Annotated in this window: 55 protein-coding genes (2 of these 55 only partly in view); 31 read left to right on the forward strand and 24 right to left on the reverse strand. The window is 42.6% G+C overall.

Features of this window, described 5'->3' with window-relative positions; genetic code table 11:
• Positions 1-992, reverse strand: partial view of a TolC family protein gene (locus ABIB39_RS13725; protein WP_354430729.1) — the 5' portion only. It extends 388 nt beyond the left edge of the window; 992 of the gene's 1,380 nt are visible here — the first part of the coding sequence; its start codon is at positions 990-992; the stop codon falls past the left edge of the window.
• Positions 993-1,334: 342 nt separating this feature from the next.
• Between ABIB39_RS13725 and spt the strand changes: the two genes are divergently transcribed.
• The 13 genes from spt (at position 1,335) to ABIB39_RS13790 (ending at position 16,074) form a co-directional block, all read left to right on the forward strand.
• Positions 1,335-2,546 (forward strand): serine palmitoyltransferase, encoded by a 1,212-nt coding sequence (gene spt, locus ABIB39_RS13730; protein WP_354430730.1) that lies wholly within the window; start codon positions 1,335-1,337, stop codon positions 2,544-2,546.
• A 65-nt stretch (positions 2,547-2,611) separates the two neighbouring features.
• Positions 2,612-3,730: a GNAT family N-acetyltransferase gene (locus ABIB39_RS13735; RefSeq protein ID WP_354430731.1), complete on the forward strand. Its 1,119-nt coding sequence runs from the start codon at positions 2,612-2,614 to the stop codon at positions 3,728-3,730.
• A gap of 232 nt (positions 3,731-3,962) precedes the next feature.
• On the forward strand, positions 3,963-5,285 hold the full coding sequence (locus ABIB39_RS13740; RefSeq protein ID WP_354430732.1) for an inositol-3-phosphate synthase: 1,323 nt from the start codon (positions 3,963-3,965) through the stop codon (positions 5,283-5,285).
• A gap of 147 nt (positions 5,286-5,432) precedes the next feature.
• Positions 5,433-7,556 (forward strand): hypothetical protein, encoded by a 2,124-nt coding sequence (locus tag ABIB39_RS13745; protein WP_354430733.1) that lies wholly within the window; start codon positions 5,433-5,435, stop codon positions 7,554-7,556.
• Between the two features lie 4 nt (positions 7,557-7,560).
• Positions 7,561-8,298: an Imm49 family immunity protein gene (locus ABIB39_RS13750; RefSeq protein WP_354430734.1), complete on the forward strand. Its 738-nt coding sequence runs from the start codon at positions 7,561-7,563 to the stop codon at positions 8,296-8,298.
• A 270-nt stretch (positions 8,299-8,568) separates the two neighbouring features.
• Positions 8,569-8,946, forward strand: coding sequence for a GtrA family protein (locus ABIB39_RS13755; protein WP_354430735.1), 378 nt, complete (start codon positions 8,569-8,571; stop codon positions 8,944-8,946).
• A 14-nt stretch (positions 8,947-8,960) separates the two neighbouring features.
• On the forward strand, positions 8,961-11,510 hold the full coding sequence (locus ABIB39_RS13760) for a DUF5686 and carboxypeptidase-like regulatory domain-containing protein (protein WP_354430736.1): 2,550 nt from the start codon (positions 8,961-8,963) through the stop codon (positions 11,508-11,510).
• A 42-nt stretch (positions 11,511-11,552) separates the two neighbouring features.
• A complete protein-coding gene (locus ABIB39_RS13765; RefSeq protein ID WP_354430738.1) occupies positions 11,553-12,269 on the forward strand; it encodes a CDP-alcohol phosphatidyltransferase family protein in 717 nt (238 codons plus the stop codon).
• Positions 12,262-12,864, forward strand: a complete 603-nt coding sequence (locus ABIB39_RS13770) for a DUF4833 domain-containing protein (protein WP_354430739.1) — start codon at positions 12,262-12,264, stop codon at positions 12,862-12,864. Before ABIB39_RS13765 ends, ABIB39_RS13770 begins: the two co-directional genes overlap by 8 nt.
• Before the next feature lie 5 nt (positions 12,865-12,869).
• A complete protein-coding gene (locus ABIB39_RS13775; protein ID WP_354430740.1) occupies positions 12,870-13,496 on the forward strand; it encodes a sterol desaturase family protein in 627 nt (208 codons plus the stop codon).
• Complete coding sequence (locus tag ABIB39_RS13780; RefSeq protein WP_354430741.1) at positions 13,489-14,427, forward strand: phosphatase PAP2 family protein; 939 nt, start codon at positions 13,489-13,491, stop codon at positions 14,425-14,427. The genes ABIB39_RS13775 and ABIB39_RS13780 overlap by 8 nt, the downstream gene beginning before the upstream one ends.
• Before the next feature lie 227 nt (positions 14,428-14,654).
• Positions 14,655-15,422: a hypothetical protein gene (locus ABIB39_RS13785; RefSeq protein ID WP_354430742.1), complete on the forward strand. Its 768-nt coding sequence runs from the start codon at positions 14,655-14,657 to the stop codon at positions 15,420-15,422.
• Positions 15,423-15,501: 79 nt separating this feature from the next.
• Complete coding sequence (locus tag ABIB39_RS13790; RefSeq protein WP_354430743.1) at positions 15,502-16,074, forward strand: CAP domain-containing protein; 573 nt, start codon at positions 15,502-15,504, stop codon at positions 16,072-16,074.
• On the opposite strand, the gene ABIB39_RS13795 is transcribed toward ABIB39_RS13790, so the two are convergent.
• From ABIB39_RS13795 to ABIB39_RS13805, 3 genes are all read right to left on the reverse strand, one after another.
• Positions 16,075-16,317: a DUF1456 family protein gene (locus ABIB39_RS13795; RefSeq protein WP_354430744.1), complete on the reverse strand. Its 243-nt coding sequence runs from the start codon at positions 16,315-16,317 to the stop codon at positions 16,075-16,077.
• Between the two features lie 20 nt (positions 16,318-16,337).
• A complete protein-coding gene (locus tag ABIB39_RS13800; RefSeq protein WP_354430745.1) occupies positions 16,338-17,024 on the reverse strand; it encodes a pseudouridine synthase in 687 nt (228 codons plus the stop codon).
• A gap of 223 nt (positions 17,025-17,247) precedes the next feature.
• Positions 17,248-18,099, reverse strand: coding sequence for an MBL fold metallo-hydrolase (locus ABIB39_RS13805; RefSeq protein WP_354430746.1), 852 nt, complete (start codon positions 18,097-18,099; stop codon positions 17,248-17,250).
• 137 nt (positions 18,100-18,236) lie between these two features.
• Here ABIB39_RS13805 and ABIB39_RS13810 point away from each other — a divergent pair, with 137 nt between their 5' ends.
• On the forward strand, positions 18,237-19,379 hold the full coding sequence (locus tag ABIB39_RS13810) for a putative sensor domain DACNV-containing protein (protein ID WP_354430747.1): 1,143 nt from the start codon (positions 18,237-18,239) through the stop codon (positions 19,377-19,379).
• Here ABIB39_RS13810 and ABIB39_RS13815 read toward each other — a convergent pair.
• The 7 genes from ABIB39_RS13815 to fabF form a co-directional block, all read right to left on the reverse strand.
• Positions 19,376-19,729: a cupin domain-containing protein gene (locus ABIB39_RS13815; RefSeq protein ID WP_354430748.1), complete on the reverse strand. Its 354-nt coding sequence runs from the start codon at positions 19,727-19,729 to the stop codon at positions 19,376-19,378. The genes ABIB39_RS13810 and ABIB39_RS13815 overlap by 4 nt on opposite strands.
• Positions 19,716-20,015 (reverse strand): GNAT family N-acetyltransferase, encoded by a 300-nt coding sequence (locus tag ABIB39_RS13820; protein ID WP_354430749.1) that lies wholly within the window; start codon positions 20,013-20,015, stop codon positions 19,716-19,718. Before ABIB39_RS13820 ends, ABIB39_RS13815 begins: the two co-directional genes overlap by 14 nt.
• Before the next feature lie 61 nt (positions 20,016-20,076).
• Positions 20,077-20,700: an alpha/beta hydrolase gene (locus ABIB39_RS13825; protein ID WP_354430750.1), complete on the reverse strand. Its 624-nt coding sequence runs from the start codon at positions 20,698-20,700 to the stop codon at positions 20,077-20,079.
• Between the two features lie 3 nt (positions 20,701-20,703).
• Positions 20,704-21,639: a ring-cleaving dioxygenase gene (locus ABIB39_RS13830; protein ID WP_354430751.1), complete on the reverse strand. Its 936-nt coding sequence runs from the start codon at positions 21,637-21,639 to the stop codon at positions 20,704-20,706.
• Positions 21,640-21,676: 37 nt separating this feature from the next.
• On the reverse strand, positions 21,677-22,531 hold the full coding sequence (locus ABIB39_RS13835; RefSeq protein WP_354430752.1) for a pirin family protein: 855 nt from the start codon (positions 22,529-22,531) through the stop codon (positions 21,677-21,679).
• Between the two features lie 220 nt (positions 22,532-22,751).
• Positions 22,752-23,333, reverse strand: a complete 582-nt coding sequence (locus ABIB39_RS13840; protein WP_354430753.1) for a Crp/Fnr family transcriptional regulator — start codon at positions 23,331-23,333, stop codon at positions 22,752-22,754.
• A 24-nt stretch (positions 23,334-23,357) separates the two neighbouring features.
• Positions 23,358-24,596, reverse strand: coding sequence for a beta-ketoacyl-ACP synthase II (gene fabF, locus ABIB39_RS13845; protein WP_354430754.1), 1,239 nt, complete (start codon positions 24,594-24,596; stop codon positions 23,358-23,360).
• A 171-nt stretch (positions 24,597-24,767) separates the two neighbouring features.
• On the opposite strand from fabF, the gene ABIB39_RS13850 reads away from it, so the two are divergent.
• Together ABIB39_RS13850 and ABIB39_RS13855 are read left to right on the forward strand one after the other, a co-directional pair.
• Positions 24,768-25,034, forward strand: coding sequence for a hypothetical protein (locus ABIB39_RS13850; RefSeq protein ID WP_354430755.1), 267 nt, complete (start codon positions 24,768-24,770; stop codon positions 25,032-25,034).
• Between the two features lie 36 nt (positions 25,035-25,070).
• Positions 25,071-25,874 (forward strand): NIPSNAP family protein, encoded by an 804-nt coding sequence (locus ABIB39_RS13855; protein ID WP_354430756.1) that lies wholly within the window; start codon positions 25,071-25,073, stop codon positions 25,872-25,874.
• Here ABIB39_RS13855 and ABIB39_RS13860 read toward each other — a convergent pair whose 3' ends face one another.
• Positions 25,875-26,549 (reverse strand): GNAT family N-acetyltransferase, encoded by a 675-nt coding sequence (locus tag ABIB39_RS13860; RefSeq protein WP_354430757.1) that lies wholly within the window; start codon positions 26,547-26,549, stop codon positions 25,875-25,877.
• A 216-nt stretch (positions 26,550-26,765) separates the two neighbouring features.
• On the opposite strand from ABIB39_RS13860, the gene ABIB39_RS13865 reads away from it, so the two are divergent.
• Complete coding sequence (locus ABIB39_RS13865) at positions 26,766-28,904, forward strand: ATP-binding protein (RefSeq protein WP_354430758.1); 2,139 nt, start codon at positions 26,766-26,768, stop codon at positions 28,902-28,904.
• A 60-nt stretch (positions 28,905-28,964) separates the two neighbouring features.
• On the opposite strand, the gene ABIB39_RS13870 is transcribed toward ABIB39_RS13865, so the two are convergent.
• The 6 genes from ABIB39_RS13870 to efp all read right to left on the reverse strand — a co-directional run bounded on the left by ABIB39_RS13870 (position 28,965) and on the right by efp (position 38,642).
• Positions 28,965-30,347, reverse strand: a complete 1,383-nt coding sequence (locus ABIB39_RS13870; protein WP_354430759.1) for an alpha-amylase family glycosyl hydrolase — start codon at positions 30,345-30,347, stop codon at positions 28,965-28,967.
• 43 nt (positions 30,348-30,390) lie between these two features.
• Positions 30,391-31,464: a SusE domain-containing protein gene (locus tag ABIB39_RS13875; protein WP_354430760.1), complete on the reverse strand. Its 1,074-nt coding sequence runs from the start codon at positions 31,462-31,464 to the stop codon at positions 30,391-30,393.
• Positions 31,465-31,477: 13 nt separating this feature from the next.
• Positions 31,478-32,959 carry a RagB/SusD family nutrient uptake outer membrane protein gene (locus ABIB39_RS13880; protein ID WP_354430761.1) on the reverse strand — a complete coding sequence of 494 codons (1,482 nt, stop codon included), beginning with the start codon at positions 32,957-32,959 and terminating at the stop codon, positions 31,478-31,480.
• A gap of 6 nt (positions 32,960-32,965) precedes the next feature.
• Positions 32,966-35,917, reverse strand: a complete 2,952-nt coding sequence (locus ABIB39_RS13885; RefSeq protein WP_354430762.1) for a SusC/RagA family TonB-linked outer membrane protein — start codon at positions 35,915-35,917, stop codon at positions 32,966-32,968.
• 305 nt (positions 35,918-36,222) lie between these two features.
• Positions 36,223-37,872 (reverse strand): SusR family glycan utilization regulator, encoded by a 1,650-nt coding sequence (gene susR, locus ABIB39_RS13890; RefSeq protein WP_354430763.1) that lies wholly within the window; start codon positions 37,870-37,872, stop codon positions 36,223-36,225.
• Positions 37,873-38,081: 209 nt separating this feature from the next.
• Positions 38,082-38,642: an elongation factor P gene (gene efp / locus ABIB39_RS13895; RefSeq protein WP_354430764.1), complete on the reverse strand. Its 561-nt coding sequence runs from the start codon at positions 38,640-38,642 to the stop codon at positions 38,082-38,084.
• 234 nt (positions 38,643-38,876) lie between these two features.
• On the opposite strand from efp, the gene ABIB39_RS13900 reads away from it, so the two are divergent.
• Positions 38,877-39,197, forward strand: coding sequence for a hypothetical protein (locus ABIB39_RS13900; RefSeq protein ID WP_354430765.1), 321 nt, complete (start codon positions 38,877-38,879; stop codon positions 39,195-39,197).
• Positions 39,198-39,209: 12 nt separating this feature from the next.
• Here ABIB39_RS13900 and ABIB39_RS13905 read toward each other — a convergent pair whose 3' ends face one another.
• The gene (locus tag ABIB39_RS13905) at positions 39,210-39,560 is read right to left on the reverse strand and encodes a winged helix-turn-helix transcriptional regulator (protein WP_354430766.1); all 351 of its coding nucleotides are present in this window, start codon (positions 39,558-39,560) and stop codon (positions 39,210-39,212) included.
• 103 nt (positions 39,561-39,663) lie between these two features.
• Here ABIB39_RS13905 and ABIB39_RS13910 point away from each other — a divergent pair, with 103 nt between their 5' ends.
• Positions 39,664-40,407, forward strand: coding sequence for an SDR family oxidoreductase (locus ABIB39_RS13910; protein ID WP_354430767.1), 744 nt, complete (start codon positions 39,664-39,666; stop codon positions 40,405-40,407).
• 140 nt (positions 40,408-40,547) lie between these two features.
• Here the strand turns inward: ABIB39_RS13910 and ABIB39_RS13915 are convergent, their stop codons facing one another.
• Positions 40,548-42,329 (reverse strand): hypothetical protein, encoded by a 1,782-nt coding sequence (locus ABIB39_RS13915; RefSeq protein WP_354430768.1) that lies wholly within the window; start codon positions 42,327-42,329, stop codon positions 40,548-40,550.
• A gap of 160 nt (positions 42,330-42,489) precedes the next feature.
• Here ABIB39_RS13915 and ABIB39_RS13920 point away from each other — a divergent pair, with 160 nt between their 5' ends.
• From ABIB39_RS13920 to ABIB39_RS13970, 11 genes are all read left to right on the forward strand, one after another.
• Positions 42,490-44,880: a heavy metal translocating P-type ATPase gene (locus ABIB39_RS13920; RefSeq protein ID WP_354430769.1), complete on the forward strand. Its 2,391-nt coding sequence runs from the start codon at positions 42,490-42,492 to the stop codon at positions 44,878-44,880.
• A gap of 41 nt (positions 44,881-44,921) precedes the next feature.
• A complete protein-coding gene (gene ccoS, locus ABIB39_RS13925; protein ID WP_354430808.1) occupies positions 44,922-45,038 on the forward strand; it encodes a cbb3-type cytochrome oxidase assembly protein CcoS in 117 nt (38 codons plus the stop codon).
• An 80-nt stretch (positions 45,039-45,118) separates the two neighbouring features.
• Entirely contained in the window at positions 45,119-47,248 is a 2,130-nt protein-coding gene (gene ccoN / locus ABIB39_RS13930; RefSeq protein WP_354430770.1) for a cytochrome-c oxidase, cbb3-type subunit I, read from the forward strand.
• Between the two features lie 4 nt (positions 47,249-47,252).
• Positions 47,253-47,444 carry a hypothetical protein gene (locus tag ABIB39_RS13935; RefSeq protein WP_354430771.1) on the forward strand — a complete coding sequence of 64 codons (192 nt, stop codon included), beginning with the start codon at positions 47,253-47,255 and terminating at the stop codon, positions 47,442-47,444.
• Entirely contained in the window at positions 47,441-48,337 is an 897-nt protein-coding gene (locus tag ABIB39_RS13940; RefSeq protein ID WP_354430772.1) for a cbb3-type cytochrome c oxidase N-terminal domain-containing protein, read from the forward strand. The genes ABIB39_RS13935 and ABIB39_RS13940 overlap by 4 nt, the downstream gene beginning before the upstream one ends.
• A 1-nt stretch (position 48,338) precedes the next feature.
• A complete protein-coding gene (gene ccoG, locus ABIB39_RS13945) occupies positions 48,339-49,712 on the forward strand; it encodes a cytochrome c oxidase accessory protein CcoG (RefSeq protein ID WP_354430773.1) in 1,374 nt (457 codons plus the stop codon).
• Between the two features lie 4 nt (positions 49,713-49,716).
• A complete protein-coding gene (locus ABIB39_RS13950) occupies positions 49,717-50,139 on the forward strand; it encodes a FixH family protein (protein WP_354430774.1) in 423 nt (140 codons plus the stop codon).
• Positions 50,136-50,825, forward strand: a complete 690-nt coding sequence (locus tag ABIB39_RS13955; RefSeq protein WP_354430775.1) for a sulfite exporter TauE/SafE family protein — start codon at positions 50,136-50,138, stop codon at positions 50,823-50,825. Before ABIB39_RS13950 ends, ABIB39_RS13955 begins: the two co-directional genes overlap by 4 nt.
• Positions 50,826-50,834: 9 nt before the next feature.
• Positions 50,835-51,572: a YoaK family protein gene (locus tag ABIB39_RS13960; RefSeq protein ID WP_354430776.1), complete on the forward strand. Its 738-nt coding sequence runs from the start codon at positions 50,835-50,837 to the stop codon at positions 51,570-51,572.
• Between the two features lie 85 nt (positions 51,573-51,657).
• Positions 51,658-52,005, forward strand: coding sequence for a hypothetical protein (locus ABIB39_RS13965; protein WP_354430777.1), 348 nt, complete (start codon positions 51,658-51,660; stop codon positions 52,003-52,005).
• Positions 52,006-52,022: 17 nt separating this feature from the next.
• Positions 52,023-52,298, forward strand: coding sequence for an alcohol dehydrogenase catalytic domain-containing protein (locus ABIB39_RS13970; protein WP_502916203.1), 276 nt, complete (start codon positions 52,023-52,025; stop codon positions 52,296-52,298).
• Here the strand turns inward: ABIB39_RS13970 and ABIB39_RS23300 are convergent, their stop codons facing one another.
• Positions 52,299-52,436, reverse strand: a complete 138-nt coding sequence (locus tag ABIB39_RS23300) for a hypothetical protein (RefSeq protein WP_502916202.1) — start codon at positions 52,434-52,436, stop codon at positions 52,299-52,301.
• A gap of 27 nt (positions 52,437-52,463) precedes the next feature.
• Between ABIB39_RS23300 and ABIB39_RS13975 the strand changes: the two genes are divergently transcribed.
• On the forward strand, positions 52,464-53,060 hold the full coding sequence (locus ABIB39_RS13975) for a zinc-binding dehydrogenase (protein ID WP_354430809.1): 597 nt from the start codon (positions 52,464-52,466) through the stop codon (positions 53,058-53,060).
• Positions 53,061-53,115: 55 nt separating this feature from the next.
• Here the strand turns inward: ABIB39_RS13975 and hemN are convergent, their stop codons facing one another.
• From hemN to ABIB39_RS13990, 3 genes are all read right to left on the reverse strand, one after another.
• Positions 53,116-54,489: an oxygen-independent coproporphyrinogen III oxidase gene (gene hemN / locus ABIB39_RS13980; protein WP_354430778.1), complete on the reverse strand. Its 1,374-nt coding sequence runs from the start codon at positions 54,487-54,489 to the stop codon at positions 53,116-53,118.
• A 10-nt stretch (positions 54,490-54,499) separates the two neighbouring features.
• Complete coding sequence (locus tag ABIB39_RS13985) at positions 54,500-54,862, reverse strand: Rossmann-fold NAD(P)-binding domain-containing protein (RefSeq protein WP_354430779.1); 363 nt, start codon at positions 54,860-54,862, stop codon at positions 54,500-54,502.
• Between the two features lie 174 nt (positions 54,863-55,036).
• Positions 55,037-57,671, reverse strand: partial view of a chemotaxis protein CheB gene (locus tag ABIB39_RS13990; protein WP_354430780.1) — the 3' portion only. Its footprint extends 554 nt past the window's final position; the window shows 2,635 of its 3,189 coding nt (coding positions 555-3,189); its start codon lies off the right edge, out of view; the stop codon is at positions 55,037-55,039.

The raw sequence follows: 57,671 nt of genomic DNA on the forward strand, positions 1-57,671 counted from the left end.
CCCGCAAATGATGTTGGGTACCCGTTGTTATACAGTTTAGAAAAACTATCGTTAAAATAAGCCAGGCTGTAACCGCCAGTTGCGGACAACGATGGTAAGAAACCCCATTTGTAATAAGATATATTTAAGCTTAACAAGTTCTTTTGGGTTTGCAATAGGCGGTATTCTACACGGTTGGTGTAATTTAACATTTGGTTCGTATCAATAACCGCCTCCGATGTTAAATGTGCCGAATCGTAAGTAAGCGCTAATCCTTTTTCAGGGTTGAAACCCATTATTTGTTTAAGCAAGGCGGTTTTACTTTTAATAGCCTCCTGTGTTTGTTTTTGCGATGCAAGCGAATTGTTTAATGCGATCGTAGCTTGCTTGTAATCTGTTTTATCAACCACACCCGCCTGGTAGCGCGCGTAAGCATCCTTTAAACTACGGCGCAGCCTTACAATATCTTCCTTTATAATATCCAGCTGGCGCTGTGATAATAACACGTCGTAAAACGCTTTGCTCACGTCAGACACTACATCTATTTTACTGCTCTCGGTATTTTGTTTATAATACTGCCTGGAGTATTTGGATGCACGAGATGCCTGCAACACATCATTATTATAGATAGTTTGGCTGGCATTAACCCCTATTGTAGATACATTGTGTGCTATGGCTAAGTTCTGTTGGCTTGTACCGGTCCCGGTACCTGTCCCCGTGCCGCCTGTAGATGTACCTGCTGCAATTTGAGTCGGCCTTTGAAAATAATGCTGGTACTGGTTGCTGCTGTTTATTTGCGGTAACCATGCCGATAATGCTATTTTTATATCACGTTCGTTAATTTGTTCATCGATATTAGCCTGCTTTAATTGTGGCTGGTTGCGCAGGGCAAATTCAATACTTTGTTTTAAGTTTACTACAGCTGTAGTGGTATCGGCCGGGGCCTGGGCAAATAACACTACCGGCGAAAAAAGTAGTATATTGTAAATGAATAGGTATCGTAGCTTTTTCATAAATGAGTAGATGCAACAAAAACGAAAATAAAAGAGAAAGGTTTCTCGTTATTTTCTGTGTAACTAATAGGAATGCCGAATATCTTATTTATCTAACCTAAATAAAAATCGACAACAGGATTATTACGTAATTAGGATATTTGAATGATAATTGATGCTATTTTCAATAAATTTCAAACAATTACAAAATAATGATAGCAATTAAATAAAAATTTTAATTAATTTGCCTGTTGGAAGTATATTAACATACTATTAAGGTAGTGTGTAAAAAATTTACATTCTCCATGCAAGTTGTAAGCTTATTCATGGTATTTTTACGAAAAATTTAAGAAGCGTTTATAAATGGTTAAAAAGTTACACGAGAAAATTGCCCAGTTCCAAGATGCAAATTTGATCAGGGCACAGGGACTGTATCCTTTTTTCAGGCCTATAGAGTCTGCCCAGGATACTGAAGTAATTATCGATAATAAAAGAGTCTTAATGTTTGGCTCTAATTCTTATTTGGGGCTAACTAACCATCCCCTTATAAAAGAAGCTTCAAAACAGGCTATTGACAAATACGGAACAGGCTGCGCAGGTTCCCGGTTTTTAAATGGCACACTGGATATTCACATTGAGTTAGAGAAAAGGCTTGCCCAGTATGTTGGGAAAGAGGCTACCGTATTATTTAGTACAGGTTACCAGGTAAACCTTGGCGTACTGTCATGCATCACCGGCCGTAACGATTATTTGATATTAGACGAATATGACCATGCCTGCATCATAGATGGCAGCCGTTTGTCTTTTTCTAAAGTTATTAAATATGCCCATAATGATATGGATGACCTGGCCCGCAAGCTGAGTATCCTGCCCGAAGAAGCTGTGAAGGTGATTGCGGTAGATGGTATATTTAGCATGGAGGGTGATATTGTTAAATTACCACAGATAGTTAAGCTTTCCGAAAAATTTGGTGCTAACATTATGGTAGATGACGCCCATAGCCTGGGTGTAATTGGCCATAATGGTGCCGGTACAGCATCTCACTTTAACGTTACCGATGATGTGGACCTTATTATGGGCACATTCAGCAAGTCTTTAGCATCGTTAGGTGGTTTTATTGCTGCCGATGCCGACACTATCGATTACATTAAACATCGTGCACGTTCTTTAATGTTTAGCGCAAGTATGCCTCCGGGCTCTGTAGCGAGTGTTATTGCTGCTTTAAATATCATTGAATCTGAACCTGAAAGGATGCAGAAACTTTGGGATAATACAAATTATGCCATGAAGCTTTTACTGGACGAAGGTTTTGACCTTGGCCCTACCGAAAGCCCGATATTACCTATCTACGTACGTGATAACTTTAAAACTTTCGCGGTTACCAAGCACTTGCAAAATGCAGGCGTATTTGTAAACCCTGTGGTATCGCCGGCTGTACCGTCAGACTCATCTTTATTGAGGTTCTCATTAATGGCAACCCACACGTTTGAGCAAATTGACGAAGCTGTTGAAAAACTGGTGCAAGCATTTAAGGTTGTAGGCGTAAACAACGATGCTGTTAAAGAAAATATATAACTCTTTAAAATATATGTAACTGCACCGTGCATGCACGGTGCAGTTATTAATCCCAACCATCATAAATGAAAAGAATTGTACCGGTGCAGTCAAAAAAAGACCTCGCTTCTTTTATTGATTTCCCGCATGACCTGTATAAGAACGACCCGCTTTACGTACCGGAACTGTTTATTGCCCAAAAGGACCTGTTAACCACACACCCGTTTCACAAGCACTCGTCATTACAAACCTTTTTGGCTTACGATGGCGATAAAATAGTAGGCCGCATAGCAGCCATATATAATACAAACCATAATAGCTTTAACAAAGTGAACGATGGTTTTTTTGGTTTTTTTGATTGTGTAAACGACCAGGAAACCGCTAACCTTCTGTTTGATACCGCTACTAAATGGGTTAAAGAAAAAGGCGCTCAAAATATCATTGGGCCGGTTAATCCGTCTACCAACGAAACATGCGGTTTATTGGTAAAAGGGTTTGATAAATCGCCGGTGGTGATGATGACCTACAATCCGGAATATTATATAACCCTGTTAGAAACTGCCGGTTTTAAAAAACAAACGGACCTGCTGGCCTGGTACTGGGATGGCGAGAACTACAATGATAAATCTTTAAAAATGCTGGATATGCTGCAGGAGCGTTTAAAACGCAACAGCAATGTGGCTATCCGCAAAATAAACCTTAAAAACTTTAAGCAAGAGGCCGATGCCCTGCGCGATGTGTATAATAAGGCCTGGGATAAAAACCTTGGCTTTTTCCCGATGACCAACGAGGAATTTGATTATACCGCTAAAGACCTTAAAATGATACTTGACCCCGATTTTGCCTTCGTGGCAGAGCAGGATGGTAAAATTGTAGGTTTTGGTGTAGCCATACCGGATATTAACCAGATCCTGAAAACGATTAAAAAAGGCCGCTTGCTGCCTACAGGTATCTTCAAATTATTATTAAATAAAAAGAAGGTAACCGGAATCCGTATCATGCTTTTAGGCGTAATTGATGGGTACCGTAAACTGGGCATCGAGGCATCGTTATACGGCAGCATTATTAAAGAATACAGGCGCAAAGGCTTAAAATATGCCGAAGCATCTTGGACGCTTGAAAACAATGACATGGTAAACCGTGCCATTGAAGCCATTGGCGGCGAGCAGTACAAAACGTACAGGATATACGAAAAGGCGATATAGTTGGCCAATCTTCATTTGCCTGTAATCTTTATACATTTATAAATTTTCAACCAAAAATTTATATTCTTTTGCCACACAATTACGGCTCCCCTATTGGCTTTAATTGTAATACTACGATAGTAACCGTGAGCGATCACTACTATAAAAAGCAACAATAAACTAAATAACCTATCACAAGTCTTATAAACTGCTTGTGACGGGTGGCATTATCCTTTAAAAACAACAGTAAGTAATGAAAATTAACATTAAACCTGCAGAAGGTAAATTAGGTATTTTAATACCCGGTTTAGGCGCAGTAGCTACTACACTAATTGCCGGTGTTGAAGCTGTAAAAAAAGGCATTTCACAGCCTATAGGCTCATTAACCCAAATGGGTAGCATCCGCTTAGGCAAACGTACCGAAGAACGCCATCCAAAAATTAAAGATTTTGTACCATTGGCTAACCTGAACGATATCGTTTTTGGTGGCTGGGATGTGTACGAAGATAACGTTTACCAAGCAGCTGTAAACGCTAAAGTACTTGAGCGCGACCTGTTAGATTCTGTTAGAGAAGGTTTAGAATCAATTGTGCCTATGAAGGCGGCTTTTGATAAAAACTACGCTAAAAACCTTGATGGTACACACGTTAAAACAGGTACCCGTCACGAACTTGCACAACAAGTTATGGAAGACATCAAAAACTTCCAGAAAGACAACGGTTTAGACCGCGTTGTATTGGTTTGGTGTGGTTCTACCGAGGTTTACTTCGAAGGTTCTGAGATCCACCAAACACTTGCCGCATTTGAGCAGGCTTTGTTAGACGATGACAAACGTATCGCGCCAAGCATGATATACGCTTACGCGGCATTAAAACTTGGTGTACCATTTGCTAACGGTGCCCCTAACCTAACGGTTGATATCCCTGCCATGATAGAACTGGCTAAGATCACCAAAACACCAATTGCAGGTAAAGATTTTAAAACCGGCCAAACTTTAATGAAAACTGTATTGGCACCAGGCCTTGCAGCACGGTCGTTAGGTGTACACGGTTGGTTCTCTACCAACATTTTGGGTAACCGCGATGGTTTGGTATTAGATGACCCGGATAACTTTAAAACTAAGGAAGTATCTAAATTAGGTGTGTTAGAAGATATTCTTCGCCCCGAGGATAACCCGGAACTTTATGGCGAGATCTTCCACAAGATCCGTATCAACTACTACCCGCCTCATGGCGATAACAAAGAGAGCTGGGATAACATCGACATTTTTGGCTGGTTAGGCTACAAAATGCAGATCAAGATCAACTTCCTTTGCCGCGACTCTATCTTGGCGGCACCTATCGCTTTAGATTTAGCTTTATTTTGCGATATGGCTAAACGTGCTAACATGAGCGGCATCCAGGAGTGGTTATCATTCTACCTTAAATCGCCGCAAACCGCGCCGGGTTTACATGCCGAGAATGACATCTTCAAACAATTGATCAAACTGGAAAATACGTTACGTTACTTAATGGGCGAAGACCTGATCACGCATCTGGGCCTTGACTATTATGACGATATGTTCGCCGGTCAGTAATTTTATAACAAAACACATTAAAACTGGTTACTGCCTTTACGGGCGGTAATCAGTTTTTTTATTTTACAGGTTTTAGGTTTAATTTAACCTATACGCATTAATCAACAATATTTTCCTATTATTGCTTCAAACCTAAACTAAGCAATAATGAAAAACCCACCTGCCTATAACGGCAAAGCTATAGCATACTTGGTGCTCTTGTGCCTATTTATGCTACAAGGCTGTAAAAAAGACCTGCTACAACCCCATTCGGCAGTTATTAAAAATAATTTTTCAATAGATGAAGCCCGAAAGTATTTCGATAAAAATCTAAAACGCTCTGATAAGTTAACAAAGACATCGTCAGTTTCCGCACACGAATTTTCGCCTGAAGAAATGATAAAAGATAAGCAGCCACTTTGGGACTACGCTTATAGTCAACTTCTTTCAAATGGCGAGGCTGTAAAAATCCCAATTGATTTTGGCGACGTTTACGTTGAAGTCACCAATACTACTAAGGCTTTCCTTCCTTTGGCAAGCCTTAATTATTTGTTCATGTATAAAGACAGTCTGCAAAATATTCATGCCGAATGGGTTATGCTCAAACCAGATTCATCCTGGCTTTTTGGCAATCGGGACACTTATTCGGGTGGGATATCTATACGGGATTGGGATGGAAAAAGCTTGAGATATTATAGCTACGCTAACGGGCAGGTTGTTGCTAATACTAATCCCATTGAAAAACAGCGGACAAATAGCTCAGGCGAAATTCAAAACATTGAAAACAATGGGGATATTATTCCAACTCAGCCCTACTGCCTTCTTATAGCCAATGGTGAATGTCCTAAGCAGGCACCTTGTTCAGCAACATCCTGCGATATGTGCTTTAAATATTGTGCTAAAGCATGGTGTTCATGGATTCCGCCTGACTGTACAAATTGTGATCCGCCGACCCCACCAACAGGAGGAAGCAGCGGCTCGGGAGGAACCGGCGGAGGAGGTGCCGGTATCCCCGGTAGCTCCAGCCCTAACCCCGCTGTTTATCCACCAAATTACAACCCCGATCCAAACTATGTAGTCCCAAATTATCCGGCTCCCCTGGGTTATTCATGGGTACTACCTTGCGGGCCAGTGCCGGTACCAAGTGTTCCGCCATTGACCGGCTCTGTATTGCCAATTCCTCCCGGCATCGACGGAGCGAGTATTTATACCGATCCGCAAACAGGTGCAACATTTACTTATGCTAATGTACTATCCGAGTTCATAAACTCCCCGGAAATTATAGATCAAATAGAAAGTGGTGACCCAATAGCGGGAGGACCCATCATCATGTCAAGAGTCGGGTTGTTGATATCTGTTAATTGTATAAGGGAAGCAGAAGTTTTAAAATACCAGCATCCTGATTGGACGAAAGTACAAATTTATACCACCGCATTTTGGAATGTTTTAGGAGGGAAAATACATTTTATACTGGACGTTGCCGGGTTTGTACCTGTTATAGGTGATGCAGCTGATTTAATAAATGGCGGGATCTATTTTATTGAAGGCGATAAAATTAATTGTGCTTTAAGTGTAGCTGCTGCTATACCCGTTGTCGGCTGGGTATCTACAGCTGGCAAATGGGTTAAGGTGTCTGTACAGGCAGTGCCATTGGTAAATGCCGCCGGTAAAGTTGCTTATAAAGCGATCAAAGTTGGCAAAGAGCTTCGCCTGGTTAAAATGGCGGTTAGTGTATTTGACCACGCCGCTTTAATAACTTTAAAAACCATAAAGCCAGCTGATAAAACCCTGTCGAATATAAGTAGTTACTTAGTTAATAAGTTTGGGTTACGCATAGTTCCTACAGAAAGCACTTTGAAAAATCTGGTTGATGATATCGTACAATTTGGAGATGCCACAGGCACCAAAACAGAGCAACTGGCAGATGCTTTATTACAACGTAACGGGTTTGTAAAATACGAATCAAAAATTGCAAGCAACAATGGCTTTGACGGTGTGTATATTAAAGGCGGTTTAACAAACCCAACAGAAATTGTTATTAACGAGGCAAAGCAGATAGGAAGTATGGGAAACATTAAATTAAATCCCGGCAACATAAGCACCGGCCTATCATCCCAAATGAGTGATGCTTGGATAAATAAAACTGTTGATTTTATGATTGCCAGTAGCAGTTTATCAGTTCAAGGAGTTGGAAAGACTTTATTTAACAACAAAAATCTAATCAAAAAAACAGTAACTGCTGTTGATAAGAGCAACCATGAAATTGTTATTTTAAAATTAGAAAGCTATTAACAACATGAATAAAAACCTTCAACACTTATTGCAAGTATATGAATTCAGGAAAGATGACGAGAAGTTAGTTTTTGAAAAAATAAAAGACCAAGCTAACAGGTACTACTTTATACCATCTCTGGAAGGAACAAATCAAATTAATGCTCTTTATCATATATATATCGAGCAGGATTATAACAAAGCCAAGTCATCATTTTACAAAGCGGCTTGTATTGCAGAATATATGAGTACTACCTATGATTGGCGAGTGATGGACAACGGCATGTTTCAGATATGTTATGCAATGTTTTCAGATAATAAAACTTTGATAGATCGATATAGTAAATTAAAAAATAAAATCAATAATGATACGACTATGCCATATCAATATTCTAATTGCATACAAAATATATTAGCAGAAGATTGGGACAAGTTGGACTGGAATATACATTGTATGAACCGCTTCGTGAAGATGAAAAAGTTTGAATTATATGCCGGCATTATTGATATATTAAATGGCTTTAAGCAAAAAAATGAAGCGTTGATAAGAAAAGGACTTGAAGATTTTACTGCAACAGCTAAGAAGAGAAACAAAGACGATATCATAAGCAAATTCTTCTCTATAGATACCGCAGGATTTTGCAAACTGGCTTGGATAAAAGGACACGAAATTGATTTAAAAAGCCCTTTGGTACCACAAGAATTAATGCCAATTAATCCATTAGAGCATTACCCCGAATATGATTTTTTGAAAGAGGAATAGATATTTATAACAAATTGCATTAAAACTGGTTACTGCCTTTACGGGCGGTAATCAGTTTTTTTATTTTACAGGTTTTAGGTTTAATTTAACGATATTCGCAACAAACACAAACCTCCCCCCGAGGGTATTTTTGTTTAGTTAAACTAATTATAGTATTTTTTACGTAGATAGTAACAAAGTGATAACAACACCGTCTACTACGTTGAATTAGGTTAACTAATAACCTTACGGCAAGGTTAAAACGTATTAGCCGGATTATTTAAAACATGAATGGCAACATTTGTTAAGGCGCAAGCCTCTTCCTTTATAGCATCATTAATTGACTTTCTGACTACGATAGTATGTAAGGAGGTTTTTTTGATTTGGTATGTTACGGCCAGCTTTATAGGAACAATAGCCGGCGGCGTTGCCAATTTTGGATTAGGCCGTAGCTGGGTTTTCAAGAAAAAAAAGAAAGAAAAAGCCATACCGCTGCAGGCGTTTAAGTACCTGTTGGTTTGGTGTGGTAATTTAGCATTAAATACATTGGGCGTATTTTTAGTTACGCACTATATAAAATTAGATTATAAGATCTCAAAGATCGTTGTATCATTTACAGTAGGGATAACATACAATTATTTCCTGCAAAAGAAGTTTGTATTTGCATAATATAATACCGTTTAATGAATTTTAAATACCCCTTTAAATACACATTTCTTGTATTTTTTTTATTGGTAGGTTTCACGGCGACAGCCCAAACTACTATTGTGACCGGTAAAGTTACCGATGGCGGCAACCGCGATGGCCTCCCATTTGTATCTGTAGGTTTTGTTGGCAGTAATATTGGTACCGTTACCGATAATACAGGCCATTACAGGCTGCGGGCAACAGGCACTTATAATCGCATTAAGGTAAGCTACATTGGCTTTAAAGATGCTACCTACAACGTTGCCCCGGGTATAGAGCAGGTGGTAAATATCCGGATGATACCTACCTCGACCTCGCTTAACGAGGTTAACATCCAATCGAAAAAGAAACCCAAATACGATAACGTAAACCCTGCAGTAGCGCTGATACGTAAGGTTATTGAAAACAAAGAAAAGAATCGGCCTGAGGCCTATAATTACGTAGAGTACAAAGAGTACGACAAGATGCTTTTCTCGCTCAGTAACTTATCTGATAAGGTTAAAGAGAAAAGGCTTTTCCGCAAGTACAAGTTCGTGTTCGAAAATAAGGATAGCACAAGTTACCCGGGTAAAACCATATTGCCTATTTATCTGAAAGAGCGTTTATCGCAGGTATATTACCGTAAAGCACCCGAGGCTACCCGTAACGTGATACTGGGCGAAAAATCAGTTGATTTTGGGCCGGGATTTGATACCGAAGGTATAGGCCAATACTTTAAACACCTTTACGAAAAGGTAGACATTTACGATAACAGCACCTTACTTTTAGGCCGCGAGTTTTTAAGCCCGATAGCCAACACCGCGCCTAACTTTTACAAGTACTTTATTACCGATACAATAACACTGGAAAGTGGTAAAAAGCTAGTGCAGTTAAGCTTTACCCCGCGCAACACCAACGATATTTTATTTGAAGGCGAGATCTATATCACCCTTGATGGTAATTACGCCGTACAAAGGGCCGGCTTAACCATCAACAAAAACATCAACGTAAACTTTGTGCGCACCATGCACGTTGACCAGGATTTTGAGTTGAGCGCAGATGGCCGTTACCACTTAAGCAAAAGCAACACCTTTGCCGATTTTGGTATTACAGCCAAGCGCAAGAGTGGGTTATTTGGTACGCGAACGCTCACTATCAAAAATTTCGAGATCAATAAATCGCACCAGGACACTTTGTACAAAGCAAGGGCTGAACTGGAGGACGAAGACCTACGCAACCGCCCCGAAAGTTTCTGGTCGGAGAACCGCCTGGATACCCTTACCACTGCCGAATCTAAAGTTTACAAGAACATCGACAGCCTGGTGCATATGCCATCGTTCAGGCGTACGGCAGATATTGTTAATTTACTGTTTGCAGGCTTTAAAAACTTTGGCAAGTTTGAAATTGGCCCTGCAAGTACCTTCTATAGCTTTAACCCGGTAGAGGGTTTCAGGCTGCGCGTTGGTGGCCGTACAACTGCCGATTTTAGCAAACGCGTATTTTTTGAAAGTTACGGCGCCTACGGTTTTAAGGATAAGAAATGGAAGTACTTATTTGCCGGTGCCTACTCGTTAAACGGAAAAAGCATTTACAGGTTCCCGCAGCATTATATCCGCGGTAGTTTTCAGCGCGATACAAAGATACCGGGCCAGGAGCTTCAATTTATACAGGAAGATAACTTCCTGCTCTCCTTTAAGCGTGGCCGAAACGATAAATACTACTACAACGACATTTACAAAATTGATTATCAAAGTGAGTACGAAAATCACTTCTCGTACCACGTCGGCTTAAAAAAACTGATGGAAACCCCGGCGGGCAGCTTATACCCGTTCATTAATACACAAGGCACAAATACCTTTAACACCTTAACCACATCAGAGGTTACCATTGGGGTACGGTACGCGCCGCACGAGCAGTTTTACCAGGGTAAATTATTCCGCGCGCCAATCATCAACCAATACCCAAAGCTATCGCTTGATTACACCAAGGGCTTAAAGAACGTGCTTGGTGGCGAGTATGGCTACGATAAAATTGCCTTTAGGGGCGATAAACGCTTTTATTTGGCGCCGTTCGGATTTTCGGATGTGGTGGTTGAAGGTTCAAAAACATTCGGACAGATCCCTTACCCGTTACTAAACATCCACCGGGCCAACCAAACATTTTCCTACGTGATAGATTCATATAACTTGATGAACTTTTTAGAGTTTGTGAGCGATAAATCGGCAAGTATAATTATCGATCATCACTTTGGCGGCTACTTCTTCAACAAAATACCTTTGTTTAAAAAGCTAAAATGGCGCGAAACAATATCAGGTAAAGCATTGTGGGGCGGTTTAAGTGCCGAGAACACACCATCGTTGCACCCCAACTTATACCAGTTCCCGGTTGATGAAAATGGCAACCCTATTACTTATGGTTTAGGCAAAACGCCTTATATTGAAGGAAGCGTGGGCATCGAAAATATTTTTAAATTTATACGTGTAGACTACGTTAAGAGATTTACTTACCTGGACCACCCCGATATTGCGAAGTGGGGCATCCGTGTAAAAATCAAATTTGACTTTTAATCAATATTTAGTAATTTTCATTTACATACATTTGCCACCGAAATGGAATCACAAACATCAGTACGCACAAGCCTTCAACTGGGGATATACAAAGTTATCGACCCATTTGTTAAGCTCCTGATCAAGATAGGTTTAACGCCTAATGCGGTTACTTCTATCGGGTTTGTTTTAAATGTTGGCGTGGCTGCAATATTTATTATTGGTGCCGAGGATGGCAACCGCGGCGACCTAAGTTACGTAGGTTGGGCCGGTGCCCTTATCCTGTTTGCCGGCCTATTTGATATGCTTGACGGGCAGGTAGCCCGTTTGGGTAACATGAAATCGGTTTTTGGCGCTTTGTACGATTCTGTTTTAGACCGCTACAGCGAACTGATCATGTTTTTAGGTATCTGTTACTATCTTGTTGCACACCACTACTTCTTAAGCTCTATTTTCGCGTTTATAGCCCTTATCGGCTCCATGATGGTTAGCTATGTGCGTGCCCGTGCCGAAGGCTTGGGTGTTGACGCTAAAGGCGGCCTGATGCAGCGCCCCGAGCGTGTGGTTACAATAGGTTTATTCGCTATTTTTTGCGGCGTTGCCTCATCATACCTGCCCGCCGATTACAAATTATATATCCCCGGTATAAAATGGCACGTTTTTGAAACCATGACAATCTTCACCTTCCCTATCGCTGTGCTTGCGGTTTTAACAAATTTAACAGCCTTTAAAAGGTTGGTTAATGCAAAAAAAGCATTGGACGAGAAAGAGAATGAATAAAAGCCTGTTAAAATGTTGTACTATACTTTTTGTGGTTTTTGCAATGGCTATATTTAATGCCGCTGCTAAGCACGGTACAATACAGCAAACAGATACTGCAAAGACGCGCACCGATGATAAAGGCCTTGCGTATCCTACCCCGCCGCCAAACCCTAACCGTTTATTTTATCTGCAACGGTCGCCAAATATTAACGCGCTTTCTTACGATATCAATATTGATAAGGCAACCGGCAAACCCGATGAAGATTCGCCCCTGCACATCTATTGGTTAAGGTATGCCGAAGGGCACGGAGAAACATCCGAGTTAACTTATATACAGCGTAAATTTGCTTACGGCGTAACCTCGACCAACCTGGGGAACGATAAATATGATATCAGATTAATGTCATACAAAAAATTTCCGCTTACTTTAATGAAGGCAGCCGACGGAAAATATCATATCTTCGCATTTGTGTCCAAAAAGCAGATTCAGCTTCAAAATATATTTATTAAAATAGAAGGTGGTTCTATGTGGTCGCCAAATGTTATTTTTGTAGAAATGAATGGTAAGGATCCGGTTAACGGCAAACAAATTACCGAACGTTTTAAACCCTGATTACTATGGCAAAGAATTTTGTATCAAACTCGCAGGAGAGTGTGAGGATGTTTAAAAGCAGTTTTTTAGAAAGCTTATCAAAAGTGCACTACTTTGTGCCTCTTATAATTTTTGTACCCGTTATTTTTGTAAGCACTTATTTTGCTTATGATAAAGGCATTGGCGTTGGTAACTACATTTGGCTGTTTATAGCCGGCCTTTTCATCTGGACGCTTACCGAATACATTATGCACCGCTTTGTGTTTCATTTTGTGCCAAAACAACAATGGGCGCTGCGTTTGCACTTTATTTTCCACGGTGTACATCACGATTATCCGAGCGATGCAAAACGTTTGGTGATGCCACCATCGGCAAGTATCCCGTTGGCTACAGCATTTTACTTTTTGTTTAATGCGTTATTACCGGCCAACTATATTTTCGGTTTTTTCCCGGGCTTTATTTTAGGCTACCTGATTTATGATATATCGCATTATGCTATACATCACTTTAACTTTAAAGGGAGCTTTTGGAAAGCCATTAAACAACACCACATGCTGCACCATTACCAGGACCCTACCAAAGGTTACGGTGTAAGTTCACCACTGTGGGACAAGATTTTCAATTCAGATTTCATTAAAAAGCAGAATGGCTAACGCTGTTGGCAATGATATACAGGTAAATGCAAAAACTATAAGTATTGTTACCGGTGTATCAATTGCGTACCTCATCCTATCGTATCTTTTAGTCGGTTTTAAAACCGATCAGCTTATTCTGCTTGGCATATTTAACTCATTGTTTTATGCATCGGTAGTTACGCGCAAGTTTATTTTGGGCTTCACCATTTTTATTGTATACTGGGTTATCTTCGATTATATGAAGGCGTTCCCCAACTATAATTATAATGATGTTGCTGTAGGCGGCTTGTATCGTGCCGAAAAAGACTTGTTTGGAATTGCCTACCACGGCACCGTTCTTACCCCTAACGAGTATTTACGCCTGCAAGGCACCAATGTTTTAGATACCATGGCAGGCCTGTTTTATCTGTGCTGGATCCCGGTACCGCTTGCCTTTGCAGCTTACCTGTTTTTTAAGAATAAACGCCAGTTTTTATATTTTTCGTTAACTTTTGTGTTGGTGAATATGCTGGGTTTTGTAGTTTACTACATATACCCTGCTGCACCACCCTGGTATATCCAATTTCACGGCTTTAACTTCCATCCGTTAACACAGGGCAATACGGCCGGTTTGGCAAGGTTTGATAAGCTTTACAATGTAAACCTCTTTAAATCTATTTACGCCAAAGGGTCAAATGTGTTTGCTGCTATGCCATCTTTGCATTCTTCATATCCGGTTATTGTGCTTTATTACGGTATTAAGAACCGCCTGGGGCTTATCAATTGGTTTTTTGGCGTAGTTATGATCGGTATTTGGTTTACAGCCGTATATGCCAGTCACCACTATGTGCTTGATGTTTTAGCGGGCATAACCTGCGCCTCGTTAGGTATCTTGATCTTTAACCTGGTGCGGTCCAGATCGGCCCGGCTTAACGCCTTCCTGGATAGGTATGAGCGTGTGATACAATAATTGTATCAATATGCCAATACTGTACACTTTTATATACTGCCATATTTAACTGTTAATAAATTTATTAATGTGGACATCTATTTATCGGGCATATAAGTGGCTATAAATCAATCTTATTGTAATATTATAGTAGTTTATTGTACCTTGCACACCCCGCAGCAAAACAGCGGTAATAAAGGGCATACATTTTGAACAGCGTATCATGTCTCACAATTGAGATGAAGCAGATGAAAAAACTTTTTATACTTTTCACATTTATTTTAGCCGCTACAACATTTGCCGCGCGTGCCTATGACGTTGATAAAGACAGCATCGACAGCCTGAAACAAAAACTACAGCTTACCACCAACGATACGCTTAAAGGTGTTATCTATACCCAAATAGCTTCAGAATACTTAAAATTTGACAGGCAGCCAAACCGCAACCTAAAAGCTTATTACCAAACAGAGGCTATTCACTACACTTTACTTGCCCTGCATAACTACAGCTACTACGAAGATACCACCGGCATCCGCGGAAGCTTTGATGACCTTGCGCATGTGTATGTTGCCCAACGCAAATTCAGCGAGGCCAAATGGTTCACGTTGCAATCGAATAAGATCTCGCGTCAAATTAAAGACATCCCAAATATCATCAACTCCCTGGTAAAATTATCAGCCATTAAAATGGAGCTGAAAGAATATAAAATGGCTTTGCGAGATTTGAATGAGGCTTTAAAATGGTCGTCAGGTAACAATATGCCTAAATTAGAGGCGGTGGTACAACAAAATTACGCCTACCTCTACAACCGCCTAAAGGATTACGAAAAAGGCGACGCCGCCGAAAAACGCGCTACCGAATTAGGGGCGCAAGCACAACTTGACGATGAAAAACCAGTTAGTATCAGTTTTGATAATACTATTGCAAAACCTGTTGTAGTTAAAAAGAAAAAGGTATTAGTTTCCACAAAAAAAAACGCAAAGTCAGTTGCCGTAGGTAAGCTGGCATCGTTGTAGTCTCCCCCCAACCTTCATAAATAATTATTGCAATGGTTATATATTTAAACCATAACCAGTCAATCGTGTCATATACGATATGAAGAAATACATTTTTGGCGCGATAATTTCCGTTTCTATACTCACCTTTAGCTCATTCACGTTTATAGGCAACAGCGCCAATAACGCTTCTTTTAAACAGGAGTTTTTAGACCTGATAAACAAAACGCGAGGTAAGGGCTGCAAGTGTGGCAGCACATATTATCCCCCTGCCCCACCCTTGGTATGGAACGATGACCTGGAAGAAGCAGCTAATGGGCATGCGAAGGACATGGCCAAACAAAATTATTTTAGCCACGAAAGCAAGGATGGCCGAACCATGAATACCCGCATTGTTACCGCCGGTTATATATTTAAAGGATGGAAAAGTTTTGCAATTGGCGAGAATATTGCCTTTGGACAAACCAGCATCCCCGAAGTAATGGCGGGATGGTTTAAAAGCGAAGGCCACTGTAAAAACCTGATGAACCCGGGCTTTAAAGAAGTTGGCGTAGCCGAATATAATAACTATTGGGTACAGGATTTTGGCGGCCGCGAAGCGTTTAGCGAGGAACAGCAAAAATTGATTAAAAGCGGCAAGTACCGTTTGATACAAAAAGGGCCCGGATATTAATTATTCGGGCTTTTCTACTTTTTCTACTTTTGGGCCGCGCAAGTGTAGCACTAATCCATTCAAGAAATTACGCAGTAACTGATCTTTACATGGTTGAAAGTTTGGATGGTCTTCGCTCCGGAAGATGGCGCTCAACTCCGTTTTAGTAGTGCGAAAATTAGCCAGTTTTAGTATCTCGACGATCTGGTCATCGCGAAGCTGAAGTGCCACGCGAAGCTTTTTCATGATATCGTTATTGCTCATGCTGCAAATATAAGTTATTGTTAGTTATCCATCCAACCCATCAACTGCATAACCCGCGTAAACTCGTCTTGCAATTTCGCCTTTATAATTACCTCTTGCCCCGTAACCGGATGCATAAAGCTCAACTGTGAGGCATGCAGCAGCATGGTTTCCATCTCCCAGGTTCCTTTAAAAAATTTGTTCTGCTTATTGCAGCCGTGTGTGCGGTCGCCAATAATTGGGTGGAATATGTGGGCAAAATGCTTGCGGAGTTGATGCATCCTTCCCGTCTCCGGCGATGCTTCTATCAGCGAATATCTTGAGGTAGGATGGCTGCCAAAAGGCACATCCAGTTCTGCCCTTTGCAGGGTAACGTATTTTGTTAACGCTTCCTGCAAGGTGCCGTTCTCTTTACGCAGCGGGTAATCTATCTCCTCGGCGTCGGGCGTATAACCACGTAAAACGGCAAGGTATTTCTTTTTTACGCGGTTATCCATAAAGGCTTGCTGCATGGCTATCTCGGTAGGCTTATCAAAAGCGAATAGCAATACCCCTCCTGTTTTCCTGTCTATGCGGTGCGCCGGGTTAACCTTTTTGCCTATCTGATCGCGCAGCATCTGCAACGCAAATTCTTCGGCATCGGCAGCGATGGCTGAACGGTGCACCAGCAAACCATGTGGCTTATTAATGGCAATTAAGTTATCGTCCTGGTATAGTATTTCAAGCATAAATCAGCGTTAAAAATGGAGGTGTCTCAGGGTGTCCCATTGTGTCTCACAGTGGGACACCCGCTTAAAACATATAAGTAATTTATATACATATAGTTATGAATATAAATTAAAGTTTAAAATGAAGCAATTTTTATTTTATTTAAAACGCAAATATTTGATTACCAGCATTTTACAATTTACAAATACATCTTGTCATAAAAAGTGGGACAGTACAATGCATCTATCCAATCGCAAACTGAAATTGCCCGGTAATTTGGTTAAGCACATTGCTCTCGCCCGGTGTCCTCGGTAGCGGGTCTATCACAAAAACGGGGCTTTCCTCGTATCGCGAAGCAACACAAATATGCGTATCGCCGGCATGCTCGGCAAACATTTTAAGTGCAAGATCGGGGCAATTGTTATCCTTTGATAAATGCGCCAGCAAAACGTGGCTCATGTAATCAGGTTTATATTCGATGAACATATCCAGTGCCTGCTTATTGGATAGGTGCCCCTTCCCGCCGCGGATACGGCGTTTCAAAAAGAACGGATACCTGCCCTGCTCCATCATTTCCTCGTCGTAGTTAGCTTCCAGGAAAATCGCGTGGCATTGCGCTAAATGGCGGATCAGGTGTTCGCAGGGAGCGCCGATATCGGTAAATACCCCTATGCGGGTATCGCCGTTGCTGATCATGAAACTGTGCGGTTCCACAGCATCATGGTGTTTGGGGAAAGGCATCACCTCCAGGCTGCCTATCCTCACCGACTCATACGACCGCAAACTAACGCAAAGTTCACGGGGTACATCGCCGCAATGGTGAATGGTGCCATCTGTAACATAAACCGGCAGGCGGTATTTCTTAGCCAGTACGGCAAGGCCCTTTATATGGTCAGAATGCTCGTGTGAAATAAAGATGGCTTTCACCTTTTGCATAGATAGCCCAAGGCGCAGCATCCGCTTTTCGGTTTCGCGGCAGGATATGCCGGCATCAACCAGCACGGCTTCGCGCTCGTTACCAACGTAATAGCAATTGCCGTTACTCCCCGAATTCAATGACGCTATAAACACCGGCATAATTACAAAGTAAACCATTTTAGCCAAATACTAAAAGCTTTAGCGCAGTTAATTTTCAACAGAATAATATTTCGTTAAACAAATTTAACTTACATAACATTAACACTAATGCCCGCGGATATTAACTATTATTGTATTGAAAAACGTTTGTACTGATGCTATCTGAACCCACCTACCTCCCGGCCCGTATAGTTGCACCCGAAATTGAGGCGCATTTTAAAAAGCACCAGTTGGCAGCACAAAGTATCCCCGGTAATAATGTGGCCACAGCACCTGATGAACATATTGTTGAAGTGGTGATAGATACCGCGTTTTGGGCAAGCATGAGGCGCGAGGAAGGGCGTTCTCCTAATATTTCGCTGGCGTTGTTGCAACCTTCACAATCCGACAAACCCTTGATCTTTGGAGAAAAGCTAAGATTAACCACACAAAATCTGATCAAGCTGGCCCCTGCGGTTGAGCAGCCTGGCATTCACCTGGGTGTTTGGCCGGATGGCGACGACCTGTTTATCTGGGGAACCACCCATAGCGTGCCTGCTATCTGCTTTGTGTTAGAAGTGATAGAACCGGGACTGTTGGTGATAAAACACCGACGGGTTGATGGCTTTGGCAAGTTTGTTAACGTGGCCGTTTTGCAAGGCGACCAAATAAAAGTATTAGATGAAGCCACCATGGGTGTAGCCGATTGCCCGCAGTTGCTTAAATCGCTTGCCAATATGCCGCTGCCATCCTATATGGGCGAGTCATTTAATGTATTGGTACAGTTGGCGGCATCTATGCGCCAGCATAAACGCGGTGGCTTGGTGCTGATGGTACCCGCAGGCACAAGCAAATGGAAGGAATCTATCGTACAACCTGTAAAATACCCAGTGATACCCGCCTATGGTTCAATAGAAGAACTGATGGCGCTAACCGAACAAGAACGCAAAAAACTGGAATGGCAGGAATCATTACTGGAAGCTATTGACTTGATAGGCGGGTTTACCGCTGTGGATGGCGCAACCATCATCACCGATAAATACGACTTGCTGGCGTTTGGCGCAAAAGCCGCGCGCTCTGAAAGCAGCATACCGGTGGGACAAATTATCATGACAGAACCCGTTGCAGATGGTAAGGCAGTTAGGATGCACCCTGCCCAAAGTGGTGGCAGCCGCCATTTAGCAGCCGCCCAATTTGTAAGCGACCAGCACGACGCGGTGGCTTTGGTAGCCTCGCAGGATGGGCAGTTTACAGTATTTGCATGGTCGGTAGAATTGAACATGGTGCATGCCCACCGGATAGACGTATTGTTACTTTAGAAGATAATAAAAAGCGAACTCCGCTCCCGTTGTTCCAGGTTGCTGCTGCGGTGACCTTTGCCTGTGGTATCTTCCATTAATAGCACCTCGCCCTGTTGAAAGTCACGCTTTTCGCCGGTTGAGGTTTCTATCTGTACACCGCCATCCAACAAAACTACGTATTGCTTTTGGGGCGCGTTATGCAGATCATTATATCCCGCAGGTACTTTCCTGAACTGTACTTGCTTAACCCCTACATTGTCTGACAAATGCCCTATCGGCCCTTTATCTGTTAACGGATATTCGATCTTATCGAAGCAGCTTTCGCCATGCTCATCTGTATATACGCGGGTTACTTTAAACGTTTCCATGCAGGACTAAAATTCTTTCCCATTCAGGATGGCGCTTCAAAAAGTACTGCACGTATGCACACATTGGCACAAGCTTTAAACCCTTCTCGTCTATGTATCTAAAAACCTTTTCTACCATGGCAGCTGCAATGCCGCGGCCTTCCAGTTCGGAAGGCACCTCAGTATGTACCAGGTATATCTTGCCATCCTTTAACCTGTAATCGATAAACGAACGTTGGCTGTCTACCACAACTTCAAAGTTGTGGATTGCTTCATTATTAACAAGTTCTATCTCCCCGTAATTCATTTTCTTACTTTTTTAAACTGGCGCGATGTCCATAGCGCCAGTAAATAATCGATCAATTTCTTCATTTGAACACAAGTTGATTTGCCAATGCAATTTCGTCAAAACTTATGGTATGCTGGCGCCCTTTGTATATTTTTAAAGTCACGTTTGCATTCATGCCTTTTACCACTGCTACGCTCTCCTGTACCCTGCTTACCGGCACATGCGGGTCGGGGTCTCCGGTGGTAATCAGTATAGGTGTACCTGCAAAATCGCCTTTGTAATTGGCAATGTTCAGCTCCTTGCCTATCAGCCCACCTGTAAAAGCTGCCGCGCCGCCGTATTGTTTGGCGTTACGGGTAATATATTCCAATGTTAAACACGCCCCTTGCGAAAACCCTGCGAAGTAAATTTTATCCGCGGTAAAGCCATCGGCCATCGCCTGTGCTACCACTTCATCAATCACCGCTAAAGCGGAACTTAATGCCGGTTCATTGTCTTCAACAGGGGCTAAAAAGCTGTAAGGGTACCAACTGTTATTCGTGGCCTGGGGTGCGTAAATAGCTATATCCTGCGCGCTAAACTCGCCGGCAAGCCGCATAATATCTGGTGCAGAAGCGCCCCTGCCATGTAACATGATGAGGGCAGCTTTCGCATTGGCGACTGCTGCGCCGCCAATGCTTATTTGTTTGCTGTGTGCGTACATTACTTAGTCTAATTTTGGTAACGTTTTTTCTAAATGGCTGCGTAAACGTTCGTGTTGCTCAGGCAATTTCAGGTTTTGGCCTAACTCTTCAATCGCTTCGTCAGCGCTAAAGCCGGGGTTATCCGTAGCAATCTCAAACAATACGCCGCCCGGTTCGCGGAAGTATAAGGAGTAGAAGTAGTTTCGGTCTATCTTATCGGTAATGTTTAACCCTAACGCGGCAATTTTATCGCGGTATTGCATCAACACTTCCTCGTTTTTAACCCTAAAGGCCACGTGGTGAACAGAGCCACCTGCGACATGCCCGGCAATTTCGCCCTGCACTTCTACCAGGTCTACTATATTAGCACCATCCACCGCATCGGTTACAAAACGGTAGCGGTTTACGTGCTGCTCCAGTAATTTATAGCCAAACACATTGGTCAGAATATCGGCGGTTGGCTGCATTTTGTTGGTAGTGACAGTCACATTGTGGAAACCTTTAGTAGCGTTATCCGCCTTTATGTCGTCTGTTTCCCATGGCAAACGGGTGTCTAATGACTTTGAGGCTATCAACTCCAGTTTTAAACCATCAGGGTCTAAAAAGGTAAGGTATTGCTCTCCAAATTTTTCAGCTACCTTGTTGTAGGTTACATTGTGTTTTTCGAAACGTTTCAACCAAAAGTCAAAGCTTCCTTGCGGCACAGAGTAACCAATTTCAGTTGCCTGCCTTGCGCCTCTCCTGCCTGTTTGTACACCTTCCCATGGGAAGAAAGTTAGGATTGTGCCGGGCGTACCCTGCTTGTCGCCATAGTATAAGTGGTAAGTTTCGGGATCATCGAAGTTCACGGTTTTTTTAACCATGCGCTGGCCCAATACTTTTGTGTAAAAATCGTAATTGCGTTTGGCATTGCTTGCAATTGCTGTGATGTGGTGGATGCCGTTTATTGTATTTTCCATGATTGTGTGTGTTTTATATTTATGTGTAAGTTTCTGTTTAAAATTCAAGTGTGCCGAATAAGCCATTTTTATAGTCCTCAATGGCTTGGTTGGTTTCTTCGATGGTGTTCATTACAAAATTGTCTTTAGCGGCAACCGGCTCGTCAATTGGCTCGGCGCTCAGGAACAGGATTTGCGTATCTTCTTCGGTGGTGAGGATTATCTCTTCATTATCCTGTTCAAATACCACCAAATTATGCTGGCCAACTGTTTCCTGATTTACGGTTACGCCGCCTTTGGCTATGTAAAGCAATGTCCAGTATCCTGGTGTTGCTATCATTTGTACCTGTTTGCCCTGCGCTATTTCGCCCACTATTGATACAACCGGGGTTATGCTTTTTATCGGGCCGACTTGGCCGTCATAATCACCGCTTGCCAGCCTTAAGTTCACGCCATCTTGCAGCAAAACGTTTGGCTGCTGCATTTTAGTGGCCGATTGATAGCTTGGCTCATCCCATTTATTTGCTTTGGGTACGTTTATCCAAAGCTGGATCAGTTCTTGCGTGCCACCGTTCTTCAATAGCTCGGCTGTTGGGCCTTCGCTGTGTAAAACGCCTTTGCCGGCAAACATCCATTGCACATCGCCTGCTTTGATGGTGCCGCTGTGGCCTGCGCTATCCTTATGGTAACCTTCGCCCTGTAGCTGAAACGTAACCGGTGCAAAGCCGCGGTGCGGATGCGGGTGAATCCTTAACTCCTGCCCCGGCGTAATTTGCTTTGGCCCCATATGGTGCAGCACAACAAACGGATTAGCAAACCTGAAATCCATGTGAGGCAATGGCTGCCTTACGGTTTCATCTTTAGTTATTTGCTTTTCCCTGCCTGCAAGTATGTGTAGGATTTTCTTTTTCATATCTCTTTGGATTTGATATAACAAAGATAGCCTGCACACGCACGCAGCCCAATAATGTAGGTTAAGGCCAACACTTATGGCAGATTAAGAAGAAAACTTAATGTAGGTTAAGAGGGAAGAGCAGACTTTTGTTTGGAGTGAGGAACGTTAAAAGTATAATTTTATATAGGTTCTTCGATGGTATCTCGCCCTCCGCTCCTGCCCCTCGCAACCGCCAACCTTATTTAACAATCTGCGTGTTCAACATCTTGCTCAAAAACTCGGGGGTAACACCAATGTATGATGCCACCTGTTTTTGCGGAAGGGTTTTGATGAGCGACGGGTAAAGCTGGCAAAAGTTAGCGTAACGCTCCATTGCCGCAAAGATGGCATTGTCTATTTGCCTGTGCTGATACGTGGCAATGGCGTTTTGCCCTATAATACGGTTAAAGCGTTCAAACTTGGGGACTTTAATATTCAGTTCTTCAAAGTCGTTTTTATTGATGAAGATGTATTCGCTATCGTCAATCGCGTCTATATTGAGGCGGGCGGGTTCGGCGGTAATGTAGCTGCGCATATCGGTTATCCACCAACCCGCGGGGGCAAACTGCAGCTCGTGCTCAGTGCCGTTCTTGTCAACCGCGTAACTGCGCAGGCATCCGCCGGTAACAAAAATTATTTTGGCGCTGATGTCGCCTTCCTCAAGTACAAACTGCTTGCGTCTGGCTTTTTTATAGTGGAGTATAGATAATAGCATCTGCTCTTCCTGCTCATCAAGCGTTACGTATTTGGCAATACTATTAAGCAAAAGGCTATTATCCATCGGCATAAATATATTAAAATTAGCTTACACCTTTTTAAATAAGGCAATACCATTATGGCCGCCAAAACCAAACGTGTTACTTAAGGCCACGTCGACTTTTTTATTGATAGCTTCTTTAATTACGATATGCAAATTAGAAGGCACCTCAGGGTCTATCGTGTGTGTATTGATGGTTGGCGGGATAATGCCATCTGTAATAGCTTTTATAGCGATGATAGATTCTATCGCGCCGGCAGCACCCAACAAGTGACCGGTCATAGATTTTGTCGCGCTTACGGCAAGGTTCTCGTTACCGCCAAACACCGCGCTTATCGCCTTAGATTCGCTTAGGTCGCCCACTGGGGTCGAGGTAGCGTGTGCGTTTACGTAATTTACCTGATCCGCATTCAAACCTGCATCATGCAGGGCATATTTCATTCCCTGGATAGCGCCTTTACCTTCAGGATGGGTAGCGGTAATGTGATAAGCGTCAGATGTCATAGCTGCCCCGGCAACCTCGGCATAGATCTTAGCGCCACGGGCAACAGCATGCTGGTATTCTTCAAATACTAATACACCAGCGCCCTCGCCCATCAAAAAGCCATCGCGGTCCACATCAAACGGACGGGAAGCTGTTTCGGGCGAATCGTTACGGTTTGACAGCGCTTTTAAAGCATTATAACCACCAATAGAAGCTTCACTGATAGGTGCATCGGCACCACCTGTTATAATAATTTTGGCTTTACCCCAACGGATATAGTTAAGGGCATCCATTATAGCGGTATTGGCAGATGCACAGGCCGATACGGCAGAAAAGTTGATCCCCATATAACCGTATTTGATAGAGATAAGGCCCGAAGCCATATTCACCAAAGTTTTAGGGATAAAGAACGGATTGAAATGTGGCTGAAAGCCATTAGCAGCATAATCACGCACCTGCTGTTCAAAAGTTTCGAACCCACCCTGTGCCGACCCCATGATAACGCCTATGTCAAACGGCGACATTTTATCCAGATCAAAGCCCGAATCCTCGATAGCCTCTTTGGCAGCAACCAAGGCGTATTGGGTGTACAGGTCGTTACGTTTTATCTCGTTACGGTCCAGGTGCTCCAACATTGTAAAATCTTTTATCTCTGCGGCAAAGTGGGTTTTGAAACCGCTCGCGTCGAAACGGGTAATGGGCGCTGCATTGCTGCGGCCGTTAACAATGTTTGTCCAAAAACTTTTAATATCGTTCCCGGCAGGAGATAAAACGCCCAGGCCCGTAATAACAACTCTTTTCATGCTTAATATACTGCTAAAAACCGGCCAAAGTTTTAATACCCCGTGCCGCTGCAATTATGGGCGCAAATGTAAATGAATATGCGCTTAAATAAGCAATCGATCAGTAAACTTTTCGGTACGTTTTAGGGCATTATTTGTAAAAATGGTAAATTGCGCCTTTATTATTATACTATGCAAGAGTTACAAGACCCATTTGACGTGTTAGTAAACGGAGTTGTTTACGCCGTTTTCCCCGAAGAAGATAATATTTATACCATATTTAAAGCCGGCACCGAGTTTGGCAAAATAGAAAAGGATACCGATAATGTTTGGCTAATGCTAAACCCAGAAACCGATACTCCCATGTTTGATAACAACGCCGAGGTTGATGCGATAGGCCAGGCCATAACCAACTATGTGCCCGAAGAGGAAGACGAAGATGATGAGGATTTTGAATAAGAAACATTATATTAGGCCCACCAATCAATAACTCAAATGCAAAGACGCTCATTCGTTAAAGGATCATTAATAAGTGGCGTAATTGCTGCTGTAGCTCCTGCTGTTGCCACGGCACAATCTAAACCACATTCAAACAAAACACATTCGGCAGAATATTATGAACTAAGGGTTTACACTTTTAAAGATCAGAAGCAACAACAACTTACCGAAGATTTTTACAAGGATGTTTTTGTCCCTCTTGTAGCAAAACAGTCTCACCAGCCCGTTGGCGTTTTTACCGAAATGAACCCAACCGGCCAAACAAAGCTTTATGTTTTTATCCCGTACAGTAGCCATACTCAATTAGAGGTTTTTAACAATGAGTTGGAAAACAATAAAGATTACTGGAAACTTGGCTCGGCTTATTTAAATGCCCCTGCCAGCGACTCTGCCTTTGAACGCCTGGATACATCTGTTTTAAAAGCATTTAAACATATGCCCAAAAAACAACTGCCACCACGCGAACAACGCATATTTGAACTTCGCCAATACAAGAGCGCCAGCGAAGCCGCCGGTAAAAAGAAGATAGAGATGTTTAACGACCAGGGTGAAGTGGATATTTTTAAACGCCTTGGATTTAAACCCGTATTTTTTGGCGAAACCATTATAGGCGATAACCGCCCAAACCTAACCTACATGGTCACATTTAAAGATATAGATGATAAAGGCGCCCGTTGGAAGAGTTTTGGAGGTGATGCCGAGTGGAAAAAAATAAGCTCAGTGCCTGAATATACCGACGCCCTACTGGTATCAAAAATAACCTCAACTATGCTGGTACCTACTGCCTATTCGGCGATATAATTAAAGATTGCAAACGTAGCCCAGAATCTTTTCCCTTGTTTTAAAGCCTACACGTTCGTAAACCCTAATAGCAGGATTATCGGCAAGCACATGCAAGAAAGGGATCTTACCTGCTGCCATAATGCGTTTGATCTGTTCATTAAGTAATATGCCAGCGTAACCTTTGCCGAGATGATGGGGATGGGTGCAAACCGCGCTGATCTCAACATAAGGCAATGGCTGCATCCGCTGGCCTGCCATGGCAATTAATTCACCATCCAAGTGTATGCCTGTGTATTCGCCAAACTCTATGGTGCGTTGCAGGAACGGGCCCGGCGCGGTTAGCGTAGTTAAAGCGATCATTTCGGTGATATGGGTATTATCCAGTCCGGTTATCGCTACCCTGTTTTGGGTAGGCGGCACCGGGCCTTCATAAACCATCTGTTTCATTTCAAAAGCCTTAACAACTTTCCATGGCTCGGGAAATTTTATTTCCGTCTGTCTAAAGAAAACGTACGGGCCTTTATCTGGTACCATGTCCTTTAAAGCATCAAAATCACCGTCGGTATAATCTTTTAAACCTGCAAAAGGCGCTACATCCCTTTGAAAATAAACCATGTTACCATTCACAGCAGCAAGGCTTTTGCTGCCAGTTGCAAGGGCATTATAAATGGGATTATCGAGTAAGTGCTGCATATAAATAATTGATGTGCAAACTTAATCGATAGCTGCATATTAACCAACATTCCCGTGTAAAGTAGTTTCATTGCTATAATTTGCAGGCAGTTAATAATTATATTAGTATGCTAATTAACGTTACCTTTATGTTGGTTACTTTTATCTGTAATACCAACTTTTCTGCAATTATAATTGTAGTTATATTTCATACTAATAGAATTCTAAGCCGATCCGATGACTAAAATAATGCCGCCGCCGGCAAATACCTATTCTGCTATTTTTAAAATAGCAGATGAAGTTATTATCGCCAAATACGCACCAGCCTGCGTTGTTGTAAACGATGTATTCGATGTGATCCAATCCCGTGGCAAAACCGATAACTGGCTTGCCCCTGTTGTGGAAGGCACACAGGTAAACCTGCTTAAAACAGCACGCGAAGGTTTGGTCTTTGAACTACGCTACTTGCTTCACCAGGCAAAAAAAACTAACATCCCATCTTTAAAACACAATATTTTATTCCTGCGACCGGATGGCCAACAGTATGTTGACATAGAGGTCACCCCTATTATTAATGCTGATGGCATACACTTTTTGGTAGTATTTAAAGAGGGTACGATGTATGCAGACAAGGCACAATCGGCAAAAACACAAAGCCGTTTGAGGATAGAACAGTTGGAAGATGAGCTTAAGCAAACGCATGCCGATATGGCATCGATATCTGACGAACAGGAAGCCATTTACCAGGAACTGCAAAGCGCAAACCTTGAACTATTAGCCAGCGGCGACGAGAAGCAAATTATAAATGAGGAACTGGAAACCTCTAAAGAGGAGTTACAAAGCACCAACGAAGAAATCATGGCTATCAATGATGCCCTGAGCGACCGTAACGACGAACTCACCTACGCCCGTACCTTTACCGATGGCATTATCAATACTATTGGCGATCCGCTTATTATATTAGACGAACACCTGCGGGTTAAACAGGCTACCAACGGCTTTTACAGCAAATTTAAAGTGGATGAAGCCGAAACAGAAGGCCGCTATATTTATGACCTGGGCAACCAGCAATGGGATATCCCGGCGCTGCGTACCATGCTGGAGAATATTTTGCCACAGCAAAAGGTGGTGCTTAATTACGAGGTTACGCACATTTTCCCTTCTATCGGCCGTAAAATAATGAATTTGAACGCCCGGCAATTGGAGAAAATGAACGGCGAATTGCTGATACTTTTAGCCATTGTTGATATTACCGACAAGCGCAGGATTGAAGAAGGCCTGGCCGAAGTTGAAAAACTTTTTGCAGAAAGCAAAGAACGCTTAAAACTTGCTGTTGACGCCGCCGGCCTGGGCACTTGGGATTACAATTCAATAACAGGCGAACTGATCTGGGACCATCGGTGTAAAGAAATGTTTAACCTGCCTGTAGCAGATGAGATAACGTATGACCGTTTTATTGCGCTGATATTAGCTGAAGATAGAAAGAAAGTAGATAAAGCACTTAAACGCGCCTTGAACGGGCTTGATGGTGGTGAGTATGATGAGGAGTTTCGTACCACAGGCACAGATGGCAACAAGCTAAAATGGCTAAAATTTAAAGGCAAGGCGTATTTTGATGAAGCAGGTATAGCTTACCGCTTTGTTGGCACTTCGCTGGATATTACTGTGCAAAAGATGCTGGATGAAGCAACTATCGAATTGCTTAAGCAAAAGGACGACTTTATGAGCATTGCAAGTCATGAGTTAAAAACGCCCATTACCAGTTTAAAGGCATCGCTGCAACTGCTGGATAAAATAAAAGATGCCCCGGCATCGCCTATTCTAAGCAAACTGATCTCCGTTGCCAACAAAAGCATGGAAAAGGTAAACAACCTGGTTACCGACCTGCTGAACGTAAGCAAATTAAACCAGGGGCAATTGCATATCCTTAAAAGTGAATTTAGCATAGGCAGCGTTATTGATGCCTGCTGCCATGATGTACGCGCGGAAGGTTTATATAGTATCATTACTACCGGGAATGGATCGTTAAAGGTTTTTGCGGATGCCGGGCGAATAGAGCAAATTTTGGTAAACTTTGTAAACAACGCTATCAAATATGCCCCGCTATCTAAAGAGATCATTATTACTGTAGTGAAGATGGATAGCACGGTAAAAGTATCTGTAAACGATAAAGGGCCGGGCATCGCTGCAGATATGGTCCCTCACTTGTTCGACAGGTATTACCGGGTTGATAAAAGCGGCACCCAATATTCGGGTTTGGGCTTAGGTCTGTACATCTGTGCTGAGATCATCAAAAAACTTGACGGCGACATTGGCGTAGACAGCGAAGTTGGCAAAGGCAGCAGCTTTTGGTTCACTATCCCGCTGGCACAATAAAAAAAGCCCGCAACTTCTCAATTGCGGGCTTAAACCAAATATAAAATTAACCAATAATCTTTATTGTACTAATACTATATGCTGGTATGGCTGCAAGTATAAGTTTCCACCTAAAGTTACAGCCGCATTTGTAAAAGCGTTTTTCCAGCCTGCGCCTGCCAATGCAGGGGGCACTGTATAAGTGGCGTTATTGCCACGTATGTTAGCTATCACCAAAACCTTTTGTTTATCGTTAGATTTTGTGAACGCCGCCACATTATCGCTGCTGTAAACGCTCAAGTCGCCGGTTTTAACCGCATCGCTGCCCGCGCGGAAGTTTAGAATGCTCTTATATTCGGCAGTCATATCCGGGTTGGTGCTCCAGTCGATAGGTGTATTGTAGAAGAAATCGATCTTTTGGGTAGTACCCACTTCCTGGCCATTGTAAATCATCGGCACACCTTTCATGTAAGCCGTTACCAGGAATGCTGCCATGGAACCTGTTTTGCCGCCGTAAATATTAACGGGACTACCATCGCTCAGGTAAACATCGTGGTTGGTTGTGTACCTAACTACCTGCGAACCTGGTAATGCCGACGCATACTCCGTAGTGTTTGTGTTTTGCAGCACGCTTAACGAGTTGGATGCATCAAATACTTTGTTTTTAAGGTCGTAGTAGTAACCCATCCCATATACCATCTGGAAACCGGCCTTAAAATGATCGGCACGGGTACCTTCGGCAAGCATCATTAGCTTGTGGGTGGTAATGCTTTTCATGGCGTCATTAGCTTCCTTCCAAAAATCAAGCGGTACAAAATCGGCGGCATCGCAACGGTAACCATCTATATTGGCATTATAAACCCAGTATTTCATGGCATCTATCATCGCGGCACGCATTTCTTTGTTAGTGTAATCGAGCGCTATTACGTCAGTCCAGTTGGTTCCTGCGGGAGGTATAAAATTGCCTTTATCATCCTGCTTATACCAGCTTTTATTGGCTGTCCAGGCGTTATCCCATGACGTATGGTTGGCAACCCAATCAAGCATTACGGCCATACCTTTTGCGTGCGCGGCATCAACCAAAGCACGCAGGTCATCAAGCGTACCAAATTCGATGTTAACAGCTTTGTAATCTTTAACTGAGTACGGCGAGCCCAAGCCACCTGCAGATTTTACAACCCCTACCGGGTAAATCGGCATCAGGTAAACTACGTTTATGCCAAGGGCTTTTATGTTATCGAGTTTTGCGGTGACGCTTTTAAAATCGTGGTTCTCGCTGAATGCACGCAGGTTTACCTGGTAAATCGCGGCATCTGTTGTGGTAGGCACGCCGGCAAAGGGCGTACCGTACTGCGCGTAGGCAGGATCAGTTTTAACGTTATTGTTGCTATCCTTTTTACAAAAACTGAAAATGGTAACGAGCGATAAAAGCAGCAGTTTCATTAGTGTTGGTTTGAATTTCATGATATCAAATTAAATAGGGCGATGGCTGGCACCGCCCCATAAATTAATTTTTCTTTAATTTAAAGTTGTAGTTTGAAGGGTCGTGCAGATCAAGCGTGATAGTGTAGTTACCATCGGCGGGCACCGTAATGTTGTTTACCTTATCGTTATAGCCATATACCGGGCTATCTGCATAAGCAAGGTCACCATCGGCATTCACACCAAAATCTATCGCCCAGGCGTTGTTAGCCCTAAACTTGAACGAACCATCTTTCTTCATATCGCAGGTTACGCTCCAAACTTGTTTTGCAGGGTCGTAAGCAAGCTGGGTATCGGTGTTCCAACCACCGGGTGAAGCATCACCCAATATAGACCACGTAGTAGGCACTGCCGACCATGTGTTGGAATTTAAGTTGATAGATACCTGCATGTAACCGGGTCCCGGTGCTACCATACCACCTGCTAAACCATCTTCGGTAACGGTGTTGTTGCCGCTATCGCCATAGTTTATGTGGTTCCAATCCTGCGCGCTGGTAAATTTAAAGTAGTAGTTATCTGCCACAGGCATATAAACGTAGCCCTCATAAATCTTCGGTTTTAGGGCCGCAGCAGTTGGTGCCTCACCGGGGTTCCATCCCTGGTAATTGCCAGGAATATAAACCAACGGATAAACGGCAACAGGCTGGTAAGCCGTAACCTTTAAAGTAAGTGCTTTTGTATAAGCGTACTGATCCTGATACGATTGGATCCTGACTACCATTGTGCCCTGTGTGCCGGGCACTAAACCCATGGTAAGCGCCATAGTGTTAAGATCTTTACCTAAAAAAGATTTGCTCAGTACATCTTTGCCTACCACAACTGTTTTGGCGTTCGCCCAGGCATTGTTACCAACGGTATCGGTAGGTACATCTATTTGCAAGGTGTACGTTACCGATGCCTTAACCGGGTATTTAACTGCCGGCCATGAAAACGATACAACTGATGTTGTATCGTTAGACTTAGCAAGGGTTACCGCGCTTGTGGATACAGTTGGCTCGGTAACAAATGAAACTGTTGCCAGCTTGGTTATCTCAGCCTCCTTTTTACATGCCGCAAGGCCTGCGAAAAGTACAATTGAAAGGTATATTAATTTTTTCATGTCTGTTTTTTGATTAATAACCGGGATTTTGTTTTAATGTAGGGTTTGCATCAAGCGCGCCTGTAGGAATAGGGAATATTTGCTTGTAGGCAGGTGTTGTTGGTACGAAACCATGCGCTAAAGTAAACTTGCCAAAACGGATCATATCCTGCCTGCGGTGGCCTTCCATGTTTAGCTCAAAGCCACGCTCGTCGTAAATGTTATCAAGCGTTGGGCTGGCAATGGTGCCCAACCCCGCACGTGTGCGGATCTGGTTTATGAACGGTGCAGCTGCACCGGGGTTGCCTAAACGCACATTACATTCTGCCTGCATCAGCAAAATATCGGCAAACCTGTAAACCGGGAAATCGTTTGAAGCGCCACTGGCATCAACAGGTGCAGCCGGGAAAAACTTAACATCCCTGATGCCATCATCGGGTGCTGCACCGGGGTCGATGAGTGATGATACATCTTTGGTGTAAGTTACACTGCCCGCCTGCGCGCCAACAAGGAATTGCTTTTTACGTACGTCTTTATCATCAAACTTATCGTAAAATTCTGATGGGATAACAGTACCATTCCAACCGGCAAAGCCAATTAAAGCTGTGCCATTGGCGCTGTTTAAGCTGCGGATACCTATAATATTACCACTAATAACGTTTTCGGTTATGAATAACGCCAGGATGGTTTCATCATTAGGGCACACATCTCCAAACAATTCAAAGTATTGCGAACCCAACGGGCTGCTTGCGTTTAACGCGCCACTGTGTAAGGTAAAGCCACCTGTTGCTACTTTATTACAAACTGCAAGTGCATCGGCCCAACGCGGCGTACCAGTATAAACCTCCGCATTCATGTAAAGCTTGGCCAATACAGTGTAGCCTGCCCATTTGTTAAAACGGCCATAGTACTGTGTACCACGTGTTTCAGATAACAGGTCTACGTTTTCCTTTAATTCTTTCTCAATAAAGGTGAAAACTTCGGCACGTTTTGCCTGCGGTATTTTGGATACATCGGTATTGTTATCGGTATAGAACGGCACATCGCCAAAATCATCTATAGCCAAATAATATAGCCATGCCCTTATCACCTTTGCTTCGGCAATTTTGGCCGGGTCGGCCTTTGCTGCGGTAAGTTGGGTTACAGCAAGGTTAGCACTGTAAACAGACGAGTAGATCCAGTTCCAGGTATTGTTTATGATACTAAGGTTTGTTTGTGCGGTACGGGTATAAAGTTGCGCGAAATCAAGCTGCCAGTCGCCGGTGTTGCGGTGAGGTATCACCTGCTCGTCGCTCGAGTATGAGTTAAGATCGTACCAGCAGTTATCGCGGCCTGCATAGTTGCTGCCCCAGCTGCCTGTTACCTTGCTGTAAACGTTTGCCAAAGCAACATCGGCACCCGCCGGCGACGCGTAAAATTCGTTAGTGCTGTATTTATCGTAAACGTTCTCGTTAACCTTGGTACAACTCTGGGTAACCAGGCCAATAATTGCGGTAACTATTAATATTTTTTTCATGATTGGTTATTTTAAAACAACATTTAAGCCTACAGAAAAAGTACGGGTACGTGGGTAGATCCCATTATCTACACCTGATGAACTACCGCCGCTTGCATCCAATTCGGGATCTAAACCGCTGTAGCCGGTAATTAAGGCAAGGTTTTGGCCGGTTAACGATACACGGAACGCACTGATGTATTTGGCCTTCACGTTTATACGGTAGCCAAAAGATAGGTTTTCCCATCTTAAATAAGAGCCGTTCTCTAACCAAAGGTCCGATCCATATTCTGTAGAAGCGATGCCCAGTGGTACCGAGCTTTGCAGCAGGTTTGATTTACCCAGGTTTTCTAACAAGCTAAATTTTTGCCTGATGCTGTTGTAGATCTTATTACCACCCGATCCGCGCCAAACCATTGATGCATCAAAGTTTTTATAGCTAAAGCTTGGGGTAAAGGCGTAAGTGTATGTAGGCAAAGCCTGGCCTTCCTCTATCCTATCCGGGCTTTGAACGCTGGTATCAAACTTGCCGTCCTTGTTTTGATCTACCACGGTTTCGGCATTGTTAGCATTTTTGCCGTCGTGTTGCAAGATCAGGTAAGTACCAATCGGCTTACCCTGTATCAGGTAGGCATTGGCACCCCAGGCAACGTAGTTGGTAGGGATATCGTACCCCTGGATGTTACCACCAAGGCTTACCACTTTATTCTTCATAATAGACCCGTTCCCTGCAAGGGTTAAGGTCATATTGCTGTTACGTATTACCGCGTAACTTAAAGCAAGCTCTAAACCCTGCTTTTTTAAACTACCCACGTTTGCAAGTATATTACCTGTTAAAAACGGCCCAACAAGTGGCACGGTGTAGTTAAACAAAAGGTTATCTGTCCGTGACGAATAAGCATCTACGCTACCGCTAAGCCTATCGTTAAACATCGAAAAATCTAAACCTAAGTTGGTTTGCTTAACTGTTTCCCAACGTAAGTTAGGGTTTGAGTTTTGGGTGGCCGCATAGTTAGGGATAATGGCACCTCCAAAATAAACCGAACCTGCCTGGCCCACCAACGGGATAGAGTTGTAAGGAGTAATACCTTGCTGATTACCTGTTACACCATAACCGCCACGCAGCTTCAATGAGCTTACCAGGTTTTGATCCTTCATAAAATCTTCCTGATCTATGCGCCATGCAAGTGATGCCGACGGGAAGTTGGCCCATTTGTTATTCACACCAAATACGGTTGAACCATCGCGCCTAAAGCTTGCGGTTAACAGGTATTTGTTGTTGTAGGAATAGTTTAACCTGCCTAAAAACGACACTAATCTTCTTTGATTTTTGTATGATGAAATATCACCAACGGTAGCTTTTGAAATATCGCCTAACTGCAACGCGTTGTAGGTGGCAATATCATTAATAAAGCCTTTGGCCTGGGCAAAATTACCATTGTATGTCTGGGCTTGCCATTCATAAACTGCAGTTGCATCAATATGATGCAAGCCTAAATCATGTTTGTACGTCAGGTTGATATCCATTAACTTCTCATCGGTATGCTTGTTGTTAACATTGGCAACACCTTTAAAATCAATGGCCGATTGTATGGTTGATGAAACCGGCGCGTAATAGCCCGAGTTTTCATCTACCTTTCTCCAACTGCCGAACCATCCTGCCGACAAACCTTTATAAAGTTCCAGGTTAGCGCTTAAGCTTCCAAAAAGGTTATTGATATTATTATCGTTTTTGATGGTAGTAGCAACCGCATATGGGTTGGTGTACTGGAACACGTTAGGGTCGCGGTAAAAAGTACCATCGGCGTTTAATACAGGGTCTGTTGGCCTTGCTACGTATGCCTTGCTTATGAGGTTTGAATTGAACGCGACATTACCCACCCCGGTTGGGCTGTAAGTAGTCTTGTTAATACCGCTGTTCAGGTTCATGGTAAGCGTTAACCTGTTATCTAACGCTTTTTGGGTTGCTATGATACGGCCTATATATTTTTTGTAGCCCGAGTTGATAACAATACCCGTTTGATCTATAGCGGTTACCGACGCACGGTAATTAAAATCGTTAGCGCCACCGCCAAATGCCAGCGTATGGTTTTGCGTAACACCGTTTTGGGTAAGGATGTTATACCAATCGGTATTTGAGCCGTGGTTGGCAGATGCATCTACACCTTGTGCAGCAGCTTGCGCTGACCAACCGGCGGCGTCTAAAAAGTTCAGCTTTTTAGCAATTACATCTAACGAGGTATTCTCGGTAATTTCCACACTGGTTTTGCCCGCTATACCTTTTTTGGTAGTAACCAATATAACACCCGGCGCACCACGCGAACCGTAAATGGCCGTTGCAGATGCATCTTTTAGGATGTCTACTGATGCTATCTCGCTTGGCGGTACCTGGTTTAACAGATCAAGGTTACCCTGTATCCCGTCAACAACAACCAGTGGGTCGTTACCGCCCTGTAGCGATGTAATACCACGGATCCGCACACTTGGCGATACACCCGGCTCGCTACCTACCTGCGAAATATTAACGCCGGCAGCTTTACCGGCCAGCTGTTGCAACGGGTTGGTAATTGGGCCGGGGTTTAAGTCCTTAGCGGCAATGTTAGATACTGCTCCGGTAATGTCCGACTTACGGCTTGTACCATAACCCACAACTACTACTTCGGACAGTGATTTCGAATTTTGCGCCATCTGGATGGTGAGCGGCGTATTGGCAACCATTGTTTTTTCGGTTACGTCATAACCAACAAAGGTTACACTTACCACAATGGCCTGCTGCGCGCTCTTTACTTCAAAAGCACCGTTTACATCTGTAGCGGTAGCAATTTCAGTACCCTTTACGCGCACAACTGCCCCCGGTAAAGGCTGGTTGTTCTCATCAACCACTTTACCCTTGAAGGGTGCATTTTGCGCAAAAGTAAGGGTAGCACAAAGAAAGAAAAGCACGGTCAAGCCGTACTTGAATAAGGAAATGTGTTTCATTTAAAACGGTTTAATTGGTTTAATAATTGGGCTGCCGTTTTGAGAGCGGCAACAGTATCAAAGTAAAAGAGCTTTACCTGCACATACAATATGTATGGAAACCAATATTAAAAAAACCAAGCGGCTTAATATAATAAATAATTGATAATCAATAATTTATACGACTGTCATCTAAGGGTTTGTATAGATTATTACGAATCCAATATCAATATAGACCGTCTTTAGCACACTATACACCAGAATTTTCGGGAAAAAATAGAGCATATTGCTGCCAATAACACCGGGTTTGTGAACAAAACAAAAAATTAAATTGTTACCGGCAGATCTTTAACCGCTTTAATGCTCATCACCTTTTCTTCAAAAAGATCGTTAGACACAAAGGACCGGTTCTTTACTTTGGTTTTGTAAGTGTAAATGGTATTAACGGAATAGTTAAGGATCTTGGCGATAGTTTCGTTCTCATCTATCCCTAACCTTATTAGCGCGAAGATGCGTAACTCGTTATTCAGCAGGTGCCCTTCGGCAAGGTGCGTTTGATGGTCGGCATCAAATAGCAGATTAAAATCTTCTACAAAGTTGGGGAAGATGTTCAGGAATACTTTATCAAAGCTATGCGAAAGGTTCTCGCGCTCAAAGTTAGTATTAAGGCGGTTCAGCACCAATTGCACTTCGTCGTAGCGCTTCTCTTTCACTATCTTCTCTATCGAGCGTTTCAGTCTGTCTATCTTCTCGATATAATCTGAGTGAATGTTGAAGAAGTTGCCGATGTATTCATCCTTGATCATGTTAGCCTCATCCAGCTTTATATTAATATGCGTAAGCGAGCGGTTGGCTTTATCCAGCGTAACGTTAACTTTCGTTAACGATTCGTTTGCGGTATTAAGGTCGTTGTTCTTTTTTACAATGATCTCGTCTGCAATACGTAGTTTCTTTAACTGGCGCGATGTAATTACCGAGAAGATGATAACCACCACAATCAACAAAGTAATGATGGACGCATACATCATCAGCGACCGCTTCTGCTTCTCTATTCCATTTATCTTTTCGTTTTCGATAATGGGCAATATGCTGCTTATTTGTGCTTCGCGATGGCGGGCGCCGTAAAAGGTAGCATCACTTATAGCGTTGTGAATGTAGAGGAATGCATTTTTTGTGTCACCTTGCTCATACAATCTTGTTGCTAAATTTGTAAGCGCTACCGATTCTTTAGTGGAGTGTACGTTATCGATGATGGCTGCCTGAAACAAATGCTGCATCCCCATATCATTATTCTTATTTACAAAGTAGATATAGCTAAGGCAACTGAGGTTAACCGCGCTATCCTGATAGGTTTGCGGTAATTTCATAATAGCCAGGTAAGGCGCCAAAGCTGCTTTATAATCTGCACTGCGTAAGGCTTTTAGCCCGGCTGCCGACAAGTACTCATAGGTATCCGGCTTGTGTGCGTTTAATATCGAATCGCAATATTTGAGGCCTATAGCGCTGTAATGGTAGTAATAATCGTCTATCTTATCAAAATCGCCAATATCAAAATGGCTGCGTGCCTGTAAAAACAAGTATTGAAATTTCTGCTGATCATTCAAGTAACGGGTATTTACCTTGCTCAGGGTATCAAGCCCCTCTTTAAACATCCCGGCAGATACCAGCACAAAACCCATATCAACCTTGGCGTAATTTATCTTGTTTTGGTCTTTAAGTTGGTAGGCACAAGCGTTCAGCTTTTTGCTATACACATAAGCAGAATCGTGCACGAAAGATTTATAGGCGTCAAAAAGTTTCTGGTAGTACCCATACCTCGCGTTAAGCGACGAATAGTTTGCCTTAAGTTCAAGTTTGATCCTGTCAATTGCAGCGAACCTTGCCTGATCGTTTTGCTTTTTATTATCGAGGATGGTATTAAGCACCTTTTGCAGGCTATCAATTTTATCTGCAGCCTTCACCGCTCCTGCCTGCATGAACAGCACAAGCAAAATACTGCAACAACTTAGTATAAATTTATATCTGGCACCGGTTCTCATTCACTAAACTTTACAATAATTGGTACTGCAAAATAAGTAATTTATGTGATGAAAGAGAAGATGCGCCGTATTTCGCGTGCAACAATTATAAACAGCAAAGCCCGGAGAATTTTCCAGGCTTTGCTATTGTATAAAAATAAGTTTGCTTATTTAACGCGTTCAACATATTCGCCGGTGCGGGTATCAACTTTAATTTTATCGCCTTGGTTTACAAACAACGGCACTTTAACTTCAACGCCATTTTCGGTAGTAGCGGCTTTTAACGCGCCCGATGATGTATCGCCTTTAACGGCAGGTTCGCTGTAAGTAATTTCTAACTCAACAAAGTTAGGGGCCTGCGCCATAATAGGCTCTTCGCTTTCAAAAGAAACAATCACGTTCATCCCCTCTTTTAAAAATTTAACAGCCGGGCCAAATAATGATTTAGGGATGTTATGCTGATCATAAGTAACATTATCCATGATCACCATAGATTCGCCTTCTTCATACAGGTATTGAAAATCGCTGGTTTCTACCCGGCAAATCTCAACTTGCTCATCAGTAGCTAAACGTGCTTCAACGATTTTACCGGTTTTGATATTGCGGAATTTATCCAGGTAAAACGCACCGCCTTTGCCCGGTGTACGGTGTAAAACTTCGGTAACTGTTACCAATTCGCCGTTAAAGCGTAATATATTTCCTACTTTAATTTCAGATGCCTTTGCCATGTAAATACTATTGTAAAATTTAAGCCCCAAAGATATATTAAGTTATGATAATCATCACCTAAAAAATTTCGCCCTTGAAAATAGCTGTTTTTTGTACCGTAAAATACCGTTCAGCTGTTTAATACTTTGTTCACAAAATGCGCCTCCCGTCTAAAATATACTACATACGCATCGCATTGGGGCTTTTTCCCCGGTTAATAATCTTGTGGCACAATTTTGGAATAGCTAATATCAATGAAACAATTTAAAGAAAACGCCTCTGTTATTTTCACCGATAGTGAAGGCAGGCAGATAGATACCTTCGTAATTTTTGACACTGATAAGTTAACCGGCTTAACTCACATCAACCACGAGAACCTCAAGGTTAGTGGGGATAGCCTTGTGCTACACTCTAAAACTGTTGGATTATACCATATGCCGTTGACAGATGCCTTTAGTTTTGAGATGCTTAGCAAATTAAAAGCTAAATACAGCAAAGCTGACGCTAAAATAAAAACAACACCGATATCTGAAAAACAAGCAAATGCGATGTACGTGTTGGCTAAGGCATCTTAATACCGCCGACAACTATTTTCCGGTGATCACCTTGCGATGTTCCGTTCCCCACTCAGATAGGTTGTTAATTATGGTTTGTAACGTTTTACCATACTCCGTTAAGTGATACTGAACGGTTATCGGATGCGTATCTAAAACAACTCTGTTAATTAGCTTATTCATTTCAAGCTCTTTTAATTCTTTGCTCAACATTTTGTTTGATATGCCTTGTACATCAGTCAAAATATCGGAAAACCTCCTTTTGTTATAATAGCAAATAGACGATATAATAGAAATTTTCCATTTCCCATTCAATACGTCCATTGCATCATGTACAGCCATGATCTCTTTTTTGTGCCCTATTTGGCAAATATATTCATCCATAAGTTACTTTGTTACCCAAACGTTACTGTTACTTTTTGTTACAAAGTAACTAAAATAAATTTATGTTAGCTAGATTTGCATCGTAAACAATTTAAAATAAGCGATGAATTTCACAAACAAAAATGTAGTTATAACAGGCGGCACAACAGGTATTGGCTTAGCAACAGCGAAAGCATTTATAAAAGCAGGTGCAACTGTTTGGATAACTGGCAGGAATGCTAACAACCTGCAAAAGGCAACTGAACAGATAAACAGCTCAAATTTGAAAACTGTTGTTTCCGATACTTCTAAATTGGAAGATATTCTGATCTTGGAAAAAGCATTTGCACAAGGCGGTAATAAGTTGGATGTACTTTTCTTAAACGCTGGCATTGCGGTGTTCACACCTATTGAACAAACAACAGAAGCAGATTTCGACGCACAATTTAATACCAACGTAAAGGGGCACTTTTTCACGTTGCAAAAATTAATACCTTATTTGGTAGATGGTGCGAGTGTAATATTTACTTCCTCTACAGTGGCAACAGCTTCAAACTTAGGCGCTAGTGTGTACTCTGCTACAAAAGGGGCGTTAAACAAAATTGCCCAAATTGCTGCGAATGAATTGGCAGATAGAAAAATCCGCGTAAATATTGTTAGCCCCGGCCCGGTTCAAACGCCCGGTTTAGAATACGCCGTACCTGAAGGAGCCAAAGAATACTTAGCTGCCGCAACTGCCCTACAAAGGTTAGGCAATGCTGATGAGATAGCAAGCACAGTATTATTCCTGGCATCTGATGCTGCAAGCTTTATTACTGGGACAGAGATTATAGCTGATGGCGGTTACCTTAACTACGGTCTAAAATAATAGGAAACACCGTTACATTAAACAAAGAAAGAGGCATTCGCCGCTTTTTTTGTTTACAATTATCAAGTAACAAATCATCAACAAAGTTGTGAGACGTATTGCATCCATTAAACGCCGATTCGTTTACTATTTGATCGTTTTCAAAAACAGATTTTATGAAGTCTTACTTCCGAAATAGCCAAATCGTCATAAAGTTCATGAAATAACGTCGAGGCCTGATCCGGCATTTGAGTAAAAATTTGTTTATAATAATCTATACCACTTTGAAGCTGGTCTATAAATTTTTCAAATTGCTTTCTTTTTTTGTCAGTCAGATCCTTAAGTTGCGCCTGGATGTCCGTTTGCAAATAGTCAATATATAAATTTAATTCTTTGATAAACATGTGCGGACGGCTAATCTTTTTTAACAAATTGAGTTTGCCATAAATATGCTTCACCATTTCGTCCAGCGAATATACTCGGTCAAAATAGGCCAGGTTTGGCCCCGGGCAAATAGCCACAGCCCTATTTTCCTTAGGCTTAACAATATCGTATTTGATATAAGCGGATGAACACAGGCCTTCGCATAAACATATCTTTTCTGTAACAGCGCTGCACTGCTCATTGAATTCAACTTCATAAAGACCAGAAGCTTGTAATTGGTTTATTTTCAGGTTCTGATATTCCCGGGAGGCCGTGCAAATAGGTTGAATGGTAAATTCCGTATTAGTACAAAGGTATTTTTTGGTACACGGGCTACCCGGCTTTCCTGCTACTATACGCGCAATTCTTTGCGTTTCGCTGCTTGCCGGCTTAAAATTATTGAATAAGATACCTAAAGGTGATGATGCACTAAGGTAGTAATCAGATTCCGCCGCATCAGATAATTCCATCAAGGTCTCCTCATCTACATTTGTGGCTTCGGGCACTAAAAGGAATGGGCTCCCCCATCCGGTGGCATCTACGCTATAATTTTTAAAAAGAAATTTATTTTCTGCGGCAGTACCTATCCCACCCTGAACGCTCAATTTTTGTATTGGAGGGCGGGCACACGTAATACCTTTTTGGACAAGCGCCTGGTGATAAATCTCAAAAAGCTCTGCAATCATTAACTCTCTTTTCTGCTTAAACTCTTCTAATATCGGCCCTAACAAAAAACCTTCTGTCGCGAATGCATGCCCCCCGCAATTAAGGCCAGATTCTACCCTGAATTCCGATACCCACAGTCCCTTTTTTGCCAGAAATTTAGCTTGTATCATTGCCGATCTGAAGTCGCTAACCTTTAATATTATTTTCTTTTTAAAAAACCCGTCCGCTTTTGGGAAAAAAGCGTCAAAGGTTTCCAGATAACTATACAATCTGGGATTCATCCCTGCCGATAATATAACAGATGCACTCAAAGTGCTATTCATAAAACCCCGCAGGGCAGCTTGTGCATCAGTATTCTCATCACCCAGGTACGTGCCGTTAGCACTAAAATTCATGCGGTCTACTTTCGACATAATATTTACATCTATAGCGCCTTTGACAATCATCTTTCTAAGTATCTGCTGAAAAATCACTTTGCTTTCACCTTCAGGATATTCGGTCATTAAATCATAACCTGCCTTTAATTGTGAATCATCGGGTAAAAGTTCAAAATACCGGCAAATATCACTACCCGTTTCAAAGGGTTGGGTTTGTAGGTAATCAAATTGTTTATTAACCAGCAAATCCAATAAATTCAGGTAAGCGGTTATCCTTCGTGCCCTTGCATCCGGTTCTTTTTTGTTGATTTTTAAAAAGGGCATTTCATTTTCTGCAGAATGATATTCCCGCATTCGTTCTATCAATTCATCATCAACTATTGATACAACAGATGATATGCCGTAGCGGGCAACTTTAAGCGGGGTATCAATTGAAAAACCCAAACCTAAAACCGGGATATGGAAAGTATGGCTCATGATAGAATTTTATGCTTATTAAAAAAGGTAAATACAGCATTTACAATCGCCAAAGTTAGCCACAGGAAAACGGCAAAAATTGACGAGCGTCACATTTTAGCGTATTGGTGGTCACTCTTTAAAAAAAACGATCTGTGCAGATTTGAACATAATTTCAAAGATGCTCCAAACCAAAACATTAAAAAAAACTGCCTGCTATCATTGTGGCGACGATTGCCTGACAGCAAAATACGTAATTGAAGAAAAAAGCTTTTGCTGCCACGGTTGTAAAACCGTTTTCGAGATATTGTCGGCAAGTAAGATGGGAAATTATTACAGTTATAACGACCATCCCGGGGCTACCCGATCACGTACAGATAAACGTTTTGATTATTTAAGTTCCTCTGACATTATCAGTGAATTAATAGATTACACCGATAGCAAGATAACTATCGTCACTTTTTATATTCCACATATCCATTGCAGTTCATGCCTTTGGTTGCTGGAACAATTGAACAAAATTAATCCGGCTATTCATTATTGCCGGGTCGACTTTTTAAAAAAACAGCTCAATATACGCTTCGACCATCAAAAAATAAGCTTGCAGCAAATAGTGGAGATCTTATATGACATTGGTTATGAGCCGCTCGTCAGCCTGCAGGATGTCATCAAAAAACAAAACCTGTCAACTAAAGATAACCTGCTACAAAAAATAGCCGTTGCAGGGTTTTGTTTTGGGAATGTAATGCTGTTGAGTTTCCCCGAATATTTTGGAATTACCAATACCGAAAGCACATTTAAGTTTTTTTTTGGATGGCTCAATGTTCTGTTTTCGATACCGGTGGTATTTTATAGTGGCCGGGGATATTTTGTTGCCGCATGGCAGAATTTAAAGAAACAGGTTTTTGGGATAGATTTCCCGCTGGCTCTGGGTATAGCAGTTTTATTTATACGTACAATTACAGAAGTATATACCCGTACCGATGCGGGTTTTGCCGACACACTTTGCGGGCTCGTCTTTTTCTTATTAATCGGCAAAAAAGTTCAGCAAAAAACCTACCATCACATTTCTTTCGAAAGAGATTACCGCTCATTTTTCCCTGTCGCGGTACAGATCATAGCAAACGAGATTCAAAAGCCCATACCCCTGGCACAATTACAAACGGGCCACAGGATGCTGATACGGCATAACGAAATTATCCCGGCGGATTCAATATTGCTAAAGGGGGAAGCGCTGATAGATTTTAGTTTCGTTACCGGCGAGAGCATCCCTGTGAAGAAAACGCTTGGTGAAATAGTTTATGCAGGCGGCCGTCAAACGGGTGGTGCAATTGAACTTGAAGTAGTTAAACCCGTTTACCAAAGTTATCTTACCCAGCTTTGGAACAACGAAGCATTTACCCGGCAAAAAGATAACCGGATGCAAACCTTTAATGAAAAGGTAAGCAAATACTTTACTATCGTGCTGTTAACTATTGCGTTTGGTTCCCTAATATTTTGGCTTCCTACAGATATCAGGCGGGGCTTTGCGGCATTTACCGCCGTGTTAATTGTTGCCTGCCCCTGTGCGCTGGCTTTAAGTACCCCTTTTACCATGTCGGCAGCGCTTTCCATTTTCGATAAGAATTTTTTCTATCTGAAGAACATTACCGTTGTAGAACAGATGGCGGCGATCGACACCATCGTATTTGATAAAACCGGCACTATTACAACCGGCAGTAGTGACGAAATTATCTTAGAGGGCGTTTTATCAGCAGCCCAGCAGCAACTCATCTACAGTGCGTGCATTAATTCTACACACCCGCTAAGCCGTATGATCTGTCAATACCTGGGCAATCAACACCGGCTTTCTTTTGAGCATTACGCGGAGATACCGAATCTGGGCATATTAGCTACCATAAGCGGCCATAAACTAAGGGTGGGTAATTCTAAGCTGGCACTTGGTTATAAAAAAAATGTGAATTATGCCAGTAAGGTGTACCTGGTGATAGATGATGAACTGCTCGGTTATTTTGAGTTCTCTCACCGGCACCGGGAGGGCATGAATAATTTAAATGGCCTGGAATCATACTACAAAACCTTTTTATTGTCAGGCGATCAGGATCATGAGCGCGATGAGCTGCTGCAATACTTTACATCACCAAATGGTATGCATTTCAATCAGTCACCGCAACGCAAGCTGGATTTTGTGCAGTCACTACAGCAACAAGGCAAGCAGGTAATGATGTTGGGCGACGGACTTAACGATGCCGGCGCATTAAAACAAAGCGACCTTGGCATCGCTGTTACTGACGATGTAAATAATTTCACCCCGGGCAGTGATGCTATTATGGACGGGCGTTCTTTTAGCAAACTCCCGGATTTTTTGCGGTTTTCAAAAAACACCGTTAATATTATTCGCTTTTCGTTTTTAATCTCCCTTACTTATAATATTATCGGGCTTACCTACGCCGTCACCGGTAGGCTTTCGCCCCTTATGGCAGCAATATTAATGCCTTTAAGCACCGTAACCATCATTTCTTTTACAAGTTTAGCTACTCGCGTTGCCGCACGTTGGCGGAATTTAATATGAATATTATTTATTTCCTTATTGGTTGCAGCATATTGCTCGCCATGCTTTTTTTAGCCGCGTTTTTTTGGGCGCAAAAGAGCGGGCAAAACGACGACCTGTGCACCCCTGCTATACGGATACTTCTGGAAGACGAACCGGAAACGCCGGTTAAAAAGTGACCGCCATCATTTTCAGATCTAACACCCGTCATTCCTGCTCGGTTCATCTCTATTTAATTTTACAACATTATTAAACACATATGCAGCCCGATAAATTTTACTACGATAATAAGATCGTCCGCAATTTTGGTATAGCTACTGTTATCTGGGGAATCATCGGCATGACGGTCGGCCTCATCGTTGCCATACAGCTTTATGCCCCCGGCATGAACATGAATAACCAGTACACCACTTATGGTCGCATCCGCCCATTGCATACCAACGCGGTGATCTTCGCTTTCGTTGGCAACGCCATATTCATGGGCGTTTATTACTCGCTGCAACGGCTTTTAAAAGCAAGAATGTTTAGCGACTGGTTAAGCAAAATCCATTTCTGGGGCTGGCAGCTCATTATCGTATCCGCTGTAATTACTTTACCCTTGGGGTTAACCACATCTCACGAATACGCGGAACTTGAATGGCCGATAGATATTGCAATTACGCTCATCTGGGTTGTATTCGGGATCAATATGTTTGGCACCATAATTAAAAGGCGCGAGAGGCATTTGTACGTAGCCATCTGGTTTTACATTGCAACCTTTGTCACCATAGCCGTTCTGCATATTGTCAATTCTGTTGAGCTACCGGTATCGGCCTGGAAAAGCTATTATGTTTATGCAGGCGTACAAGACGCACTGGTACAATGGTGGTACGGGCACAATGCTGTAGCCTTTTTTCTTACTACCCCCTACCTGGGCATGATGTACTATTTCCTACCCAAAATGGCTAACCGGCCAATCTATTCTTACAAGTTGAGCATACTGCATTTTTGGGCGCTTATCTTTATTTATATCTGGGCAGGGCCGCACCATTTACTATATACCACACTACCGGGATGGGCACAATCATTGGGTATAGCATTCTCTATTATGCTGATAGCGCCAAGCTGGGGAGGGATGATCAACGGCCTGCTGACGCTTCGCGGAGCCTGGGATAAGGTGCGTGATGATGTGGTTTTGAAATTTATGGTGGTGGGTTTAACCGCCTACGGCATGGCTACTTTTGAAGGCCCTATGCTTTCATTAAAACAAGTGAACGGGTTTGCCCATTTCAGCGACTGGATAATTGCCCATGTGCACGTTGGCGCGCTGGGCTGGAACGGTTTCTTAACCTTCGCTATCCTATACTGGGTTATACCGCGAATTTATAAAACAGAACTTTTCTCCAAAAAACTCTCTGCCTTCCACTTCTGGATCGGCACCTTGGGAATCTTGTTCTACGCCATCCCGATGTACTGGGCAGGGTTCACCCAAAGCCTGATGCTGAAAGAATTTACACCCGAGGGGATGCTGAAATACCCAAACTTTTTAGAAACAACTTTACAGATTCTGCCCATGCATATGATGCGTTCTGCAGGTGGCGCTATGTACCTGCTGGGTGTGATTGTAATGGCTTACAATCTGGCCCGCACCATGCTGCAGGGAAGTTTGGTTGCCAATGAGGCGGCACAGGCAATGCCACTTGCGCCGGCAAATACAGTGGTAAAAGAAAGCACCTGGCACCGCGCGCTCGAGCGTAAACCTATAAAGATGATGATCATTGCGCTGCTGGTTATTCTCGTTGGAACTTTTGTGGAGCTAATGCCGACGCTCACCATCAAATCTAATATCCCAACCATCGCCAGCGTTAAACCTTATTCTCCTTTGGAGCTGCAAGGGCGCGATATTTATATCAGAGAAGGCTGCGTAAACTGCCACTCGCAAACAGTGCGGCCATTCCGTTCAGAAACAGAACGTTATGGCGAATACAGCAAGGCCGGAGAATTTGTATATGACCACCCTTTTTTATGGGGATCTAAAAGAACAGGGCCTGATTTAGCACGGGAAGGCCAAAAATATGGTAATGCCTGGCATTATAATCACCTGATGGATCCGAGGCTGATGTCGCCCGGTAGTATCATGCCTAATTACGATTGGCTCATCTCTCAGAAATTGGACACCACCACCACCGCAGCGAAGATAAATGCAATGCGTAGCCTTGGGGTTCCATATGCTTTAGACTATGACAAAACTGCAAACCGGGATTTGCACAAGCAGGCAAAAGCCATTTCGGACGACCTGGCAAAAGACCACATTAAGGTAAAGAGCGACAAAGAGATTATTGCCATAATAGCTTACCTCCAAAGGTTAGGCGTAGATATAAAAGCTAATAAATCCGGCACCAAATATTAGATTCATGTTTAGACAATTTACAGAAAACATCACCGCTAACCAGAGTTACCTGCTTTTTTCGCTGGCTATATTCTTCGTCTTTTTTGTCGTAGTCACTATTATGCTCATCAAAATGAATAAGAACCATGTAATCAATATGAGTGACATGCCGCTGCACGACGGCAATGAAGAAACGCTTAATGAAAATGAATTATGAGAGCGTTCCGTATCATTTTATCGGTCCTATTATTGGGAACCTCCGTTGGCGCCAGCGCTGCAGATGACAGTATGATATCCGGCGATATACAGAACTATATAGGATATGGGGCATTTATGACCGTTTTGATCGTTGTCCTTTTAGCAATGCTAATGTTGTTACGAACATTTACCGTAATGACAAAGGTCGCGCTAAAAGCACAGGGGTATACGAACGAGCAGATAAAGGCCGAAATGTATCCTGCCAAAAAAGAGAAGAAACCAAAAGGCGAGGCCTGGAATAAATTACTGTCGCTAAGGCCAATGGCTGAAGAAAAAGACTTACTGATAGCACACGATTATGATGGCATCCAGGAATTAGATAACCCCATTCCGGGCTGGTTTATGTACTTATTTTATGCAACAATAATTTTCGGCGTCGGGTATCTGCTTAATTATCACGTATTCAATTTTGGGCAACTGCAATATGAAGAATATAAAACCGAAATGGCCCAGGCAGACGTGGCAAAAAAATTGTACCTGAGCAAAGCGGCAAACCAGGTAGATGAGAATACAGTAAAATTGGAGAATGACCCTGAACGATTGAAAGCCGGGCAAGTGATATTTATTCAAAATTGCAAACCATGCCATGGTGAACATGCCGAAGGAAACGTTGGCCCAAATTTAACGGATGATTATTGGCTGCATGGCGGAAAGATCAGAGATCTGTTTAAAACCATTAAATATGGTGTATCGGCCAAAGGAATGCCAACCTGGGAAAAGCAGCTGTCGCCAAAGCAAATAGCAGACGTATCCAGTTATATAAAAACCCTACACGGCACCAACCCTGCGGGTGCTAAAGAACCACAAGGCACAAAAGAAGATGCCGGTGAAAAAATAGCCTTAAACAAATAACATGGACGCATTACTGGCCGGAAAGGAAACAAACGAACGGAAGTGGATGTACCCGCTGCTGCGTAAAGGGCCTTTATATAAATGGCGCAGTTGGGTAAGTTATGGCTACCTCATTTTCTTCTTCGCCGGGCCTTTTATACGGGTAAACGGGCAACCTTTGCTGCTATTAAATTTTATGGACCGGCAGTTTGTGATACTTGGCCAGGTTTTCTGGCCGCAGGATATTTTCCTGTTTGTTCTGGCCACACTGGTTTTCCTTGTATGTGTTGTGTTATTCACCATTGTTTTTGGGCGGGTATTTTGCGGGTGGATATGCCCGCAAACCATTTTTATGGAGATGGTTTTCCGTAAGATAGAATACTGGATAGAAGGAGATGCCGGCAAACGTAAGATACTGGATGCCAGCCCATGGGATAACAAAAAAGCCACAAAGAAATCAGCCAAGCACTTGCTTTTTCTGCTCGTTTCGTTCCTAATCTCTAATACTTTCTTAGCTTACCTTATCGGTAGCGATAGTTTGCTTAAAATAATTACCGAACCGGTTACCAGCCACCCAGTAGGCTTCATTAGTATATGGGTATTTACCATTATATTTTACCTGATTTACAGCCAGGTGCGGGAATTAGTTTGTACAGTGATTTGCCCCTATGGCAGGCTGCAAGGCGTGCTGCTTGACCGCGACACACTGGTGGTGGCATACGATGATAAGCGTGGGGAGCCCCGGGGTAAGCTATCTAAAAACCCTGAGGCAATCTCAGTAAAAGGTGATTGCGTAGACTGTGGTTTATGCGTAGCCGTTTGCCCAACAGGTATAGACATTCGTAATGGCACACAGATGGAATGTATTAACTGCACGGCTTGCATTGATGTTTGTAATGAGGTGATGATCAAAATAAAAAAGCCCTTAAATCTCGTTGGCTTTTTTTCTGAAAACATGATCCAAAATCAGGTGAAGCCCACTTTTACCACCAAGATGAAAGCATACACCGCCGTAATTGTTATCATGATGACTGTACTGTGCTACTTCATCTTTAGCCGCAGCGATTTAAATATGACTGTAATGCGCGGAGCAGGCATGCTTTACCAGGAACAACCCGGTGGCTATATCAGTAATATCTACAACGCCGAGATCATTAACAAAACAAAAAACGCGACAGAAATAATTTTACAGCCGGTTGACCCGGCTGTAAAGGTTAAATACATCCAGGCACCAGGTACAATTAACGGAGGAACGTCTGTAAAAACAGTTTTCTTTTTACTCATTCCGGCAAGCCGGATCCATCAGGCAAAAACGACCGTTAACTTACAGCTTTTACAAAATCATAAGGTTATACAAACAGTAAAAACTGCCTTTGTAGGGCCTGTAAACGATTAAAAATATGAATTGGGGAAAAGGAATAATTGGGGGAATGGTGTTATTCATGCTCTTTATATTAAGTATGTGCGTTTATATGTTTATGGCTCCGGAAGATGGCTATGACCACCAGTACTACGAAAAGGGTTTGAACTTTGATAAAGACTTTAAAAAGGAACAACAGGTACAAACCGATAACGCCCGGCCGGTAATCACCGTTTCTGGAAAAACGATCAGGATCCTGTTTAGTAAACCCGCTGCAGGCACCATCAAATTTGTACGTCCTGCAAATGAGGCGTTAGATAAAACAATTCAACTGGACAGTACGGCCGGAAAAGACATTGCTGTACCTGCTGCATCCATGGCTATCGGCCGCTGGCAAGTTGTGCTAAATTGGAAAAGTAACCATAAAGCGTATTTATACCAGCAAAATATCGACCTCAAATGAACCCGAATAGCGTCGCTTTTTTTATTGGCTTGTTTGGTAGCGTGCACTGTATAGGTATGTGCGGACCACTGGCACTGGCTATCCCATCCTTCCAAACTAAGTGGTGGCTAATCGTGAGCGATAAAGTGTTATATAATATCGGCCGTATTATTACCTATTCTTTTTTAGGCTTTCTGATCGGCCTGTTAGGCAAGCAAATTTGGCTGGCAGGCTTCCAGCAAGGCGTTAGCTTATTCAGCGGTGCGCTTATAATTTTGGCGGGTTTATTGCGTCTGCTTAAAATACGTTTCGGGCAGGGTACCTTCCTATCTAAGTATTTATCTCCTGTAAACAAACTTTTGTCTTATGCGCTTAAACATAAAGCGGGCCACCTAATAGTAGGTGTACTGAATGGTTTTTTGCCTTGCGGTTTTGTATACATCGCTCTCATTGGCGCCGTTAATACACTTTCTGCTCCGGCTGCTGCGCAATATATGTTTTGGTTTGGCATGGGTACCTTTCCTTTGATGTTGTTGGCTACCGTAAGTTCCGGGCTCGTTGGCATTGGTCTTCGCAGGCGCATTAACCAAATGATGCCTTATATAATGGTTTGTCTTGGCATTTGGTTTTTGTTCCGGGGGATGGATCTTGACATTCCCTATCTCAGTCCCAGGATCAGGTCCTCGGGAGTAAGTATCTGCCATTAAAATCTTGATATGTTACGTCATACCGGCACGAAACGAACTTACAGTCACAACGTTAAACTTGCTTCTCTACTTGGTTTAACCGCTGGTTTTGTGAATGCAGCCGGGTTTTTAGGATTCAATGTACTAACTACAAATGTAACCGGGCACGCTGCCTTGTTTGCCGAAAGCATAGCTTTGCAAGACTGGAAAGCTGCGCGAGCTGTGGCTTTATGGATGTTTCTCTTTTTTGCCGGCGCGTTTTTATCCGGATTGATTGTATTTCGAATAGGGCGAAATCAGCGTTTTTCCTACGTTTTGCCCATCCTTATTGAAATCGCAATTCTACTATCAGTTACGCTGATGGGTTACCATTATGACTATAGCCTGGATGCAAAAGAACTTTTTGCCGGAGGTTTATTATTCGCAATGGGCCTTCAAAACTCGCTTGTCTCGATGGTATCCGGATCTGTGGTTCGAACAACCCATCTCACCGGAACATTTACAGACCTTGGAATTGAGCTGGCCCAACTATCTCAAAAGATTAAAAGTGATCGTACGGTTTTAATATCTCGCATAAAGTTACGCCTCGTTATTATTTTCTTTTTTATGGGCGGTGCCTTATCAGGAGCCTATTTATTCCGATCACTAAAATTCTATTCCTTTTTCATTCCGGTGATATTGCTTTGTTCTACATTAATGTATGATGTATTTAGGATTACTATTAAAAAGTATTACAGGCAATTTAGTAATTACAAAGAATTTGAATAGTGATCAAGGTTATATCCTGTAGCGATGGCGGTCATGGTAAAAAAGCAGTTGCCAGTCCATATTTGAAGTATTAAATAAACACACCATGACAACCTATAAATTTCACACACTCAACTGGTCAGCACCAACCGCAACTCCTGTTAGCACAACTGCTTTGTGGAAAAGCTGGCTGACATTAGCCGATAGTCAGGCACCAAATAAAACGATGTGGTTCCTGGTGTCGCTAATGCTGCAGGGCGTTCTATTACTGCCTATCCCGGCGGTTTTAATATATTATTTCAATGCGCCTTTAGCGGTACTTGCCGTAACCATGGCCCTGTTCTTCGGAAACATTATAGCTGGCATGGGCGGATCAGGTATCAGGACATTGTTAAACTTTTTCGCCGCAAGCGTAATCATCCATTTGGCTATGCTTATTTTCTTTATCGTATAAACTCCAATCTAAAATATATGCTTCCCAAAACAATGAAGGCCGCTGTGATCCGTGAATTTGGACAAGCCTTACAAATAGAAGAAATGCCGGTGAAAGAACCGCGCGAAAATCAAATAGTGGTAAAAGTGATCGCCTGCGGCGTTTGCCATACTGACCTGCATGCCTGCCAGGGCGACTGGCCCGCCAAACCAAAACTACCGCTGATACCCGGGCATGAAGCATTGGGTTATGTGGTGGCATTAGGCCGCGGCGTTAAAAACGTAAAAGAGGGCGATATTGTAGGCGTACCCTAGCTATTTAGCGCTTGCGGCTGCTGCGAATTTTGCATTACCGGTTGGGAAACCCTTTGCGACACCCAGCAGAACGGTGGCTACAGCGTTGATGGTGGCTTTGCCGAATATGTTATTGCCGATTCGAGGTACGTGGCGCATTTTCCTGCCAAAATTAACTTTACCGAAATGGCGCCGATAATTTGCGCTGGTGTCACTGTCTATAAAGGGATCAAGGAAACTGAGGCCAAGCCGGGCGAATGGATAGCAATATCGGGAATTGGCGGTTTGGGGCATCTGGCTGTGCAGTACGCCAAGGCTATGGGCTTACACGTGGCGGCAATCGATATTGCAGACGACAAATTACACCTGGCTAAAAGCCTGGGTGCCGACCTGACCGTTAATGCAATGGAACAAGACCCCGGTGAATATCTTAAAAAAGAAACCGGCGGCATGCATGGTGTGCTGGTAACAGCTGTTTCGCCAATTGCTTTTAAACAGGGGCTCTCAGCACTAAGGCGTACGGGCACTATTGCTTTAAATGGCTTGCCAAAGGGAAGTTTCGACTTGCCTATTTTCGATACGGTGATCAATCGTTATACCGTTCGCGGATCCATAGTAGGCACCCGGAAGGATATGCAGGAAGCTATTGGTTTTGCATTGGAAGGGAAAGTTAAGGCTACCGTGCATACCGCCAAACTGGAAGACATCAATTCGGTATTTGATGAGATGAAAAAAGGAGAAATAGAAGGCCGCGTAGTACTGGAAATAGCCAAATCTAATTAATATTACAATTCTATATAATAGAAAAGGAGAGCTTGAACGAGGTTCTCCTTTTCCGTTATATGGCCATGCTAAATAATTGTGTGCCCGGTTTATCTGCCCAAAGCCTGGCATCAAGCGCCATGCAGATGTTTCGTAAAAAGCCATTGCCTAAGGGCGTAACTTTTAATCCGATGGAACATAATTCTATAATTCCATCATCTGCCAAAGGCTGCAAACGCTCTAAACCGGAAAACAGAGATAGGCAGGGTTCGAGGTGATGATTCCATGAGGTTTTGCCTTGGCACATTATATTGTTGATGTGTTTGCGAATAACAAGGTCTTCATTAGTAAGCAAATGCCCTTTAAATACAGGTAATTCGCCGTCTGCAACAAGCAGCAGGTATTCTTCCACATTCTTTACATTTTGTGCAAAAGCATATCCGGAATCGCTTATAGCGGATACCCCGAGGCCGATCAATAGTTGGGTGTGCTGATCTGTATAACCCATAAAGTTGCGGTAAAGCACACCTTTATTCATTGCTGTAAGTAATTCGTCGCCCGGGAGGGCAAAATGATCCATACCCACCTCCAGGTATCCAAAGTTATTCAGCAGATCGCGCCCGGTTTGGTGTAACGCCTTTTTTGCGGCCGCATCCGGCAGGTGCTGTTCCGTAAAACTTCGCTGGCCTGGTTTTAACCAGGGCACATGGGCATAACTATAAAATGCGATCCTGTCTGGCATCAATTGCGATACCAGTTTAATAGTTTTGGAAAGTCCGGCTTTAGTTTGCAGCGGCAAGCCGTATATCAGGTCGAAATTAATTGATGTATAACCGATGCCCCGCGCAGTTAAAGTAATCTCCTGCACCTGTTCAAAGCTCTGCTCCCGGTTGATGATCCGCTGAACATCCGGGTCAAAATCCTGGATCCCTAAACTCAGCCTGCGAAACCCAAGATCGTACAATGTATGTAAATGTGCTTTGCTGGTGTTTGCCGGGTGAGCTTCGAAACTGAAATGAGCATCCGGATGGATTTCCGTATTCAATAGAATAGCATCCAGTAAAATTTTTAAGTGCCCGGCGCTAAAAAAGGTAGGTGTGCCCCCGCCCAGGTGAATTTCCTTTATTAAAGGTTTTGTACCGAACATGTTACGGTACATCGTCCATTCTAATATCAGGCCATTTATATAAGGTTGCTCAACCGCGTGATTTTTGGTGATCCGCGTGTTGCAGCCACAGTAAGTGCACAAATTTTCACAAAACGGCAGATGGATATACAGACTGATCCCTTCTGTGCTATTGCTTTCTTCGTAACTCCGCGTTGCCGACAGTTTCCAGTCATCACCATTAAAAGCGGTAACATCCCAATAAGGCATAGTTGGGTAACTGGTATAACGTGGCAAGGCTACATTGTACTTTGCCGCAAGGTCAGAATTTTCAGGAAATGACATGGCGAATTAATTATGCTTGGTAAATAGCTTTGCAATCTTTTTGGCAAACGCAAGCTTTACCTATGGCCTGTAGTGAATAAGACGGACCATTGGACAATTTGATCCTAAATTTAGCTGTGGCAGCTTTATTAATATGATCGGCACCGGTAGATCGCGTAACAATATACTTTATACCGGAAGCAGCTGGTTCTTTTATAACCTCCGCACAAACATCATCATTGGTAAAAACGATTACTGCGTCCTTTCCATCAGCATAAACTGCCGCTTCACGGGTAAGTGCGTTTGAAATAAAGGTTATATCGTGCCTTTTGAAGTTGGCTTTAGCCAGGTACTCTTTCTCAAATGGTTTTATACTATAAGCGACCGCTTTCATTAAACTGTATTTAACTATTTCAAATTTACAGTTAATACTGGGGGTACATTATGTTGTTAGTCAGCCAAAAAAATGATTCTTATCAGTTTTTTGTTTTCCGTATGAACGCAAAAAGTTACCGAACAGGTATTCATGCCTCCCGCCGTGGCCTTAGGGAGACGGAACAATTACCTATCATTCAGCTATCATTATCGGTAATGGCAATAAGATATTAAAGGTACTTCCTTTTCCTATTTGACTTTCTACAGTCATATTGCCATTAGCCGCGTCAATAATTTTTTTGGCCAGATATAATCCAATGCCCTGTCCCTCCAACTCCTTATTTAACCTTCCGTACATGCTGAAAATGACATCCACTTGATTTCCGGCTATCCCAATACCCTTATCATTGACGGAAATATTGATATTATCGGTATTCTTTGTGCTCTCGATATGGATCAGAGGGCTGTTTACGTTCGTAAATTTGATAGCGTTGGCTACCAAATTAAAAAGGATACTTCGCAGGTTCTTTTTAGAGAACAAAACTTGTTTAACCTCCAGGTTTTTGGTAATAACTGTGCCAGTTTGTTTGATCCTGCCTTCCAGGCTCCATTCAATATTGGCAATAATTTCCTCAATGTCCACCATTTCCATAGTGAGCATATCCCCTTCTATCCTGGCAATTACAGAAATATCATTAATAAGTGTACGGAATTTCTTCACAGAAGAGTTAATGATGGTAATGAATTTTGATAACCCCGGATCTGTTATTTTGATCAGGTTCATCACCCCGATACTTGTTTCGATATTAGCCAATGGCGCCAGCAAATCGTGAGAGGCCGTTTGGACAAAGTTATCAAGATCGCCATTAATACGCTCAAGACTTTTGTTTTTACGGTCAAGCTCCACCTGGGTGGCTTTCAGTTCCGTTATATCATTAAAAGTAACTATAGCCCCGTTCCTTTTTTCATCAACCAACTGAACATACGGCATGGTCATGATCTGGTACCATTTGCCATTATTGGTTTCAATTTCCTTAGTAATAACATTGCCGTCTGCCAAAACCACTTTAATATCTTCAATAATAGTCTCAAATTTAATATTGGTAGATATATTACTCAGCGGGCGGCCAATATCTGTTTCCAATAAATTGATCTGTTTGACCGCTCCCGGTGAAAATTTCATTAACAGCAAGTCATTATTAATAAATAACTGTCCGTTAACATTACTCCGGAAATAGTTGTTCAAATCATCATTCATCTCCAGCAATTCCTTGTTTTTTAGCTGGTAATCTGCATTGATAGTGTGCAATTCCTCATTCACCGACTGCATTTCCTCGTTCGTGCTTTGCATTTCCTCGTTAGCTGAGATCAGTTCTTCATTGAACGACTGCATATTTTCATTCGAGGCATCTAACCTTTCGTAAGCCGAATGCAGCTTAACCTGCAATTCCTTCAACTCTTCTTCCAGGTTCAAGGTATATTGATCATGGTATATTTTTTCGTCAAAAACGGACTCGTTTGCTAAATCGGCCTCTTGCGGAGCATCTTTGCAAATAGTTACCATTAACAATTTCTGTTCGTTTTTATTAACTTTAAGCTGACTAATTACCAAGCTGACCGCAATCACCCTACCTTCGTGCTTGATCTTTATCCCGTTCAATTTGGATGTTTCACCTGTTTGATCAACTTTTCGCTTCAGTGTGCTGAAAGCGACAGCGAGCGGTTTGGGTAACTGTTCCGAAAGGTTTAAATTAAAATTCTGTTTGAGCAGGTATTTAGTATTACCGTATGATTTTACCACAGAATTATTATCATCAATACACACGGCGAGATAATCCTGCTGCGCAGATAATTGGGTATTCATTGCCTCAGACACCATGTTGCTCACGCTAAGGTTATTCTCCTCTCGCCGAATTGCGGGTGTGCGCTTAATATCCAGCAATTCCGGCAGCGTAAAAGCGTCAAAGCTAACTTCACGTCCTGCTTTTAAATTCTTATATATCTTCCATTTCTTATTGACTACTTCCAGGTTTTTAATAATCGGCATCGGGTTTTCACTGGAACCGAGAAATAAATAACCATTCATCTTTAGCCCGAAAAGCATCATGGAAAAAATCTTTTTCTGCAACACCGTGGTCATGTAAATTAGCAGGTTGCGGCAGCTGATAAAGTTCATATTGCAATAAGGCGGATTTTTTACCAGATCGTGCTGGGCGAAAATGACCATATTTCGTATTTCCTTCTTCACCCGATAGCAATCTCCTTCTTTTATAAAATATTTTTCCAGCCGATCCTCCGACACGTTTTTGGCGATATCAATGTTGTATATGCCTTTACCGGCATAATCCATAGCCACACTGTCAATATCGGTCGCAAAGATCTTAACAACCAAGTTTTTATACTTGCCAATGAGTTGTTCAGCAACCAAAATAGCCATCGAATATGCCTCTTCACCAGTGGCACAGCCAGCTACCCACATTTTGAGCTCCTCGCCAGGTGTAACATTTTCCAAAATGACGGGCAATACCTTCTTTTGAATTAAACCAAAGGCTTCTTGATCCCTAAAAAACGAGGTTACGCTAATTAGGAAATCCTTGGCGAGCGCCTCAACTTCTTCCGTATTCGACTTTAAAAAGGACAGGTATTTTTCCAGAGATAAAAAGTTCCCCTGGTTCGCCCGCCGTTTGGTCCGTCTGAGTATGGTGGGCAATTTATAATCAGAAAAATCAAGCGGCGACCGTTCTTTAATCAATTCAACGATCTCCTTAATGTTTTTCTCATCGTGCGGATGTTCTGTAAGTATGGTCAATCCCTCCTTTACATAGTCT

This window comes from Mucilaginibacter sp. UYP27, from assembly GCF_040547175.1.
Taxonomy (GTDB): Bacteria; Bacteroidota; Bacteroidia; order Sphingobacteriales; family Sphingobacteriaceae; genus Mucilaginibacter.

Excerpts from the sequence above, each read along its gene's own strand:
- ccoN (WP_354430770.1), top strand. The coding sequence starts at position 45,119 with ATGCAGCCCGATAAATTTTACTACGATAATAAGATCGTCCGCAATTTT.
- ABIB39_RS23300 (WP_502916202.1), bottom strand. The coding sequence starts at position 52,436 with ATGCGCCACGTACCTCGAATCGGCAATAACATATTCGGCAAAGCCACC.
- ABIB39_RS13965 (WP_354430777.1), top strand. The coding sequence starts at position 51,658 with ATGACAACCTATAAATTTCACACACTCAACTGGTCAGCACCAACCGCA.
- ABIB39_RS13765 (WP_354430738.1), top strand. The coding sequence starts at position 11,553 with ATGGAATCACAAACATCAGTACGCACAAGCCTTCAACTGGGGATATAC.
- ABIB39_RS13740 (WP_354430732.1), top strand. The coding sequence starts at position 3,963 with ATGAAAATTAACATTAAACCTGCAGAAGGTAAATTAGGTATTTTAATA.
- efp (WP_354430764.1), bottom strand. The coding sequence starts at position 38,642 with ATGGCAAAGGCATCTGAAATTAAAGTAGGAAATATATTACGCTTTAAC.
- ABIB39_RS13810 (WP_354430747.1), top strand. The coding sequence starts at position 18,237 with ATGCTATCTGAACCCACCTACCTCCCGGCCCGTATAGTTGCACCCGAA.
- ABIB39_RS13815 (WP_354430748.1), bottom strand. The coding sequence starts at position 19,729 with ATGGAAACGTTTAAAGTAACCCGCGTATATACAGATGAGCATGGCGAA.
- fabF (WP_354430754.1), bottom strand. The coding sequence starts at position 24,596 with ATGAAAAGAGTTGTTATTACGGGCCTGGGCGTTTTATCTCCTGCCGGG.
- ABIB39_RS13850 (WP_354430755.1), top strand. The coding sequence starts at position 24,768 with ATGCAAGAGTTACAAGACCCATTTGACGTGTTAGTAAACGGAGTTGTT.
- ABIB39_RS13900 (WP_354430765.1), top strand. The coding sequence starts at position 38,877 with ATGAAACAATTTAAAGAAAACGCCTCTGTTATTTTCACCGATAGTGAA.
- ABIB39_RS13735 (WP_354430731.1), top strand. The coding sequence starts at position 2,612 with ATGAAAAGAATTGTACCGGTGCAGTCAAAAAAAGACCTCGCTTCTTTT.
- hemN (WP_354430778.1), bottom strand. The coding sequence starts at position 54,489 with ATGTCATTTCCTGAAAATTCTGACCTTGCGGCAAAGTACAATGTAGCC.
- ABIB39_RS13955 (WP_354430775.1), top strand. The coding sequence starts at position 50,136 with ATGAACCCGAATAGCGTCGCTTTTTTTATTGGCTTGTTTGGTAGCGTG.
- ABIB39_RS13865 (WP_354430758.1), top strand. The coding sequence starts at position 26,766 with ATGACTAAAATAATGCCGCCGCCGGCAAATACCTATTCTGCTATTTTT.
- ccoS (WP_354430808.1), top strand. The coding sequence starts at position 44,922 with ATGCTTTTTTTAGCCGCGTTTTTTTGGGCGCAAAAGAGCGGGCAAAAC.
- ABIB39_RS13760 (WP_354430736.1), top strand. The coding sequence starts at position 8,961 with ATGAATTTTAAATACCCCTTTAAATACACATTTCTTGTATTTTTTTTA.
- ABIB39_RS13795 (WP_354430744.1), bottom strand. The coding sequence starts at position 16,317 with ATGAGCAATAACGATATCATGAAAAAGCTTCGCGTGGCACTTCAGCTT.
- ABIB39_RS13915 (WP_354430768.1), bottom strand. The coding sequence starts at position 42,329 with ATGAGCCATACTTTCCATATCCCGGTTTTAGGTTTGGGTTTTTCAATT.
- ABIB39_RS13750 (WP_354430734.1), top strand. The coding sequence starts at position 7,561 with ATGAATAAAAACCTTCAACACTTATTGCAAGTATATGAATTCAGGAAA.
- ABIB39_RS13745 (WP_354430733.1), top strand. The coding sequence starts at position 5,433 with ATGAAAAACCCACCTGCCTATAACGGCAAAGCTATAGCATACTTGGTG.
- ABIB39_RS13950 (WP_354430774.1), top strand. The coding sequence starts at position 49,717 with ATGAATTGGGGAAAAGGAATAATTGGGGGAATGGTGTTATTCATGCTC.
- ABIB39_RS13875 (WP_354430760.1), bottom strand. The coding sequence starts at position 31,464 with ATGAAAAAATTAATATACCTTTCAATTGTACTTTTCGCAGGCCTTGCG.
- ABIB39_RS13985 (WP_354430779.1), bottom strand. The coding sequence starts at position 54,862 with ATGAAAGCGGTCGCTTATAGTATAAAACCATTTGAGAAAGAGTACCTG.
- susR (WP_354430763.1), bottom strand. The coding sequence starts at position 37,872 with ATGCAGGCAGGAGCGGTGAAGGCTGCAGATAAAATTGATAGCCTGCAA.
- ABIB39_RS13880 (WP_354430761.1), bottom strand. The coding sequence starts at position 32,959 with ATGAAAAAAATATTAATAGTTACCGCAATTATTGGCCTGGTTACCCAG.
- ABIB39_RS13870 (WP_354430759.1), bottom strand. The coding sequence starts at position 30,347 with ATGAAATTCAAACCAACACTAATGAAACTGCTGCTTTTATCGCTCGTT.
- ABIB39_RS13960 (WP_354430776.1), top strand. The coding sequence starts at position 50,835 with ATGTTACGTCATACCGGCACGAAACGAACTTACAGTCACAACGTTAAA.
- ABIB39_RS13790 (WP_354430743.1), top strand. The coding sequence starts at position 15,502 with ATGAAGAAATACATTTTTGGCGCGATAATTTCCGTTTCTATACTCACC.
- ABIB39_RS13920 (WP_354430769.1), top strand. The coding sequence starts at position 42,490 with ATGCTCCAAACCAAAACATTAAAAAAAACTGCCTGCTATCATTGTGGC.
- ABIB39_RS13780 (WP_354430741.1), top strand. The coding sequence starts at position 13,489 with ATGGCTAACGCTGTTGGCAATGATATACAGGTAAATGCAAAAACTATA.
- ABIB39_RS13910 (WP_354430767.1), top strand. The coding sequence starts at position 39,664 with ATGAATTTCACAAACAAAAATGTAGTTATAACAGGCGGCACAACAGGT.
- ABIB39_RS13885 (WP_354430762.1), bottom strand. The coding sequence starts at position 35,917 with ATGAAACACATTTCCTTATTCAAGTACGGCTTGACCGTGCTTTTCTTT.
- ABIB39_RS13905 (WP_354430766.1), bottom strand. The coding sequence starts at position 39,560 with ATGGATGAATATATTTGCCAAATAGGGCACAAAAAAGAGATCATGGCT.
- ABIB39_RS13805 (WP_354430746.1), bottom strand. The coding sequence starts at position 18,099 with ATGGTTTACTTTGTAATTATGCCGGTGTTTATAGCGTCATTGAATTCG.
- ABIB39_RS13840 (WP_354430753.1), bottom strand. The coding sequence starts at position 23,333 with ATGGATAATAGCCTTTTGCTTAATAGTATTGCCAAATACGTAACGCTT.
- spt (WP_354430730.1), top strand. The coding sequence starts at position 1,335 with ATGGTTAAAAAGTTACACGAGAAAATTGCCCAGTTCCAAGATGCAAAT.
- ABIB39_RS13970 (WP_502916203.1), top strand. The coding sequence starts at position 52,023 with ATGCTTCCCAAAACAATGAAGGCCGCTGTGATCCGTGAATTTGGACAA.
- ABIB39_RS13825 (WP_354430750.1), bottom strand. The coding sequence starts at position 20,700 with ATGTACGCACACAGCAAACAAATAAGCATTGGCGGCGCAGCAGTCGCC.
- ABIB39_RS13860 (WP_354430757.1), bottom strand. The coding sequence starts at position 26,549 with ATGCAGCACTTACTCGATAATCCCATTTATAATGCCCTTGCAACTGGC.
- ABIB39_RS13935 (WP_354430771.1), top strand. The coding sequence starts at position 47,253 with ATGTTTAGACAATTTACAGAAAACATCACCGCTAACCAGAGTTACCTG.
- ABIB39_RS13940 (WP_354430772.1), top strand. The coding sequence starts at position 47,441 with ATGAGAGCGTTCCGTATCATTTTATCGGTCCTATTATTGGGAACCTCC.
- ccoG (WP_354430773.1), top strand. The coding sequence starts at position 48,339 with ATGGACGCATTACTGGCCGGAAAGGAAACAAACGAACGGAAGTGGATG.
- ABIB39_RS13855 (WP_354430756.1), top strand. The coding sequence starts at position 25,071 with ATGCAAAGACGCTCATTCGTTAAAGGATCATTAATAAGTGGCGTAATT.
- ABIB39_RS13755 (WP_354430735.1), top strand. The coding sequence starts at position 8,569 with ATGGCAACATTTGTTAAGGCGCAAGCCTCTTCCTTTATAGCATCATTA.
- ABIB39_RS13770 (WP_354430739.1), top strand. The coding sequence starts at position 12,262 with ATGAATAAAAGCCTGTTAAAATGTTGTACTATACTTTTTGTGGTTTTT.
- ABIB39_RS13785 (WP_354430742.1), top strand. The coding sequence starts at position 14,655 with ATGAAAAAACTTTTTATACTTTTCACATTTATTTTAGCCGCTACAACA.
- ABIB39_RS13775 (WP_354430740.1), top strand. The coding sequence starts at position 12,870 with ATGGCAAAGAATTTTGTATCAAACTCGCAGGAGAGTGTGAGGATGTTT.
- ABIB39_RS13800 (WP_354430745.1), bottom strand. The coding sequence starts at position 17,024 with ATGCTTGAAATACTATACCAGGACGATAACTTAATTGCCATTAATAAG.
- ABIB39_RS13820 (WP_354430749.1), bottom strand. The coding sequence starts at position 20,015 with ATGAATTACGGGGAGATAGAACTTGTTAATAATGAAGCAATCCACAAC.
- ABIB39_RS13835 (WP_354430752.1), bottom strand. The coding sequence starts at position 22,531 with ATGAAAAAGAAAATCCTACACATACTTGCAGGCAGGGAAAAGCAAATA.
- ABIB39_RS13975 (WP_354430809.1), top strand. The coding sequence starts at position 52,464 with ATGGCGCCGATAATTTGCGCTGGTGTCACTGTCTATAAAGGGATCAAG.
- ABIB39_RS13830 (WP_354430751.1), bottom strand. The coding sequence starts at position 21,639 with ATGGAAAATACAATAAACGGCATCCACCACATCACAGCAATTGCAAGC.